Below are 55,192 nucleotides of genomic sequence, written 5' to 3' on the forward strand. Positions count from 1 at the left end.
GGAGCTAGATCTCGACACCAAGGGAAAGTGAATTAAATGACGGCGGCACGACTTATTGTGGTTGCGGCCTTTGACCGGAACGATGACGGGGAATTAGTTCCTGCTTTTGACCCCATCGCGTTTGAGACCGAGGGCCGCGCTCTGCGCACAGCTCAAGCGCTAGAGGGGAAACATATCGGTATAGTGGCGTGGAGCAGAGAAGCCGATCCCGATATTGGCGAATATGGACCACCTGCCATCATATTTCAGTATGGCGATATTCCTGACATGGAATAAGTGCACTTGATGCTGCCCCTCCCGTCACCCAAGGCGACTTCGCTAGCCTTACCTCAGATACGCTTCACACCACGACCGGCGCCGAAGGCAGCTCAGCACAAAAAGTCTTGCATAAGCGCGTCCGAGCATTCGCGGGAATGTGTATATTTGGATGAGTTTCTTTCGAATTGATACGTCGTTTATCAACATTGGTGATACTGTTGCTATCTTGAGCACAATGATCTGAACGGACACCTGTGCAGATCCGGAACCTTCCGCTCATAAGCAAGAAAGTGTTCATCATGGCAAAAGGCCAAGTACGTAGCAATCGTGAAGTGCGGAAACCAAAGAAAGACAAATCAGCGGCAACCGAAACCCCATCCAGCCCATTGGCTGGACGCTTCCCTACGCAAATTAAAGATACCGCAAAAACAAAGAAGTAATTAAAAGTCGCGGTTTGGCACACTGGTCTTTATTGATTTCAGCAGCCAGATACAAAGTTGAGGTAGGCGCTAACGCGCCTCCCCCATTAATCAAAGCCTTGCAAGATGCGCGCTACGTCGAGCCACCAGCAGCCCAACTACTGCGGGCTAGCTTTCCCATCGCTTTAATAATCGAAGCTTTTGATCCGAGCGCGCAGGATACTGACCTAGGCTTAAAAATTTTCTCGTGCCTGTAGCGGCGTGCAATCTCTCATCGCTAGCTGTAGCGCACAAAATCGCGTGGCAACGAGCGCAAGATCGCATGGCAACACTTTTATAACGAAAGACAAGAAGCTGACCGTGTTTTCGGGCCGTATTTTTTGATTTCAGATCAGTAAGTTTATGCGGTAGATACACACCACTTGGGTGGCTGGCGTGGGGTGACGCATTGAGAAAAGCTGAGTACGATTTTTTTGACGTGACCCGCGGGGTTGCTGCGCTCTGGGTATACCTTTCTCATTTGCTTCTGGTTTGTGGCCTTTGGTACCCATTCATTAGCAGAGGTGATTTGGCAGTGGATGTTTTCATCCTCTTAAGCGGCTTTGTTATTGGCTTGATGCGCATTGACAAGCCAGAGCGCTACTCACGTTACCTATACCGCAGATTTGCTAGAATTTACCCAGTCTACCTAATAGCGTTGTTCTTAGGCATTCTCACATCCTCCCTTTATGGCCCAGTTCTCGGCGAATCTGACTATGCCGACGCGCGTGCGTGGTTCACTGACAGACATGCAGAGGTTTTTGCTAATTTTTGGGAGAATTTCTCTGCACACCTAGTTATGCTTCACGGAACGATACCAAATAGCATTTTACCAATGGGTGAATATGCGTTTAGCGGTCCACTATGGTCAATTTCGCTTGAATGGCAATTCTACGTGGTCGCGCCCCTTCTAGTTGGCATCCTCACGACATCTCGTAAACACGGGTATTTAATGTTGGTGATCGCTATAGTCGTTTTTGGGCAAGCCGCCATAGAGATCGGCAAAATCTGGCAAACCTCATCACCTTCATTTTTGCCGTTACGATTAGACTATTTCCTTATTGGCGTGTTGTCGGCGTACGCGTTCAAGTCATCAGCACAAATGAATCCGTACTTCAAGATCGTATTGGTTCTCACTGTTTTGTTGGGACAGTCGTACCTTCGCGGATACTCTTTGGCCTTGCCTATTTGGGCAATCACTTGGTTTCTAGCTTCCACTGCCCAAAGTTCGCAGCGCCTTCGAAGCGCGGTCAACTATCTAACGCCATTGAAATGGTTTGGAGACAGATCCTACGCGTTCTATGTTCTTCACATGCCAATTTTGCTGGTGTTGGCGTATTGTCTGACGCTTGATCGATTCAGTTTATTAGGTCACTGGGGAGCCTTCGCGATTCTCTTTCTAACGTCCTTTCCTCTAACTGTTGCCGCTTCAGCATTGACGTACAAGTTTATAGAACAACCGATAATCGAAGCTGCGCGAAAGCCGCGTGATCAGTCGTTGCCATGTCGCAACGCGTTATAAGGTATCTTGGCTCGAGGGCCAGACAATAGCAGCAAGGATTGCTAAAGAAGTTTCGCCATCCGCTGCGGCATCTATGTCGCGCTTAGCACCAAGGCGAATTCTCTCGATCGCCGCACCAATCTGCTGCCACTGGGAAAAAGCCGCGAGTACCATGTCTGCGACCTTATCCAGCGTTTCAGCAGTAATGCCGATCTCTGACGACAATATTGGGTAGTCAGAAGCCTGGGAATGAGTGGCCGCTTTGAATGCCTGCGCTTCAGCGACCTTCTGTTGATAGGTCATAGACTGACCAAACCCAGGAGTAATGTATAGCAGGCGCTCAGCTTCAGCATCAGCGTCGATTTGGCGTTTCAAACGAGCCTGCAGATCAGGAAACGAGGAATAAAATATTCCATGCGGAGCTAGAACTCTAGCCAATTCTTCATCAGACTGATTTCCATCTTCATCTCTCGGCCAAGCCGTTGGTTGAAAACCAAAATTGCACAATTCCTTGAACTTGGCATCGTTTTTCGGCACCAGACTATTGCTTAAGGACGAAAAGATTCGCCCATCAGTTGCGGACCAATACCAATTTGTTGGGTCGTAATTCATTGTTTCACCTCAAAGATATTGGCCGCCCGAAGCTACTGTACCAGCTACCGAGCCTGGGAAATAGTTCGCTCCAGATCCTGACGTACCGATAGTTCCGTTTGCGTAAACAGTGTATCGCTTGCCAGTCGCCGAGCCTGTGATGTTCAACACGCCGGGAGCTGTAACCATATTCCGGACACTCGATCAAGGATGTAACCAGAGTGCTTGAAGCGCACTATCTGGCACACGATGAAGAGACAAACGATGCTGTGATTTTGAAGCTTGAGCGGGGCAAAAAGTGAACAATTTTGTAAACCGCTCACGAAAGACCTGTAAACCGGCCTTATACCCACATCACCTAACCCATTGAAAACAATGGCGATCCCGGTAGGGTTCGAACCTACGACAACCGGCTTAGAAGGCCGGTGCTCTATCCAGCTGAGCTACGGGACCTCACCATCAGAACCCGGCCTTAACACAATGTGCTGGGCCGGGAAAAGCTGCTGCTTCATTATCCTCAAAATCACACTGGATTTAAGGCGAAACATGTAGCGGTTTTAAACTGTTAATGCGTCCAAGGCTGAACGCGGTAGAAGCTGAAATTATCCGAATAAGAAACCTTGCGGCGCTTTGCTTCGTGCGGCTCGATCACGCGATATGCAATGCCATTGCGGGTCGCATATTCGATCGCATCTTCGCGGCTGTCAAATGACAGGCGAATCTGGCTCTTCATGTCGCCAGACGATGTGTAGCCCATCAAAGGCTCAACCTTGCGAGCGCTTTCCGGCTCATATTCCAGAAGCCAGTTTTCTGTTTTGGCTTTACCAGACTGCATTGCGGTCTTAGCTGGACGGTAAATACGTGCAACCATTTGAAGAACCTTGATCTATAGTCTTGTGCCCGAAGGCCGATAATTTCAACAAGGCAATAGTTTACACGCTGCACCATGTCAACGCGATAAAGGCGCACGCCACAGCAACTCACTGCGACATACTCATCTTGTCAAATTATCTGTAAAAAAAATGGTCGGAGCGAGAGGATTCGAACCTCCGACCCTCTGGTCCCAAACCAGATGCGCTACCAGGCTGCGCTACGCTCCGTGCTTTGTAAGCGGCCTTTTCCTAGTTAATCGCCAGATATAAAGCAAGCGATAAAAACAGCTTTTTCGAATTTTATTCACAGCCTTACGCTTATTTGCAGTTTTCAACGTTAAGCAGAAGGTCAGGAACCAACGACGGGTTCAGGCGTTTCTTTTACATCCTCAAATTTCAGGAGTTTCAGAGTGAATCGCAACGGACTTTATCTGATCATCGGTGCTCTCATCGTCGTCGTGGCAGGTTTTGCTATTTATACCTATCAGGAAGAAACCAAACCATCCGGCATTGAAATGAAAATCGGTGAAGGTGGCGTTTCCATTCAAGAAAACTAATCTTTTAGGATGATTGAAACGGTCAGACACACCAATAAGTAGGCGACTTGAAACGGTTATAAACATATAAACCGATTAAGATTTCAAACGCTTACCGTTTGTGATGCAACGATTCGGCTCTGCCCATGTTATTTGCGTTGCCACGACAACGGAGGATAGAAATGGATATCCAGACTTCAGATGCACTGTACCGTCGCCACGAAAATGAGTGGGCCGCATTTCGTGATGCAGTTCAGCAAAAAGAGGCCAGCCAGAAAAGCAATGAGCCTGTTTCCGGTGAAGCCTTTTCGGGCAACAAGTCATCCGGCCAGGAATAATCCATTCCATCTACTTTGATTAAACGCCGCTTTCGCGGCGTTTTTTATTGTCCGAACAACGCTATAAAATCTTAAAATCAAGAAAATTCACTTGGGATTTCAAACCCGTCCGCTACTTTCAGCGCATCGGAAAGTTTCATTACGTTAGGATCAGGAAATGTCGGCACAGAAAGTTGCAATCATCACAGCAGGCGGCAGTGGCATGGGGGCTGCATCCGCTCGCAAGCTCGCACAGGATGGCTTTGCCGTCGCAATTCTCTCATCATCAGGCAAAGGTGAAGCACTGGCCAAGGAATTGGGCGGCATCGGCGTGACCGGTTCAAACCAGTCAGCTGACGACCTCAAGAAGCTTGTCGATCTCACGATCGAAAAATGGGGCCGTATCGACACGCTGGTTAACAGTGCCGGCCATGGCCCTCGCGCACCGATTCTCGATATTACAGATGAGGACTGGCACAAGGGGCTCGACACCTATTTCCTGAACGTCGTTCGTCCGAGCCGTCTTGTTGTCCCTATCATGCAACAGCAAAAATCCGGCACGATCATCAATATCTCGACTGCATGGGCTTTTGAGCCAAGCGCGATGTTCCCGACTTCAGCAGTTTTCCGTGCTGGTTTGGCCTCGTTTACAAAAGTCTTCGCCGACACCTATGCGGCAGACAATATCCGTATGAACAATGTTTTGCCGGGCTGGATCGACAGTCTGCCAGCAACAGAAGAACGCCGGGATAGCGTGCCTATGCAGCGCTATGGCAAAAGCGAAGAAATCGCTGCGACGGTTTCATTCCTTGCCTCCGAAGGTGCTGCCTACATCACGGGTCAGAACCTGCGCGTGGATGGCGGCCTCACCCGCTCGGTCTGATAAAAACCCTGGTAACGAAATGCGAAGGAAGACTCGGTAGTGTCTTCCTGTCGCGATTCGGACAGGGGACATGAAAAATGGCGCCACGGAAACGGAGTTCCCGCCCGACAAAACGCTCAACCGGGCGTTCTACCGGGCGCAAGAACAGTTCAGGTTCATCAGCACCAATTCTGGCGCTTGGCGCTATTTTGGGATTGGGTGCGTTTAGCCTGTGGGCAACAGCTCAGCATAAAAGCCCGCAAGCAGCATTGACCGCCTTGTTCCAGCGCACTGTCCCGACAACCACTTCGTCTGCTCCTGCCAAGGTTGAAGCCAGACAACCTGCCGAGAAGGCAGTGGTCGAAAAGAAGTCGCAAAGCAGAGATTATGCTGGCGCGGTGGGTCCTGTGCCACGCCCGGCCGCATTGGTAGCGCCGGCACCGGCCAAGCCTGTGCAGCAAGCCGCAATTGAGGTTTCAAAGCCCACAATGGCGACGCAGAAAGTGGCTCCACCGCCGCCTCCCCCAGCATCCGCACGCGCATTGCCGATGCCACCGCGCGGCACCAATACGGCCGCTCATTCTCCATCGGTGATTTATGCCAAGGCAAAACTCACCATTCACAAGAACGCATGGGATCGCTCACCGGCTATCGGTACAGTCGAGAAGGGTCGCGAAATGCGCTCCTACGGTAAGACCGGCAAGTGGCATCGCGTGGTCGTGCCTTCAACCAATATCATTGGCTGGGTTCATGAAGATCAGTTGCTCGGTGGCCGTAACAAGCCCGAAAGCGCACAGATGATGACCACCGGCTCGATTGCCAAGAAGACGCAAGCACCAACTCCAGCGGCACCTGTCGTGCAGAAGGCGCGCATTCAGCCGCCAATGGCCGTTGGACAGAAAAACTAGATTTTCTGTGCGGCTGTTGCCATGGCTGCGATTTGCGGATCACCCGGCAGATAGTCAAAGCCAATTGCGAGCAGCGACGAGGTATCGGCGACCATGTCGCCGAACAGCTGCTCATAAAGCGTCTGTCTGCCCACAAGCGTCAGCAAAACCTTCATAAGAAAGGCTGGCACCGGCAGCAACCGTGACGGACGGCCCATTGCTTTGCGGGCTTTTGAGACAAGTTCGCGGGTTGAGCGGGGTTCTGGCTCGGCAAGATGGAAAATTTGGCCTGAAACCTGATCTTTTTTTGCATTGACGAGAAACACCAATGCACGCGCCACATTTTCCAGCGAGACAAAACTGCGCCGGTTGTCGGCCAAACCAAAGGGAAGCGGTAGTCCTGTGTCGCAAAGCTTCATTAAAGCGCGCAGATTGGCCCGTGCATCTGGGCCATAAACGAGTACCGGACGCGCAATAACCACCTCAATGCCACGCATCGCAAGCAATGCTGCTTCGGCCGTTGCTTTGGCATGGCCGTAATCATCACGCGGTGAAAACGGCATATCCGGCATTAACGGCGATGGATTGCCTGCAATCGTGTAGATTGTTGAGACAAAGATAAAACGGCGTACACCGGCCTGTCTGGCTTGTTCCGCAAGCTCGACTGTCAGGCGATGATTGACAGTGTCAAACTCATCCGCCTGTGGTCGCTCAGCGCCTGTGCGATGCGCAAGTGCAGCGCAATGAATGACCGCATCAACGCCATCAAAGTGTGGCGCCAAAAGCGCATTGCGTGAAAGAGCGAGGGTTTCGTGTCCATTGCCGACCAGCTCGCGCAGAACAGCGCTTCCGATAAATCCGCTGGCTCCGGTGACGGCTATCTTCATCCCTCACCGTGGCCGGCTTCTGACAAGACCTGTGCCGCAAGCGTGCGGGTTATACGAGTCTTCTGTTCAAGAGCCGCGCGGTCAAGGCGATCCACAATCTGTATTGCAGACAAAAGTGAGCGTTCGATCCGACTCACCAAATAGCTGACCACATGTGGCTCAACGCTGATCTGTCGGTCGGCGAAAAGCTTGTGAATGACACCACCGAGCAGCATGTCGTCGGGTTCCGCAATCTCGACAACTGTCGCCGCCTTAAGGCGCGATGCCAGATCAGGGAGCTTGACCTTCCAGTTTGCAGGCAAGAGACGCGAGGTCATCAGAAGCGAAGGTCCGGGCCCAAGAGCGGCATTCTGACGAACGCTGTTGATGAGATGAAACAGGCCCGTTTCGTCAAAACGCGCACCACCGATATTATCAATCAGCACAGGATATTCGGCGGCACCATGCACCACACTCTCGCTGATAGATTTAGGGTCAGCCAACAACGCGCCTGTTGCTGCACGCCAGACTTCTGCGAGATGTGTTTTACCCGCACCCGTTGGTCCGGCAAGGATCACAACCGGGGCAACCCAGTTCGGCCAGCGATCAATCAAATCCACAGCCGCACGGTTTGACCCCGTGACGATAATGTCTTCGCGGTGATAACCGGGCTGATGCTCAAGAGCGAGCGGAATCTGACGCGGCGCGTCACTCATCGCTGCCTCCAGAATGTCTGGCTCCTGAAAATCTGGCCCGGTTACGCATCAATTTCATTTCTCTTTGCCTGTATTCTCGCCAGCCTCGATCAGCGGCCCTGCATCGGAATGAGGGCGCTTATAGACCGGGTCGTACATCGGAGAATGGAGATAGCGATTCAGTGCAAACCGCACAAGCACCCCGACAGCCGCAGCAGCTGGCACTGCGACCAGCATCCCAGTGAAGCCAAACAGAGAACCGAAAGCGAACAGAGCAAACATCAGCCAGACAGGATGTAGGCCTACAGACGAGCCGACGAGCTTCGGCTGGAGGATATTTCCCTCGACAAACTGGCCCAGGAAAAACACCGCGGCAACAGCCACGATCATGACCCAATCAGGCCAGAACTGAACGAGCGCAACACCGATTGCGAGTGTCAGACCGACGAAGGATCCGATATAAGGAATGAAGCTGATAAGGCCTGCGAAAAAGCCAATAAGCAGGCCGAAATTAAGCCCCGTCAGGGTCAGGCCGATAGCATAATAGGTGCCGAGAATGAGGCACAACGTGCCCTGCCCGCGCACAAAGCCAGCCACTGCTGCATCCATGTCGCGCGCAATGCCGCGGACGGTGTAAAGTTGCCGGCGCGGAACCCATGAATCGATGCGGTCAACCATGCGATCCCAGTCGAGCAGCATGTAGAATGCAACCACCGGCGTAACTATGAAAAGACCCGCAATATCAATGAGAGATTTCCCCGAATTCCACAGGGACTGGAGCAATGTGGAGAGGAAACCGGCGCCTTGTTGCAGCAACGTGCTGAGATTTTCTTGAATGACAGAGCTATCGATACCGATATAGCGCTTCAGCCAACCGGAATTTTCGTTGGCCATCAGAGCCTGAAGCTGCGAGATGTAATCCGGCAGTTTGGAGATGAAATCCGCGAGCTGTGTTGCCAGAATCGGGATGATAATCATCAGCCCTATGACCAGGATCATCAGAAAGATGAGCAGAATGACAATTGTTGCGGCCAGTCGCGATAGCCCTAACCGCTCCAGCCTGTCGGCCACAGGATCAAGGAAGTAGGCCAGCGCCATACCCGCTACGAATGGCAGCAAAACTGGGCTGAAAACCACAAGAAACAGTAGGAATATCGCAACGGTACAGGTCCAGAACATGGCCTGACGGCGGACGACAGAACCGGTAAAGCCGCCCACTTCCACATTCACGTGAATATCGCCATCGCGTGCCACAGCCTCTGACTGCTGTATCGTCTTACTCGTCGTGTCACGCACAGGCGCTGGTTTCTTGGCCATATTGATCCATTCTCTGCAAAGATATTTCCTGCGTCTCAACTATAATATGACGATGTTACTATTCTCGTAAGCGCAGGCAGATAAAGATAGTTAGATCGTCGCAAAAAGATTGCAATGATTATGAGTGAGCCGCTCGCCGTGCATCGACAGGTTACACTAAATCCACACCACCCAAAATTTCGGCAGATTCCTACGCTGTTTTGCGCTTTTCCAGCCTCTCGGCCTTGCAGGACAAGCAATCTCATGTCATTGCGCCGGTAAATATTCCCCAAAAGGGGCACAGCCCCGTTTCAGGCCAGTTTCAGGAGCAGGTGATGACCACTGAGAATAACCCCGCCAAGAAAAATGGACTGACTTATGCGGAAGCTGGTGTCGATATCGATGCAGGCAACCTGATGGTCGACAAGATCAAGCCGCTTGTCCGCTCCACGCGCCGTCCAGGTGCTGATGGTGAAATTGGTGGTTTCGGTGGTCTGTTCGATCTCAAGGCTGCAGGCTTTACCGACCCTGTTCTTGTTGCGGCTAATGATGGCGTTGGCACCAAGCTCAAAATTGCTATCGATGCGGACAAGCATGACACGGTCGGCATCGACCTTGTGGCCATGTGCGTGAACGATCTCGTCGTTCAGGGTGCGGAGCCGCTTTTCTTCCTCGATTATTTCGCAACTGGCAAGCTGTCGCCTGATCAAGGTGTGGCTATCGTTTCCGGCATTGCCGAAGGTTGTCTTCAGGCTGGTTGCGCGTTGATCGGTGGTGAAACCGCTGAAATGCCCGGCATGTATCGCGATGGCGATTACGATCTGGCCGGTTTTGCGGTTGGTGCTGCAGAACGCAATCGTCTCCTGCCACGCGGCGATATCTCCGAGGGCGACGTCATTCTCGGCCTTTCCTCGTCAGGTGTCCATTCCAACGGCTTCTCGCTGGTGCGTCGCATTGTTGAAATGTCCGGCCTTGGCTGGAAATCCGATGCACCATTCCAGTCTGGAGCAACGCTTGGCGAAGCTCTGCTAGAGCCTACCCGCATCTATGTGAAGTCACTACTGGCTGCAATCCGCGCTTCGGATGGCATCAAGGCCCTGGCACACATCACTGGCGGTGGCTTCCCGGATAACATTCCACGTGTTCTGCCGGACGGTCTTGCTGCAGAAATCGATCTCAACGCAATCAAGGTGCCAGCCGTGTTCTCCTGGCTTGCCAAGACCGGCGGCGTTGAGCCACTCGAAATGCTGCGCACTTTCAACTGCGGCGTCGGCATGATTGCGGTTGTCATGCCTGACAAGGTTGATGAAGTGGTAGCTAGCCTCGCCGCCGAAGGCGAAAACGTCGTTACGCTCGGCCGCATGGTTAAGCGCGAAGGTGAAGGCGTTGTATATCAGGGTACACTGGCACTATGAGCCACAAGCGGGTCGTTATTTTCATCTCGGGCGGCGGCTCCAATATGGAGGCGCTGATTCGAGCTGCTCAAACACCCGATTTTCCGGCTGAAATTGTTTCAGTCTTTTCCGATAAGTCTGATGCTGGTGGCCTGGCGAAAGCACAAGCCGCTGGTATCGTAACGCAAGTTTTCGTCCGCAAGGAATATGCCTCGAAGGATGCACATGAAGATGCAATCCTTGAAGCTCTTGCGCTACTTAACCCGGATATCATTTGCCTTGCGGGCTATATGCGGCTTCTGTCCGGTAAATTCATTGCACCTTATGAGGGGCGTATCCTCAATATTCACCCTTCTCTGCTGCCGCTGTTTCCCGGCCTGCACACGCATCAGCGTGCGATTGATGCTGGCATGAAACTAGCAGGCTGCACCGTGCATCTGGTAACAGAAGGTATGGATGAAGGGCCTATTCTGGCACAGGCTGCCGTTCCGATTATTGACGGCGATACTGAAGACAGCCTCGCCGCACGCGTGCTGAAAGCAGAACACAAAATATACGCAGATGCGCTCAAAAAGTTTGCTGGTGGCGAGCTGAAAACTGGATTGTCACTCGATGCAATGGTGATCAGTGCCTGAGCCTAAACAGATGATTAAGCGCGACAAATTCATCACACCCGAATTTTTTCGTTAACAAAACTTTAATTCTCGTGAAAATGCCCTAATTCCAGTGCGTAAGGGGATTTGCTTCGGCATCCCTTGAGAGTCGCATAAGCGTCTCTTTCTGTATTGTGTTTTATTAGAGGACAACATCATGTCTCTCCGTTTTTCGACTTCCTTCCTGTCGGCGATGGCCGTCGTTTCGGGCATCGCAATCACCGCACCTGCCCTTGCTGCTGACTTCGTAGCGCCTCCCGGCTCAGGTCGCACCCAGCCGCGTTCGGAAGTTGGCACCCTCACCTGCGATATTTCGCCTGCAATCGGTGTCATCATCGGTAGCCAGCAGGATGTGGATTGTGTGTTCAGCCCTGTTCACGGTCGTGGCCCAGTTGAACGTTACACCGGCAATATCACTAAGATCGGCGTTGATGTAGGCTTCATCAATGGCGGCACGATTGCATGGGCCGTCTGGGCACCAACCGTTCGCCCTGAAGGCGCATTGAAGGGCCGTTACGTCGGCGCTTCGGCAAATGCCGCGATTGGCATCGGCGCCGGCACCAACATTCTGACCGGTGGCTCGTGGAAGACGATCTCCCTGCAGCCTATCTCGCTTCAGGGTCAGAAAGGTCTCAACGCAGCCGTTGGCCTTTCCAAGCTCAAGCTGAACTACGCAGGCTAATCAACTTGATAAATACAAAAGCCCGCGCCGAGCATTTGTTCGGCGCGGGCTTTTATTATCCAGTGATTTTCTTGACCCAGATCTTGGTGTCGTGAACCGCCAGACCACCATAAGGGGCAGCTGGCTCGGCCCCAATCAGAGTATTAATTCCCTCACCGCGCTCAAATGTGGAATTCGGAAAAATACCCTCCGACACCACCACGCCGCGTTTTTGACCAGCGCGCAGTACGGCATGAAGCACGACTTCACCGCGATGATTGCCGATTTCAATCCGCTCACCATCAGTGATATTAAGATCAGCCGCGTCGTCCGGGTGGATGAGAAGCTCTGGCCTGATTTCCTTGGCAAGCGATGTGGGCGTTTCGGCAAATGTCGAATTTAGGAAATTATGCGCTGGCGATGTTGCAAGGCGGAATGGATGGTCTGCATCCACAGCCTCAATCACATTCCAATAATCTGGAAATTCCGGCATCGACTGATGCGGTCCTTGCAGACCCATGACTTCCGGCGGTTTGTTGGGCGATGGGCTTCCAGTCCAGTCGGGACGGAAGCGGTATTTGCCATCCGGCCAGTTAAAGCCGTTAATGTAATGCGCTTCCTCAAATGGCGGCTGCAAATCGACAAAGCGCTTTTCCTTCAGTTCATCGAAATGCGGGAGATCGCTATTGGCATTCATATTGTCGATCAGCGTGCGCTCATCAAGGTCGAAGCCGGGCAAATGCGCAACGCCTAACCGCTTTGCAAGTTCGTTGATCACAAAGATGTTCGGCTGCGCCTCCGCAAGCGGTTCAATCAACTTGGGCCCAAGCACCACATGCTGCTGACCGCCGCCACGATAAATATCGTCATGTTCAAGGAAGGTCGTAGCAGGCAGAACGACGTCGGCCATCTTGGCCGTATCTGTCATGAACTGCTCATGCACAGCGACAAAAAGGTCTTCGCGAGCAAAACCTTCACGCACCAGACGCTGCTCCGGCGTCACATTCATCGGATTGGTATTCTGGATCAGCATCGCGGTCACTGGTGGACCACCATAAAGCGCTTCGCTATCACCCGTCAGAATGCGCCCGATCTTGGACTGATCGAGGAAACGGATATTCATATCCTGCATCGCGCGACCTTCGATCTCGCGCTTGTCCATCTTGAATATGCCGGAATTGGAATGGAATGCGCCGCCGCCTTCATATAAAAATGCGCCGGTCACACAGGCAATTGATGCAGCTGCGTGCATGTTGACCGCACCATTACGCTGGCGTGTGAAACCATAGCCAAGGCGGAAATAAGTCCGCTTGGTCTTACCCACCAGATGCGCAAACGCCTCAATCTCTTCGACGCTAAGGCCGGTGATTTCAGCTGCCCACTCAGGTGTGCGGGGACCAAGATGTGCTTCCAGCCCCCTGGGGTCGTCGGTGTAGCGATTAAGATAATCCCAGTCGGCAAGACCATCACGGAACAGAACATGCATGACAGCGCAAGCGAAAGCACCGTCGGAACCGGGTTTGAGCACAATGCCCATATCCGCCTGTCGGACGGTGGCATTGGCGTAGATGTCGATGACGACGATCTTGGCACCGCGGTCTTTTCGAGCGCGCACTGCATGGGTCATCACATTGACCTGTGTGGCTGCAGCATTGGTGCCCCAGATGACAACCACATCGGCCTTTGCCATCTCGCGCGGGTCTGGGCCTGTCAGACTTCCGGTTCCGGCAAAATAGCCAGTCCATGCCATATTGGTGCAGAAACTGTCGAACTGGTTCGAGTAACGCTTGGCAAAACGCAGGCGATTGATGGAATCTCGTTGCACCAGCCCCATTGTACCCGCGTAATAATAGGGCCAGACGCTTTCACTGCCATATGTTTCTTCGGCTTTGAGAAAGCGTTCTGCAATCAGATCAAGCGCCGCATCCCATGAGGCCTGCTTCCATTCGCCCTCGCCTTTGCGGCCAGTACGAATGAGCGGATGCTTCAAGCGGTCACGGTGATGAACACGTTCCGCGTAGCGTGCGACCTTGGCGCAAATCACACCCGCAGTGTAGCTATTATCCTTCGCGCCGCGCACACGGCCAATAGTGCGCTCATCCAGTAGCTCAATATCAAGCGCGCAAGTGGACGGGCAATCATGTGGACAAGCTGAATGTCCGATTTTGATGTTCGATCTGGATGATAGCTGGGTCATAAAGCTTTTTTAGCGCAAGCTCGCTTTGGCAGAAACGAATTTCTGATGGATTGAACCACCTGCGACGAAATAAATTTTTATGAAAGCCGTAAGGTGATAGCACCCAACACAATGAGACCGGCAGCCAGAAAACGTGGCAAGCCGACTTTCTCTTTGAGAATGAATGCAGAAATCAGCACACCAAACAGGATCGCTGTCTCTCGCAAAGCTGCGACTACTGCAATCGGCGCCATTGTCATCGCCCACAGGGCAAGGCCGTATGAGCCCAATGTCCCTAGCCCTCCAACCAGCGATGGACGCCAGCGGTTACGCACATAGTTTAGAAACCGATCCGGCTCACGATAGAGCGCCCAGCCAGTGAGCGGGAAGGCATTTATCAGAAACAACCACAGCGTATAGGACAAGGTATGGCCCGACGCGCGCACCCCAACGCCATCAATGATGGTATAGGCTGCGATAAAGCCCGCATTGGCTAAAGCAATCAGAGCAGTTTTGCTGGAAGTGCCGCCGTTACGACGCCTTGCTTCTAGCGCCATAGCCAGAACGCCCGAACAGATCAGGATTACGCCGATCCAGCTACGCCAGCCCATCACTTCGCCAATCAGTGGCGCGCTGACCAGCGCCACCAACAGGGGCGGCGTTCCGCGCATAATCGGATAGGCTTCGCTCATGTCGCCCGATTTGTAGGCGGCAGCAACCAGCGACATATAAAAGGCCTGCGTGATCGTCGATAGGCCAATAAATATCCAGCTCGACGGATGCGGCAGCGGCAAAAAGGGTAAGAAAAATACAGCGACTAATCCCGCTGCACCAGTAACACTGGCTGCTGCGAAAAACTTGTCGCCACTCCCCTTTACGATAGCATTCCAGCTTGCGTGAAGAAACGCGCCACAAAGGACTATCAGCAGAACACTACCAGACATGCAAAGCTCGACTCAGATGAGAGCGGATGATGACAGTTTTATGTCATATTTAACTGAGCTGGGATATTGCCGAAAGCGACGAGGCATGAAACAAGCGCGAACATGAATTACCGTCACGCCTATCACGCCGGGAACTTTGCTGACGTCGTCAAGCACGTCATCCTTTCCCGCATCGTTGAATATCTCAAGCGCAAGGATCAGGCCTTTCGTGTGATTGATACCCATGCGGGTATCGGTCTTTACGATCTGCGCGGCACTGAAGCTGAGAAAACCGGCGAGTGGACCGGCGGTATCAGTCGTGTGATGGATGCGGTCGAAAAAGGAGAAATTCCACAAGCGGCGATAGAACTGCTTGAGCCTTATCTCGACACAGTTCGTACGGTGAACAAAGGAAATAAGCTCAAGCATTATCCAGGCTCACCGCTCCTGACGAGACACCTGCTGCGCAAGCAGGATCGTCTTTCAGCGATTGAGCTGCACCCGCAAGATGCCAAAAAGCTGGCAAAGCTGTTTGATGGCGATTATCAGGCGCGCGTCATTGAACTTGATGGCTGGCTGTCGCTTGGTGCGCATATGCCGCCCAAGGAAAAGCGTGGGCTTGTGCTTGTTGATCCGCCGTTTGAAATAGAAGGCGAATTCGACCGTCTCGTGGATGGGCTCGTTAAGGCCTACAAGCGCTTTCCCGGTGGAACCTATGCGTTCTGGTATCCGGTGAAGGACCGCAAAGAGACGGAGCGGTTTTCGAAGCGTCTGCGCGAAACAGAGATTCCGAAAATCATGCGGATCGAACTTGCGATTCGCGCGCAGTCACTGGAACCTCGTCTTGATGGCACAGGAATGATTGTCGTGAACCCGCCCTTTACACTGGAAAGTGAGATGCAAATCCTGCTTCCCTGCCTTACCAAGTTGCTTAGCGAAGAAAAGGGGGGCAATTTCAGCATTCAATGGATACGCGGTGAGACGGATCGTACTTGACCGTTTCCAATTGCTGAATGAAACTGCGCCCAGACAAGTTTGGAAAAACGAGCTTCATGCTCGAATTGTGAGACAGGATAGAGACATGCAACGCAAGTTGGATCGCATCGGACAGTTTTCTCGGGCAGCCCTTCTGGCCGCTTCGGTTCTTCCCCTGACGTTCGCTTCCCTGCCCGCAAGCGCCGCTGACTATCTGACATCGGCACCAGCATCCGTCGGCGATGCCGGTCTTTGCAGCCAGCAAGGCGTTTTGCGCAGTGTCGTTGCTGATTTTGGTTATCAGGTCCGCAATGTTCCGAACCTGCCGCAGGTTGGTATTTCGGCCATGAGCGATGTTCGCCTCACCCGTTATGAACCAAAGAACAATCCAGCTCAGATCGAACGCACCTATTGCAAGGCCACTGCGGTTCTCAGCGATGGTCAGTACCGTTCGGTTTGGTACATGGTAGAAGAAGGACAGGGGTTTGCCGGTGTAGGCCAGAATGTAGAATTCTGCGTTGACGGCTTCGACCGCTGGTTTGTCTACGACGCAAGCTGCCGCGTTCTGCGCTGATCGTGAACATCATGCTGCGCAAACTGGCGGTACTATCAGCCGCCCTTCTTGCCACTTCTTTTACAGCGCTACCCGTAATGGCGCAGGACCGGGGCAATAATCGCCCCGGTGATTTTGATTTTTACGTGCTGTCTCTTTCCTGGTCTCCTAGCTATTGTGCTCTAGAGGGTCCAAGAGCAAACAAGCAGCAATGCGGCACCAGGCGTCCGTTTGGCTTTGTGGTTCATGGCCTTTGGCCGCAAAACGAGTGGGGTTATCCAGCAAATTGTCAGTTTGACAATGTACGCAGCCGTGGCAGCTTTGTTCCCCGCCAAATTGTTTCAAGCGTTTCCGATATCATGCCGTCAACAGGGCTAGTTGCGCACCAGTGGCGCAAGCATGGAAGCTGCTCTGGCCTCTCCCAGAACGATTATTTCGCGACTGTTCGCCAAGCCTATCAGCACGTGAACATTCCGCCGAGCCTCCGGAGTATGGCTGGAAACCGGCGTGTTGATCCGTTACTTGTTGAAAAGGCATTTATTGCGGCAAATCCTGACATGAAGCCTGACGGCGTGTCTATATCCTGCAAGAGCAACTATCTTCAGGAAGTGCGCATCTGCATGACCAAAGACCTCAAATTCCGTGCCTGCGAGCAGGTCAATAACAATGCTTGTCGCAGCCGATCCGTTATGATGCCCGCGGCTCGTTGAAACCGCACTCGCTTTTGTTTCTGCGCATTATCCTGCGCAAAATTGCTTCGCAATTCTGCCAGAAATGCTCTCGATAATTTCTCACTCAGGAATGAATATGACACAGATTCTCTATTCACCCGCCTCGCCGTATAGCGCGAAGGTGCGTATGGCCGCCCATCATGCGGATATTCCATTTGAAAGTGTGATGGTTACAACCTCTGCAGAACCGGAAACCCTCATCAACGCCAATCCGCTTGGCAAGATTCCGACATTGGTTACGGATGATGGCAAATCGGTTTTCGACAGCCGCGCGATCATGCAGTATTTGAACCGTGTTTCGGGCAGCAAGCTTTTCCCTCGCAATGCTGAAAAGCGCACCGACGCGGAACGTTTTGAAGCGATTGCGGATGGCTTGTCCGATGTTCTGCTCGCGCATGTTTATGAACGCCGTATGCGTCCGGAAGAAAAAGTGCACCAGCCATGGCTTGATCTGCAATGGCGTAAGGCGGAACGCGCACTCGATCTTTTGAATGAAGCTCCGCCTCGCCTTGCTGGCAAGCTTCATGGCGGACATCTGGCTGTGGCAGCCACGTTGGGTTACTTAGGCCTGCGCTTTGAAGGCAAATGGGAGCGTGGTCGCCCAAAACTTAAGCGCTGGATGAAGCGCTTTGAAGAACTGCATCCGGAACTTTCGAAGCTCCTGCCCCACGGTTAAAAATTCAGACAATAAAATTTGCGCAATAAAAAACCGGGCAGGAAACTGCCCGGTTTTTCTGTCCAATTACGAAGTAATTAGAACTTGTAGCCAACGCCAACGCGGATATCGTGGGTGTCGAGCTTGTTACGGACCGATTCAGTACCGAGATCGTATGTCTTGTTACCGAACTGAGTGTAACGGTATTCAACGCGACCAAGGATGTTTTCGGTCAGCTTAGCTTCCAGACCGGCACCAGCAGTCCAACCAACGCGGAACTTGCTTTCGTCTTCAATGCCGTTGTCGAGCTTAACCTGCGAACCAGCAACACCAGCGGTGATGTAAGGCATAACTGGGTTCAGGTCGTAACCAAGACGGCCACGGAGCGAGCCTTCAAAGCCCTGCTTGGCTTCCAGACCGTTCTTGGACTTCTTTGCCCAGGAATAACCTGCATCACCTTCAACACCGTATACGAACTGGTCCTGCTGGAAGTTCCAGCCAGCGTATGCGCCAGCCTTCATATCATCAGGCTTGATAGCGCCGTCAGTGTTGGTCTTTACCTTGTTCCAGCCGTAGCCGAGGTACAGACCGGTGTAACCACCAGCCCAGCTGGACTGTGGAGCCATTTCAACAGGAGCTGGAACAGGAGGTTGTTCCATGATGGCGTCAGCTGCGAAAGCAGTTGCAGAGAACGGCAGCAGCGCAGCCGAGGCGATTACAAGAGACTTAAGAGTGCGCATAGCATTCTCCTTACTTAAAATTACCTTTAGCGCGGTCCCTTATCGGGCGGACAGCATATTGGGGAGTGAACCGCCCATGCCGCGCTGACAGGACAGACATATCGAGGGTAAATGCGGCACGATCTGCCCCCTTCTGTGGAGAGAACCTGACGAGAAGGTGGCAAAATTGCGATGTTGCATTCTCGCAACGCTCCCACCGCACACCTATATAGGAACAAGCGGCATTTCATTTTATTGAACTGAAAGAGCTTGATCCAATTGAAGCCACTGAATTTGCTATGTTTTTGTCAGTAGTGAACAACACGCCTTTTAAATTTAGCTGTATTTTTTCCAACAAAATGGCATGAAATGAAGCGATGAATCACGATAAGAAAGTGTTTACCCTGTTGGAAAATCCGGAACCCAACCTGCTTGCAAATTGCCCTGTTCTGGTGACGGGCGGCGCTCGTCGCATAGGAAAGGCCATTGTTGAAGACTTGGCTGCCCATGGCTTTCCGGTGGCTATTCACTGCAACCGTTCTTTCGATGAAGGTGAGGCGCTTGCGGCCCAAATCGTTGAAAATGGCGGTGTAGCCTGTGTTTTACAGGCTGATCTGTCAGACGAAAACGACGTGCGTGGCTTGCTCCAGCAGGCAGCTGACCAGCTCGGACCGATTCGTTTGCTCATTAACAACGCCTCGCTGTTTGAAGATGATCGCGTTGGTGATCTGGATATGCAGCTTTGGGATCGTCATTTTGCGATTCATTTGAAAACGCCGGTGATTCTTGCCGAAGCAATGGCGAAAGCTCTGCCCGACGATGCAGAGGGCCTCATTATAAACATCATCGACCAGCGGGTCTGGAAACTGAACCCGCAGTTCTTTTCTTACACGCTTTCAAAGACCGCCCTATGGAATGCCACAAAGACACTTGCGCAAACGCTGGCACCGCGCATTCGGGTCAATGCTATTGCCCCCGGTCCTACTTTGCCGAGCGAGCGTCAGAATGCAGACGACTTTGAACTACAGGTTAGCCATTTGCCTTTGCAACGCGCGCCCGATCTGTCGGAATTTGGACGCACTGTTCGATATTTCTGGGAAAGCCGTTCAGTGACAGGCCAGATGATTGCCCTCGATGGTGGGCAGCATCTGGCATGGGAGACCCCAGATATTGCAGGAATTAAGGAATGACCGGACCACGCAAGACCAATGATGATGCCATTTCACACCTGCCGTCGGATGATGAGCAGGATGTGGCTGGCATTATTATGGGCGATGCAGAATCTGATGACGATGATGACGCAATCGAAGATGTGCCAGCCGTTGCCTCGGCTGCCGATTCCATTCAGTGGGATTCGTCAGATGGCTTGCCGGATACTAAAGGTCTGAGCGGCGCCGATATTATCAATGCCTTCGTCAAACGCTTACCGAATAACCCGGGCGTCTATCGCATGTTCAACAGCGATGGCGACGTGCTTTATGTCGGCAAGGCACGCAGCCTGAAGAAGCGTGTATCCAATTATGCGCGCGGCGTTGGTCATTCGAACCGTATCACCCGGATGATCAGTGAGACGGCGACGATGGAATTTGTGGTCACGCGCACCGAAACCGAAGCGCTGCTGCTTGAGGCTAATCTTATCAAGCGTTTGCGGCCGCGTTTTAACGTGCTGTTGCGCGACGATAAATCGTTCCCCTATATTCTATTAAGCGGCAATCACCGTGCGCCCGGCATTTTCAAACATCGCGGTGCGCGTACGCGCAAGGGCGAATATTTTGGCCCATTTGCTTCCGCAGGCGCCGTTGGCCGCACGATCAACGCGCTTCAGCGCGCATTTCTGCTGCGCACCTGCACAGATTCGGTTTTCGAAACACGAACGCGCCCTTGCCTGCTTTATCAAATCAAACGTTGTTCAGGTCCATGCACCCATGAAGTCAGTGATGAGGATTATGCCGAGCTGGTAGCGGAAGCCAAAGCCTTCTTGTCTGGTAAAAGCCAAACCGTAAAGGATCATCTTGCGGCAGCAATGCAGGCGGCCTCTGCCGAGCTCGATTTCGAACATGCTGCGGTTTATCGTGACCGCCTCTCGGCTCTTTCCCATGTACAATCGCATCAGGGCATCAACCCTCAGACGGTTGAAGAGGCCGATGTCTTTGCTATCCATCAGGAAGGTGGCATGACCTGTATTCAGGTCTTCTTCTTCCGCACTGGACAGAACTGGGGTAACCGCGCTTATTTTCCAAAAGCCGACAGTTCGCTCGGGCCTGCTGAAGTGCTTGGCGCGTTCCTTTCGCAGTTCTACGATGACAAACCCTGCCCGAAGCTGGTTCTACTCTCCGAAAGCGTTGAAGAACAATCGCTTATCGCTGAAGCGTTATCTTCGCGTGCGAGCCATCGCGTGCACGTCAATGTTCCGCAACGCGGAGAAAAGAAAGAACTGGTCGATCATGCTCTGACCAATGCGCGCGAAGCGCTGGGGCGGCGGCTTGCAGAAACCTCCTCGCAGGCACGCCTTCTGAAAGGCCTGGCGGAAACCTTTGGCCTTCCACATACACCGCGACGCATCGAGGTCTATGATAACTCGCATATCATGGGCACGAACGCGGTGGGTGGCATGATCGTTGCTGGGCCGGAAGGCTTCGTCAAGAATCAGTATCGTAAGTTCAATATCAAATCGACTGACATCACACCCGGCGATGACTTTGGCATGATGCGCGAAGTGATCGAGCGACGGTTTTCGCGGCTCGTCAAGGAACATGGTGAACCGGAGCCTGTCACGGGCACAGAAAACCTGGAAGCTGTCAACGATGCCTTCCCGGCATGGCCCGATGTTATTCTCATTGACGGTGGTCAAGGTCAGGTCGGAGCGGTCCGTCAGATACTTGGCGAGTTAGGCATAAGCCAGTTGGTGACGGCCATCGGCATTGCCAAGGGTGTGGACCGCGAAGCAGGACGCGAGCGCTTTTTTGTCGAAGGCAAACAAGCTTTTACGCTGCCGCCGCGTGATCCGGTTCTCTACTTCATCCAGCGTATGCGCGATGAAGCACATCGGTTCGCCATCGGCACGCATCGGGCACGACGCAAGAAGGAAATGGTTGCTAATCCGCTGGATGAAATTTCGGGAATCGGCCCAACGCGCAAGCGTGCACTCCTCCATCATTTCGGCACGGCAAAAGCCGTATCCAGAGCAGCAATTGAGGATCTGATGCAGATCGATGGTATATCGGAGGCCATGGCAAAGACCATTCACGACCATTTTCATGAACGATGACGTAATTTTGTCCGGGTTTGGGCAACTAATCCTGTAAGGGCGTCATTACGTCCCGGCAGAACAGACGCGCAGGTGTTGATTTTCTCTGTCATCCCTGATGATGTGCACCAACAACGAATGCGGCGGTACAATGCGGAAAAATCACACTCTCTCTTTACCCAACATTCTGACTTATGTGAGAATTCTTGCGGTGCCTCTGGTTGCTTTATGCTTCTTTGTTGAAGGCCGTCTTCATTCCAGTGATTTTGCTCGTTGGAGCGCGTTGGGAATTTTTGTTTTTGCGAGCATTACAGATTTTTTCGACGGATATTTAGCGCGTGCTTGGAAACAAACCTCCACGATAGGACGTATGCTCGATCCAATTGCTGACAAGCTCTTGGTTTCCACCTGTCTTCTGTTGCTCGCGGCCGATCCAGCAAAGACAATTGCTGGCTGGAGCCTTTGGGCTGCGATCATTATCCTTTGCCGCGAAATTCTTGTATCGGGCTTGCGTGAATATCTCGCCGAGTTGAAGGTCAGTGTTCCGGTTTCGCAACTTGCCAAGTGGAAAACCACAGCACAGATGGTTGCATTGGCGTTTCTGCTCGCTGGCCCTGCAGGGGAAAAAATCCTGCCTTACACAACCGAAATTGGCATTGGTCTGCTGTGGATTTCAGCCATCCTGACGCTTTACACCGGATGGGACTATTTTCGCGCAGGCCTCAAACACGTGATGGATTGATCGTCGTGCGCGTAAATCTGGTCTATTTCGCCTGGGTGCGTGAAAAAATCGGAAAGGGAGAGGAAGTAATCGAGCTTCCTTCCGAAAAGATCACTGTTGGTGAGCTTATCGCTCACCTCAAAAGCCTTGGCGATGAATATGAAGCGGCTTTTGAGCATGAGAGTGTCATTCGTGCCGCGATCAATCAGGAACATGCCGAACATGACGAACTCGTCAGAGACGGCAACGAAGTGGCGCTTTTTCCACCTATGACAGGTGGCTGATATGGCCTGTATATGACGAGCCAATCGACCTGTCCTCTTTTCATCAGCGTTAGCGATGCCGACTTCGACATCGCGGAAGAAATCCGCAAGCTTGGTGACGGTCGCAAGGATATTGGCGCCATCGTCAGCTTCACCGGTCTTTGCCGCGATGAAGGCGGTAAACTTTCCGCACTTGAGCTGGAACATTATCCTGGAATGGCAGAAGCCGAAGTTCTGCGTATAGCTCGTGACGCCATTAGCCGCTGGCCATTGTCTGGAGTTTCCATCATTCACCGTTTTGGGCTGATTAAACCCGGTGAAAATATCGTTCTCGTTGTCACTGCCTCAGCCCATCGTCAGTCCGCTTTTGAGGCCGCATCATTTCTGATGGACTTCATGAAAACGGGAGCCCCATTCTGGAAGCGGGAACATCTGGTTGATGGCGGAATCGGCGGCTGGGTAGAATCAAAAACCGAAGACGAGCAAAGCCGGGGACGCTGGTAGAAGACTTGAAACCCCTCACCTTTTGTGGGCAAGTTGTCGCAGGTAAAACTGTTTTTTACATGGAAAGAATTTCACTGACCCTGTTTAATCACGAATTAACTATTTAAGCCCCTAAAATATAGGGTATTTTGGATAGTGCGATGTCGCACCGCCACAATTTTCACATGAAGCAGCGTTTATTGTCTGCCTTATGAATCATGATGTTTACGGGCATAGGATCACTGACACATTCGATGGATTGTCAGCACCACCGAAAACACAGAGTAAGAAATGCGGGGAACGGAAGTTTCGGATTTGGCAATGCTAAAAGGACTTACGAAAACTCTTTCAATCGTGGCAGCTCTCGCTGCGGGCATAGGCGTGCTCGGGGGAGCGGCCATGTTTTTCACAACGTCCATGCCAACTGCCAGTATCGCAGCTGACAAGACTATTAGTGGTAAGGTTGTTTACCGTGAGCGCATCGCTCTGCCGCCTGAAGCGCACCTCATCGTGCAGCTCAATGATGTTTCCCTCGCGGATGCGCCTTCCAAGACTATTGGAGAAACACGGATCGAGGCTCCACAGGGGTCACCTATCCCTTTTGCCATCAATTTCGATACAGACGGTATTGAGCCGCAGCACACCTATGCTTTGCAGGCGCGTATCGTTGCCGGTGACACGCTTTGGTTTGTGAGCGACGAACGTTACACTATCGACCCAAAGAACCCTGATGAACCCGTTGAGCTGAAGGTCGTCATGGTTCGCAAGAGTGCCGATGAAGCCGTAACGATTGGCATCGAAGGCAAGGACTGGCTCGCTGAAGACATTCAGGGTGGCGGCGTCATTGATACCGCGCAAACAACGCTACTGGTGGACTCTGACGGCACTGTCAGCGGTTCGGGTGGTTGCAATCGCTTTATGAGCAAAGCAGTGATCTCAGGAAGCAGCATCTCGTTTGCCGAAATCGGCTCGACCTATATGCAGTGCCCACCTGCGCTGATGAATCAGGAACGCAAGTTCCTCGATGTTCTCGGCAAAACGCGCTCATACAAGATGGATGCGGGGAAACTCGTTCTGATCGATGAGGGCGGCGACGAGCTGGCAAGACTTGCCCAGAGTCTCTAATTCCTTCAAATTTAATAAGACGAACAAAAAAGCCCGGTCTCGCAACCGGGCTTTTTTATTTATCCTATCAGCAATTAGCCGACGATTTCGGTGCCGGAGAACCAGTAAGCGATTTCTTCAGCTGCAGTTTCAGGAGCGTCCGAACCGTGAACCGAGTTTTCGCCGATCGACAGAGCAAATTCCTTACGGATGGTGCCTGCGTCTGCGTTTGCTGGGTTGGTTGCACCCATAACTTCGCGATTCTTCAAGATGGCGTTTTCGCCTTCGAGAACCTGAACGATTGTTGGGCCAGACGACATGGATTCAACCAGCTCACCAAAGAAAGGACGTTCTTTATGAACAGCGTAGAAGCCTTCAGCTTCACGGGTGCTCATCCAAACGCGCTTAGAAGCAACAACACGCAGACCAGCTTCTTCGAGCTTGGAGGTGATAGCACCAGTCAGGTTGCGGCGGGTCGCATCAGGCTTGATCATGGAGAAGGTACGTTCGATTGCCATTATGACACCTTGTATGATGGAAAATTAGAAAAGTGAGGCTCTATAGCGTTGATAGCCCCGATTGCCAAGGGGGAGCCCCTTCACCAACTCTCTTATCAGCTTGAGACGGCAGGAAATTGACTGCATAGATGTGTAAATTCGATTCAGATGCGGGGCAGTCATGGAACAGCACTTTCAAATGTTCGCCTATTACAATCGATGGGCGAATGAATTGCTCTATTCAGCAGCCGCTGATTTAAGCGATGCTGAATACCGGCTGGATCTGGGACTATTCTTCGGGTCAGTGCACCGCACCTTCAATCATTTGCTGGTCACGGATCGCATCTGGATGAAACGCTTTACCGGTGAAGGCGATCACCCAAACCTGCTCGATGCTATTATCACTGACGATTTCATCACGCTCCGCGACATGCGACGCGCAGAAGATGAGCGCATCTGCAAGTATGTTGAAGGTATGAATGCGGAACAGCTCGCCGGTCGTTTTACCTATATGACGGCAACCAATGTTCGTACGATCAGCCAACGGGTTGCACCAGCACTTTCCCATCTCTTCAACCACCAGACACACCATCGCGGACAAATCCACGCGGCATTGACGCGGCTCAGCGCTGATGCACCTTCCTTGGATCTCATTCAGTTTCAGCGCACCGAAGCAGGCCGCCGCTTCGCCTGATAGTTGATAGTCGATACTTGCGGAAATATCCGAAGCCGTGCAAAAGCCTTTTCACCATGCTTATTCTTGACGACATCTCCGTACGTATCGCCGGACGCCTTCTGATCGACCACGCCAGTGTAACGCTGCCTGCGGGATCGAAGACGGGTTTTGTTGGCCGTAACGGCACCGGCAAATCCACGCTTTTCCGCGTCATCACCGGAGACCTTGCGTCGGAAACCGGGAGCATTTCGCTGCCGAGGAATACACGCATCGGTCAGGTGGCGCAGGAAGCGCCCGGCACCGAAGACGCGCTGATCGAAATCGTCATGAAAGCGGACAAGGAACGCGCAGCTCTTCTTGAAGAAGCTGAGACGGCAACTGATCCGCATCGCATTGCCGAAATTCATACACGCCTTGCCGATATTAGCGCGCATTCCGCAGAAGCACGAGCAGGTGCAATCCTGTCAGGTCTCGGTTTCAATGCTGAGGCACAGCGCAGGCCCGCGTCGGCCTTCTCCGGCGGCTGGCGGATGCGTGTGGCTTTGGCCGCAGTGCTGTTTGCTGAACCTGATTTGCTGTTGCTCGATGAGCCTACCAATTATCTCGATCTGGAAGGTGTTCTGTGGCTTGTCGATTATGTGAAGCGTTATCCGCACACTGTCATCATCATCAGCCATGATCGTGACCTGCTGAACTCGGCCACATCATCGATCATGCATCTTGACCAGAAGAAGATCAGCTTCTGGCGCGGCAACTATGATCAGTTTGAGCGGCAACGCCATGAGATGCTTGAACTTCAGCAGAAGGCGCATGCCAAGCAGGAAGCGCATCGCAAGCATATGGAATCCTTCGTGGAGCGATTCCGGGCTAAGGCCACCAAGGCCCGTCAGGCGCAGTCGCGCATGAAGGCTTTGGAGAAGTTGAAACCCATTGAGCTTTACGTTGAAAGCAATGTGCAGCCGTTCCGCTTTCCCGACGCGGACAAAAAGACAGCATCGCCAGTCATCGCACTTGATAATGCAGATGTCGGTTATGTGCCGGGGAAACCGGTGCTGCGCAATGTCACGTTACGCATCGACAATGACGATCGCATTGCGCTGCTCGGCTCCAATGGCAACGGTAAGTCGACTCTTGCCAAACTGATTGCCGGACGTTTACAGCCAGAAAAAGGGAATTTGACCCTTTCTCCCAATCTAAAGGTCGCGTTCTTCGCACAGCATCAGATGGACGATTTGATCCCTGAAGATAATGCGATTGAGCATGTGCGCAAACTCATGCCGGGCGAGTTGGAAGCCAAAGTACGTGCGCGCGTGGCTCAGATGGGGCTTTCAACCGAGAAAATGCTCACACCTGCCAGAGACCTATCCGGTGGCGAAAAGGCACGTCTTTTGATGGGCCTTGCCACTTTTCATGGTCCAAACCTGCTGATCCTCGACGAGCCGACCAACCACCTGGACATCGATAGCCGTGAAGAGCTTGTGCATGCGCTCAATGCGTTTAATGGCGCGGTGATCCTCATCGCCCACGACCGCCACCTGATCGAAGCAACCATGGACCGCCTGTGGCTTGTGCGCGAAGGTGGTGTAAAAGCATTCGATGGCGACCTTGACGAGTATCGTCAGATTGTTCTGGCCGATGCGAAGGGCGAACAGCTTTCTGAGCGTGACGAAGGTCCAAAAGTCAACAAGGCGGAGCAGCGTAAGCTCGCAGCCCAGAAGCGCGAAACATTGGCCCCCTTGCTCAAAAAGATCAAGGAAACCGAGAGCTTGATGCAGAAACTGCAGAAACAGATTCAGGGCTTCACTTCACAACTGGAAGATCCCGCTCTTTATGAAAAGGAACCGCAGAAAGCGATCCGGATCAACAAAGAGATGAGCGATGCAAAATCAGCTCTCGCAAATGCGGAAGACAAATGGCTGGAAATGTCTTCTGAATACGAAGAGGCAATGGCTGAGTAGAAATCCTACACATCGTGCTTTGTGCGCCAAAGAGGGCGCATGGAGTTCTAAAGCATGTTCGCGGGCGCTCAAATGGATTCATTTGAGCGCCCGCGAACATGCGACAGCTAAAAGAATCTAGAGCGAGCGCTATGGGTGCGATTAAGCGCGACACGCTCTAGAGCATTTCCTGTTTAAGATGAATCGTTAGAAATGCGTCTTACTATTTGTTTTTACGCATGTCTCCCAAAACAGGTTCCCACTTTTGGGAGACATGCTCTAATCAACCCGCCGACGAATGCGTGTACGCATCAGCGCGTAGACGCCGAGCACACCGAGGATGAGACCAATCGTTGTATAGGTCTCATCCGCTTCTTCAGCGCCTCGCCTCAAAACAAGATCTATTTTCGACAGTTGCAGGCCGTCCGTGTTGCCCTGAACGGCTCGAAAGGCATAAGTGCCGGATAAAACAGGGTCTATATCGCCCGCACTCTGACGCAATACACTGCCATCCTGAGGACGATCCGTATTGATTGAACTGCTTGTGGATGCGAAATCGAGACCTTGCGACAGCACCGGCATGCCATTGCGGCTAACAGCAAGCGTTACAGCTGAACGACGCTCAGCTGGCACATAGCCCGGCAATGGCACAGCATCGAGAAAAATACGCACCGGCGCGTCGCTTGCCGAAAGCGGGATTTCCTGTGTGATAAATCCACTCTGGCGGCTTTCAAGGATCGGCCAGCGACCGATCTCATGACCCGTGAAATGGCGCACATACCAAGGATAACCAAGTGCGAGACCGAAGCCCGCAACAATCATTGCGACGAAAATGGCACGCATCAGGCTTTGCGCTCCCAGCGACGATCTGTTGTCTGTTGCCAGTAAGTCAAATCGTGGTTCTCCGTCTTAAAGGCTTTCCACTGAGCCCGTGCATGGTCCAGCTGATCCTGATCATGCCCATCGAACATAACGACAAGACGCTCATAATCCCCTGCCTGCTCAAGTGCTGCACCTTCCACCAAAAAGCGAACCGTCGCTCCATTGGGATTGGCGTCAGACGTCGTCAGCAATACTGGCTGCTGCTCAGGATGCGGTTCCTTATCGGTGCCATGTGCGACGAAGGATGTGTCGGAAAAGGTCCACAGCAGGCTATCGAGAGCATCGCGCCGTTCATCACTTACCGCCTGTATAGTCACGCGCCAACCGCGCCCAAGCGAACGCTCGACGAGCCCCGGCAGAGCTTCATCCAGTGTCGATTCTGTGAGGTGGTAAAAGAGAATTTCAGCCATGCGCTCTCTTTAAAGCATTCGTTGGGGCGAAGAAAGTGATTCACTTTTTCGCCCCAACATGTTGTTCCTGAATCAGATTCAGTTTTCGAAGTTATCGCGAACGAGGCGGTCGAGAAGTCGAACGCCATAGCCCGAAGCCCATGACTGGCTATATTCGTTTGTTGGTGAACCCATGGCTGTACCAGCGACATCAAGATGCGCCCAAGGTGTGTCACCCACGAAGCGCTTAAGGAACTGCGCCGCCGTGATCGAACCTGCATAGCGACCCGAGCTGTTTTTCATGTCGGCAAATTTGGAATCGATCATCTTGTCGTATTCCTTGCCCAGCGGCATGCGCCACAACTTTTCACCCGTTGCCTGGCCTGCTTCATAAAGCTGATCTGCGAGTTCATCGTCGTTCGAGAACAGACCTGCATGATGTGTGCCAAGTGCGACCATGATAGCGCCAGTCAGGGTTGCAAGGTTGATCATGAACTTCGGTTTGAAGCGATCATTGGTGTAGTAGAGTGCATCGGCCAGCACGAGGCGGCCTTCGGCATCGGTGTTGATGACTTCAATAGTCTGGCCAGACATCGATGTCACGATATCACCCGGACGCTGTGCATTGCCATCAGGCATGTTTTCAACAAGACCGATCACGCCGATTGCGTTGACCTTGGCTTTACGGCCTGCAAGGGCGCGCATCAGACCGGTTACAGCTGCGGCGCCGCCCATGTCGCCTTTCATTTCCTCCATGCCAGCAGCAGGCTTGATTGAGATACCGCCGGTATCAAACACCACGCCCTTACCGACGAAAGCGACTGGCTTTTCCTTGGCCTTCGCTCCCTGCCATTCCATGATGACAAGACGCGGTGGACGAACGGACCCTTGCGAAACGCCCAGAAGCGAACCCATGCCGAGCTTCTTCATTTCCTTTTCGCCAAGAACTTCAACCTTTACGCCAAGTTTCTCTAGCTTTTCTGCCTCTTCAGCGAACTCGACAGGGCCGAGAATATTGGCTGGCTCATTAACAAGATCACGCGCCTTCAACACGCCATCAGCCACGGCCTCAGCAGCTTCAAGAGCTCTTTTGGCACTGTGTACATCGGCAGTGTGAATATTGATCTTAGCTGCGTGTTTCGGCTCGCCGTTCTCTTCGTTCTTGCGCGTCTTGTAGCGATTGAACTCGTATGAACGCAGAATCATTCCCAGAGCCACGTCGCCTGCTTCGTCGCCAGCAATCGTGGTTTCAGGGAGAGCAAGTGTCACCGTTGCGCGTTCGGACTTACCGATTCGCGAGAATGCCGCGCCACCGATCTTGATCCAGTCGTCATTGCCAAGTTCGCCGGGCTCACCCACACCAACCAGTACGATCTTATCTACGCCACCGTTGGAAGTTTCAATTGCTTCTGCAGTTTTACCCAAAGCACCCGAAAAGCCCGATATTTCGGCTATGCGCGCAATCTTTTCAGCTCCACCAACTGCCAGCCCCGCTTCTTCTGCAAAGCCTCCACCCTTCGTAACCAGAACGATGCTTACGCCTTTTTGAGGTGCTGAAAATTCACTGAAAGAAATAGAAGGACGTTTCGACATAACAACTCCAAACAGAGGCCAGACAATGAGATGACACGATTGTGTCGCGACTTTTCCTTACTCATGTGAGACGAATATGGCGAAACGGCAAGTCCGCCGCATCATGAAAATCAGTTTTGCGTTAACTTCGGTGACAACTTGCCAAGCTCCGTTTCCGTCCCCACCTATGTTCAGCAAAAACAGGTTGCAACAGTCGGCTCTCTCCATTTAGAGAAGCTTGCGCTAGCTTCGGCTGGAAATCTTTAGTAATCTGTTAACCAAATTTCTTCGGCTAATTTTAGCCAAGTGCAATTAGACTGAATATTCATTTACGAGCATTGTTTCTTTAGGGACAGGCTCCTTCAACGGAACCGGGATGTAAACTCCGCTTATGAAATTGATTGAGTTGTACATCCTGCGCCGCGTGGCGATCATGTTCTTTGCGGTGCTAGGCGCCGCAGTGGGCATCACGTGGACTGTGCAGGTGCTGCAACGTGTCGACTTCCTCACCACAAGCGGCCAGTCCATTCAGACTATTATACAGTTCAGTTCCCTCCTGATCCCTTCTGCAATTCCTTTGGTCATGCCATTTGCGCTGATCATTGCAATTACGCAGACGCTCTCGACGATGAACCAGGATTCCGAGCTGGTGGTTATCAACGCATCTGGTGCGCCGCGTAGCGCAGTAATGCGTCCGATACTTATGCTTGCAGCCATTATCTCGGTGGTTTCCTTTCTGGTCGCAAACTATGTCGATCCATATGCCCGCATGAACATGCGTGCAATGATCGCCAATGCGAGTGCGGATTTGCTCAATGTCGTTGTGCAGGAAGGCAGCTTTCGCAAACTCGCGGATAATCTCTATATCCAGATCGCCGAGCGCCGTGCCGATGGCAGCATCGGCGGGTTATTCATAGCCGATTCCCGCGACCCTTCGCTTGACCTGATTTATTATGCAGCCGATGGCAACATCGCGAGCACGCCAGCGGGTGACATGCTGCTGATGAAAGACGGCGAAGTTCAGCGTCGCGATGTTTCAGACGGCACCGTTTCAATCATCAAGTTCAATTCCTATGCGTTCGATCTCAGCCAGTTTACCTCTGCTGGCGATGATTTTGTCATCTACGCTAAAGATCGACCGCTGAATTATCTGCTCAATCCAGACCCGAATGATCCGATTTTGCAAACGCGACCTTTGCGCTATAAGGCAGAATTGCATCGTCGCTTGACGGAATGGCTCTATCCGGTTGTTTTTGCGATGATTGCGCTAGCCTTTGCCGGCGATTCCCGGTCTCATCGTGAAGCGCGTGTCTCCGCATCATTCTCAGCAATCAGCACAGCGCTGCTCGTCTATTGGGCCGGTTATTTTTCTGCCGATCGCGCCGATAAGGACGAAACCTATATCGTCATCATGTATCTCATTCCACTCAGTGTGATCCTGCTCGCTGGCTATGCCCTCGTCACGGGTCGACGCATCGGAATTCCCGACAAATGGAATGACCGCATTCTCGACGGCCTCGATCGTCTGAGGATTCGTGTGTCTGGCACATATAACCGTTTGCTTGGAAGATTCCGCGGAGATGCGGGAGGTCGCGCATGATCGGCTGGACGCTTGGGCGCTATTTCTTTGCACGCTATGTACAGATCACATTCTATTTTCTGTTCGGCATTTTTGCGCTGGCGCTCCTTCTTGATTTTACGGAAAACGCCAGCAAGCTCGCAAACCTGCCCGGCTATACCGTATGGGCCGCACTTGGCATTTCTGCCATGCGCGTTCCATTCATCATGCAGCAGATGATTCCCTTCGTCGCCTTGTTCTCGGCAATGGCGACACTCATTTCGCTCAATCGCAAGTATGAGCTGGTCGTTGCGCGCTCTGTCGGCGTTTCTGCGTGGCAATTCTTGTTGCCTGCTTGCTTCGGCGCATTGCTGTTTGGTCTGGCAACGATCTTTATTCTTAATCCTTTTGCCGCTTATGGCTTTTCTAAAGCCGACGAGATCGCTTCCAACTGGAAAAACGGTAAGGTGACAGATGTTTCTGCACTGCGTGATCCTTGGTTGCGCCAAAAAACCGATGAGGGCGAAACTATCATCGGGGCCAAAAGCATTCTTGATCGTGGCGCAACACTTGCTGACGCCACGTTCATCCAGTTCGATGACAAAAAGAAGATCAAGGACCGTTATGACGCTCGCACCGCGAAACTTATGGATGGTCATTGGGAACTAACTGGCGTCACACGATTCTCGCGTGGCGAGGAACCGCGCAAACTGGAGAGCTTCAACATTCCAACGCAGTTGCGTCCGGAATATGTGGAAGAAAAGCTCGCCTCCCCTGATACAATTCCGTTCACGCAGCTCCGCCACAAGATCGAAGTTGCGCGTTCTTTTGGCTATTCGGCAAACGCATTTGATATGCAATACCAGTCACTTCTGGCATTGCCTGCATTGCTGATGGCCATGACTCTCATTGCTGCAACAGTGTCCCTGAAATTTGTGCGTTTTGGTCAGTCTGGCGCGATGATTCTGGGTGGTGTTGTTGCTGGCTTCATGCTTTATGTCGTTTCGGTGCTGGTGAAGGCATTCGGGAATGCGGGATTCGTTCCGCCATTCGTTGCTGCTTGGGTTCCAGTTATTATTGCAACATTCTTTGGTATCTCCTTTTTGTTGCATAAGGAGGATGGTTAGTGGGTTTGAGTAACGCCCGCATGGTGCTGCCCCATTTGTTCTCGCGTCTTGCTCGCGGGTCTGCCTTTGCGTGCGCCCTTGCTATACCTTTCATTTCAGTTGCAATTATCCCTACGCAGGTTCAGGCGCAGGATGCTCTTGGAGCTGATTACAAGAGTGATCCCAATGCGCGTATGCTTCTGCAGGCGGATGAGCTTGTCTATGATCGCGATGTGAACGTTGTTACCGCTCAAGGTAAAGTTCGTATCGAGTATGACGGCAATCGCCTCGTTGCGGATCAAGTGACATATAATCAACAGACCCGTCGCATGACCGCCACCGGGAATGTCGAAATTGTCGAACGCGACGGCAACAAGATTTACTCCGATCACCTTGATGTGACGGATAGTTTCCGCGACGGCTTTGTAAATGGTCTGCGCGTTGAGACGACGGACAACACGCGCTTTGCAGCGGAAAGTGCCGAGCGTAGCAATGGTGAGATCACCACCTTTAACAATGGTGTCTACACTGCTTGTCAGGCTTGCGAAAAAGATCCCGATAAGCCAGTTCTCTGGCAGATCAAGGCACGAAAGATCATCTGGAACAGTGCGACCAAAACCGTGCGTTTCGAGCGCGGTAAGTTTGAGCTTTTCGGTATGCCATTGGCCTATTTTCCAGCTTTCGAAATGGCTGACCCGACCGTCAAGCGCAAAAGCGGCTTCCTGTTTCCAGGCTTCGCCTACAAGGACGATCTTGGTTTTGGCATCAAGAATTCATACTTCTGGGCTCTCGCTCCAAATTACGATCTGACGCTTTCAACGACTGCTTACACGAAGCAAGGCTTCCTGACGCAGGCTGAATGGCGCCATCGCCTTGAAAACGGCAGCTACAATCTGCAGATCGCTGGTATTCATCAGATGAAACCTGGCGAGTTCGACGCCGACACTCTTGATCGCGGCGAAGATAACCGCGGCATGGTGGCATCGAAGGGTGACTTCGATATCAATTCGCGCTGGAAATTCGGCTGGGACGTTATGGCTCAGACTGATCGCAATTTCAGCCGTACCTATAACCTCGAAGGCTATAATGCGCAGACGCAGGTTTCGAAGATCTATCTGACGGGCATCAATAACCGGAACTATTTCGATCTCAACTTCTATCGCTTCAATGTGCAGGAATCGTATCCGCTTACGAGCACATATAAAGATGCAGAAATGCATTCGAAGCAGCCTTGGGTTTTCCCAAGCCTCGACTATTCCTACACATTACCTGATCCGGTCTATGGCGGTGAGCTAAACATCACTACCAATGCGCAGGTTCTGTATCGTCAGAATGCGAATTATACCCTTAATCCGGGAAATAACTCGATTTACTACCCGCGAATTCCTGGCTTTAGCGGCACGAATGCTCGGTTCACAACTGAGGCTGAGTGGAAGCGCACATTTATCACGCCAGCAGGCTTGGTAATTACGCCGCTTTTGGCCCTGCGCGGCGATGCTATCAGCGCAAATTCCAACTTTGATCCTGCTGTCGCCGGTTATACGGATGCTGTGGTTCGGTCTGAAGCGTTGCGGGCAATGGCAACGGCAGGTCTTGAACTGCGTTGGCCGATCCTGTTTTCGACCACCAGCTCGACGCATATTCTTGAGCCAATTGCGCAGATCTATATGCGCAATAATGAACGTTATGCTGGCCAGCTTCCAAACGAAGATGCTCAGAGCTTCGTATTCGATGCGACCAACCTGTTCTCGCGCGACAAGTTTTCGGGGTATGACCGCGTCGAAGGCGGCACTCGCGCCAATCTCGGCCTGCGTTACTCCGGTAATTTCAGCAATAGTGACTGGGGGCTTTATGCGCTTGCCGGACAATCGTTCCAGCTCGGCGGCGTGAACTCCTTCGGTACAAGCGATTTTGTGAATGTCGGCGCTGATTCAGGCCTGCAGGACGCTCGTTCTGACTATGTTGCCATGATTGGCACATCCAATTCGACAGGTCTTGCACTTGCTGCACGTGGACGGTTCGACAAAGAAAGCCTAGATGTCCGCCGCGGTGAACTTGAAGTGCAACAGAGCTGGCAGAAGTTGTCCGTTTCGGCGCAATATGCCTATATTGCACCGCAGCCAGCCTATGGATATGCCGATCTCAGACAAGAAGTCACGGGTGCAGCTACTGCACGTCTTGATGCAAATTGGCGTGTTTTCGGCTCGGGAACTTATGATCTCGTATCGGATACACTAGTTCGGGCATCGTCTGGCCTTGCCTATGATGACGAGTGTTTCACTTACTCGATGGCTTACGTTCAGACCCGCAATCCGGGAGAGGATAAAGCATCGCATAGTGTAGGTTTCAATATATCGTTCCGAACGCTTGGCGACATCGGCAGCGGTGCTCAAACCTTCTAAACTTAGAAAGAGCGGAAACAATTGACCTTGTTTCCGCTCTTTCCTTTTATGCGTCGGCATTGCTGCTGATATTCAAATAACGCTTAGGTTTTTATCGATTTTATTCAGTTTAGTGCCTGCTATAACCTCGCAAAATGCTAAAGGGTCATTGTTTCGCCGCTTTGGCTCCTCTATACAGGCATCATAATATGATTGGCTTCTGATACGCCAGCTCACTTTGAAGGCGTTATTTGGACACCAACCTGAAGGAAATCGGGAAAGAAAGATGATGTTTGCAAGACCTCTATTCGCCTCCCTGCTAGGCGCTGCCGTATGTGTGACGGCGCTTGGAACGGCTGCGACCCTGAACCCGGCTTTTGCTGCCGGCGGAACGGAGGTCAAGGTCATTGTCTCCGGCAATGCAATCACGAATGGCGATATTCAGCGCCGTGCGGCTTTCTTGAAGCTGCAGCGTAAAGGTGGCAATCTCAATCAGGTTGCACGTGAAGAACTGACTGAGGAAATGCTGAAGCGCGTGGAAATGAAATCACGCGGCGTCAACATCTCTGATAAAGAAGTCGACGAAGCCTATGCAGGTTTTGCTACGCGCAACAAGATGAGTGTCGCGCAGTTGAATCAGGTCATGAATCAGGCCGGCATCACCCCTGATCACTTCAAGAAATACATCATGGTCCAGATGGGCTGGGGCCGCCTTGTAAGTGCACGTTTCCGCTCAACTGGTATGGTCAGCGAGCAGGATGCTGTGCAGCGCATGCTGAAAGATGGCGGCAAGAAGCCGGTTGCAACCGAATATCAGCTTCAGCAGGTGATTTTCGTTGTCCCTAGCTCGAAACGTTCGCCTGCCCTGCTGGCCAAGCGCCGTCAGGAAGCAAACGCTTTGCGCTCACGCTTTCAGAGCTGCGATTCTACCCGTCAGCTGACCAAAGGAATGATCGACGTTACGGTTCGCGACCTTGGCCGCATCATCGAACAGCAGCTGCCCGGCGATTGGTCGAAGGATGTCAAAGCAACCGGTGCCAACCGCGCAACACCACCGCATGACACCGAAAAAGGCGTCGAATTTCTGGCAGTCTGCTCGACCCGACAGGTATCGGACGACCGTGTTGCTCAGCTCGTTTTCTCCATGGAAGGCACAGATTCTGAAGCTGGACAGGAAAAGAAGGCAGATGAAATGAGCAAGAAGTATCTGCAGGAACTCCGTGAGAAGGCAACAATCGTAAATCGTTGAGTTTACGTTTCAGTGCCTTGGCAGTAATAATCTGTCCGTATAATTTGAGGGGGCTTTTGCCCCCTTATTTCATTAGCCGAGAAAATAGCTATGCCTAATCAACCGGTTCCTCCGCTCGCCGTGAGCATTGGCGATCCTTCAGGCGTTGGAGCTGATGTTGCTCTTAGCGCCTGGCTAAGACGTACAGAGCTTTCTCTGCCTCCCTTCATGCTAATTGCTGACCCAAAGCAGCTGGCTGCCCGCGCGCAGCATCTCGGTCTGACTGTGCCGATTGCCACAATAGAGGCATCAGCAGAGGCCGCTGATATTTTCAACGAGAAGCTACCTGTGTTGCCGCTCGTCAATGGGCACAAGGAAAGCCCCGGTAGGCCTCTTCCAGAGAATGCAGCCGGAGTTATAGAAGCAATTGAACGCGCCGTGGCCCTGACATTACGTGGTGAGACATCGGCCATTGTCACCTGCCCTATTGCAAAGAAACCGCTCTATGATGCTGGCTTTAAGCATCCCGGTCACACTGAATTTCTCGCAGAACTCGCGAGCCAGCATCTTGGGCGCACAGTCATCCCTGTAATGATGCTTGCTGGTCCAGAGCTGCGCGCGGTGCCTGTCACGATCCACATTCCACTCGTAGAAGTGCCGCGGGTATTGACGAAGGATGACATTCTGGAAGTAGCCTATATCACAGCGCAGGAGCTGACTGATCGCTTCGGCATCGCCGCGCCTCGAATTGCTATTTCCGGTCTCAATCCTCATGCGGGTGAAGGCGGTGCTCTTGGCAAGGAAGACGATGCCATCATCCGTCCAGCAGTAGAAAAATTGCAGCGCAAAGGCATCAATGCCTGGGGGCCACTACCCGCAGACACGATGTTTCATGCACCTGCAAGATCAACTTATGATGTTGCTATTTGCATGTATCACGATCAAGCGCTTATCCCTGCCAAGGCGCTCGCCTTTGACGAGACGGTCAATGTCACGCTGGGCCTCCCATTCATCCGAACATCGCCGGATCATGGTACAGCCTTCGATATCGCCGCAAAAGGCATCGCACGACCAGATAGCTTTATTGCTTCCATAAGACTGGCGCAGGAACTTGCAGAAAACCAAGCAAGGCGGAAATCATGAGCATCGACAATCTTCCGCCGCTGCGTGAGGTGATTGAACGGCATGACCTGATGCCGAAAAAGTCGCTTGGGCAAAACTTCTTGTTCGATCTAAATCTAACATCGAAGATTGCACGACAGGCTGGCAATCTGCAGGATCAGCCGGTTATCGAGGTCGGTCCCGGCCCGGGCGGGCTTACGCGTGCCCTTCTCGCCCAAGGTGCTTATGTGACGGCAATCGAACGCGATGAACGCTGCCTTGATGCGCTTGCAGAGATAGAGGCACATTATCCGGGACGTTTGCGTATTATTGCCGGCGATGCATTGGAGCAGGATTTCAAAACGCTGTTTCCAGATGGTCCAAAGCCGCGCATCGTTGCCAACTTGCCTTATAATGTCGGTACGCAGTTGTTACTCAACTGGCTTCTGACAGAGCCATGGCCACCATTTTATTCGTCCATGACACTGATGTTTCAGCGTGAAGTGGCAGAACGCATTGTAGCCGCTCCCGATAGTGATCATTACGGACGCCTCGGCGTTCTGGCAGGTTGGCGAACGCGTTCGAAGATTGCTTTCGATGTGCCGCCTCAAGCGTTTACACCGCCGCCCAAGGTGATGTCGTCGGTGGTGCATATTACACCAAGCGAGGAACCGCTTCCGTGCCGTGCCGACGCATTGGGTCAGATCACACAGGCAGCCTTCGGGCAGCGCCGCAAGATGCTGCGTCAGAGCTTGAAACCTGTTGGTGGTGCCACATTGCTGGAAAAGACCGGCATCGACGGTACGCGCCGTGCAGAAACCCTGAGCGTCGAAGAATTCGTCGCACTCGCGAATGCTTATCGCCCGGTATGATCGAAACTGGAGTTGGGAGCAGCTGTCATCGGCGTAAGGTTCATCTGTTTGAAAACCTTGTCCACGTGATCAATTTCCGAACGGAAACTCGACATGGATGAACCTGTAAGCTTTTCGCCCGCATTGAGCTGCGCTTTCAGCGGGTCGACATAATGATCGCCGACTTTCAACTCGTAATAAAGGTGCGGACCCGTCGAATAACCGGTTGAGCCGACATAGGCGATAACCTCCCCCTGCTTCACATGCTGTCCGACTTTCAGGCCTTTAGCCTCAGCGGATAGGTGAGCATAGGTGGTGCTGTAGCCACCTTGGTGGCGAATACGGACATACTTGCCATAGCCCTTTTGCGATGAAATCAGCTCTACGGTTCCGTCGCCCGCCGCAACAATAGGAGAACCGATCGGGGCATCGTAGTCGACACCGTTATGATGTTTGCGAACATGCAGAACGGGATGAACACGCCAACCGAAGCCATCATTTAGGCGACCATTCGGCAATGGCTTGTGCATGAGATATTTGGTCATCGAGGAGCCGTCCTCGTTGAAGTAATCGGCGTTTCCTTCAACTTCATGTCTGTATAAGCGTTTGCTCTCGCCGTGCGACGTAAACTCGACGAAGACCAGTTCCGGATCAGTGTCTACGCTTTCACGAAACAAAAGATCTATTTTATCGGCCCCGTTGGCACCTTTCTGGAGAGACACATTATTTTCAGAAGCAAGCTTCTTCACATCGTCTGCAACAGCGCGTGGAGCCCCTGCTGCAATCAGTCGAGATTGAATGGAGCCATCAGTCCGAATCGCGACAGCGGGATGTGATGCCGAGAGCATCGCATCATGAGAAAGCCGCGCAAAAAGCCGCTGATTATCATTGGCGCGGAAGACACCATCATCTGTGCGGCCATAAACCGAGTCCGACGCGCTGCCATGCCGAAACCGCGCCATGGTTATGTGCGCGGGTTTGTTGGGCAACTGATCCAGAAGCAGGACCAGATTGTCACCGGGAACAAGGTCTTTTCGCCCGAGTGCCTGTTCCAGATTTGCAGCATCTTCTGCAGCAACATCAGCCGCCTGCATGAGCACGCCCACCTTCTCACGCGATTGTGGAGCGAGAACGATTTCATGAGCTGCCTGATGGGCTATACCGGCAGGCTTCGCGAAACTTACATTTAGCGGCACGCCTTTCTGATTGGCGAGTGCTGATATTTCCGTATCATGAATAGAGGCGCTGTCCCCTCGCCGTTCAACTTTTGAAGGACTGTGACTTATCAGACCTTGCGGACTCCTCTCATTTTCCAAATCAAGAATGACATGCTGATAAGTAAAAAGCGTCGCCTCGCCATCGTCGGTGCCTTCCGCAATATCGATGCGCTTGGCAATCCGGCGGTTCTCGTCGAGATTATTCTGGGGAAGTAAGCGGGCTTCCTTCATTGCAGCGCGGCTATGAACGAGTGTCGTGGGATCAACCATAACCGGCTGAGACGCATGCCCATGACGCACCAAGCCGCCCGTTAACAGAACCATGGCCCCACCTGCCAACAACGTTGCTGAGGCAAGCGCTATGCAGGCACGAATGTGGGTATGAAATGAAAAGCGAATACGTTCGAGGGGTTTGAGGGTACGCTGCGAAAGCGGTGCGAGTTTTGCATGCACAGCAGACAAAGCAGCATATGAAGCATCGGACCGGATCGCGAGATCCGGGGATACAACAACATGAATCTGCTTATCTCTGCGGGCAATGCGAAATAGCATGCAGTGAGCGTCTCCAAATTCCATCTGAAATAGAAGACGGACCAGAGGGCCAGAGCACGGCTAAATTATGGCTCCTGTGGCCATAATCCAACGGAAATAAAGCACGAATGCTCAAGTTAAATTTATCAAGCGCTCGCTCGCGCCTTGCGATGTGCGGAGAGAGAGGACCATGTATAGATTATCAAACCGACCCAGATCAGCACAAAAGCCACAAGCTGCGCATGCGAGAACGGCTCATGGAAGATGAAGATCGCGAAGACGAACAGCAATGTAGGTGTGAGATACTGCATTAAGCCGAGCGTCGTATAGCGCAGAAGCTTTGCACCGCCCGCATAAAGAATGAGCGGAATAGCCGTGAATGGGCCCGCCAGCAAAAGCAGCCAGATATTCGATACGGATTCCCCTGAGAAGAAGTGATCCTGACCATTTGCCGTCAACCACAGAACATAGCCAAGTGCAGGGACCGACAGAATGACGACTTCGAGCGTGAAGCCTTGCAAAGGTGGCATCGGCAGGGACTTACGGAAAAAGCCGTAGAGGCCGAAAGTCAGGGGCAAAACCAGCGAAACCCATGGCAGACCACCGGCATTGAATGTGAGAACAAGAACCGCCGCGAAAGCAAACCCGACAGCGATATATTGAACTTTGCTCAGACGTTCTCCAAGAAACAGTCCGCCAAGAACCACGTTGAACAACGGGTTGATATAATAGCCGAGTGCTGCGCCGATAATCTGATCATGTGCAACCGCCCAGACATAGACCGACCAGTTGATGGTAATCAGTGCGGCGGTCAATGCGGCCATAGCGAGCATTCGCGGCTTGCGCAAAGCATCAAGGATTGTTCGGAATTGGCCGATGGCAAGGAGCAGAACTGCCGCCACAGGAACCGACCAAATAACGCGATGGGCGACGATTTCGAGCGCAGGCAGATGTGACAGCGCTTTAAGATAGAAAGGCAAGAGAGCCCAAAGACCATAAGCCCCCATAGCCATCATGAAGCCACGGCTTCCATCCGAAAGTTGGCCTCCGGATAAGGTTTGCTCGGCCATTTCTATCTCCGCAATAAGAAAAACCCCCAAAAGCCGAGGGCTATTTAGGGCTGGATATTTTGCTATGCGCCCATCGATCCATAAAATCTATTCAATTAAACTGATCAAAGCATCAATGATCGTGAAGAGCGACGGCTATTCCGCCGCCACCAAACCCGCGAGCGAACGGTTCTTCATCAGCTTATAATTGACCGAATCCATCAACGCCTGAAACGATGCATCAATGATGTTGTCGGAGACGCCGACCGTGCGCCAACGTGCGCCTGTTGCGTCACCCGATTCGATCAGAACGCGGGTGATAGCTGCGGTACCCCCATTGAGGATACGCACCTTGAAATCGACCAGTTCAAGGTCCACGATTTCGTCCTGATAGCGCCCAAGATCCTTGCGCAGCGCAATGTCTAGCGCGTTGACGGGACCATGGCCTTCGGCAACCGACATATGCATCTCGCCATCGACTTCAACTTTAACCACGGCCTCGGAAACCGTTTTCAGCATGCCGTTGGCATCAAAACGTCGTTCGACGAGGCAGCGAAAGGAATCTACCTTGAAGAATTCCGGCTGTGGCGTGAGCATGGCTCGCGCCAGAAGTTCGAAGCTCGCATCCGCACCTTCATAGGCGTAGCCTTCCGCTTCACGCTCCTTGACCAGCACGATCAACGTATCGAGCCGCACGTCATCCTTGGCGACGCGGATGCCACGACGCTCCAATTCCGCGATGAAATTCGACTTGCCGCCTTGATCCGACACCATGACACGTCGGCGATTGCCGACAGTTTCAGGCGGAACATGTTCATAAGTCTGCGGGTCTTTGAGTAGCGCCGACGCGTGAATGCCTGCCTTGGTAGCGAAGGCAGATGTGCCTGTATAAGGAGCCTGCTCTGTCGGTGCCCGGTTAAGAATATCATCGAAGGCGCGCGAGATACGGGTGATGGCTTTGAGAGCATCAGGCTTTACGCTGAGCTCAAAGCGATCAGCCCAATACGGTTTCAATACTAGCGTCGGGATGAGTGAAACAAGGTTGGCATTGCCGCAGCGCTCGCCGATCCCATTAAGCGTTCCCTGCACATGGCGCACGCCTGCATCGATTGCAGCAAGCGAAACCGCGACAGCCTGTTCGGTGTCGTTATGCGCGTGAATGCCAAGGCTTTCGCCCGGAACATGTGCTTTCACAGCATTGATAATCTCCGCCACTTCTGATGGCTGCGTTCCGCCATTGGTGTCGCAAAGAACGACCCAGCGCGCGCCAGCTTCATAGGCAGCCTTCGCGCACGCCAACGCGTATTCCGGATTGGCTTTGTAGCCATCGAAGAAATGTTCACAATCGACCAGCGCTTCACGGCCAGCCATACGAACGGCTGTAACCGAGGCTGTGATCGATTCCAGATTTTCCTCGTTGGTACAGCCGAGCGCGATCCTCACATGATAATCCCAGCTCTTCGCCACGAAACAGATTGCATCGCTTGAAGCTTGCAAAAGGGCCGTCAGACCCGGATCGTTGGAGGCAGAGACTCCGGCGCGCTTGGTCATGCCGAAAGCTGTAAATTTGGCGCGCGAAGTCTGACGCTTTTTGAAGAAAGCAGTATCGGTCGGGTTCGCCCCGGGATAGCCACCCTCAACATAATCGACGCCCAATTCTTCGAGCAGAATGACAATCGCTTTTTTGTCTTCGACAGAGAAATCAACGCCGGGAGTTTGCTGTCCGTCCCGCAAAGTCGTGTCGTAGATATAGATGCGTTCACGTGCCATCACTCATCCCCCGCCATCAGGACTGTACAACAAACTCCCGTTTTCGGCTTTGCCCGTCCTCGCACGCTACGCGGCTGTGGGCGGGCGGTGTGCGTTTGCTGTCCCTCCCGCAAAGTCGTGTCGTAGATATATATGCGCTCGCGTGCCATTTTGCCTGCCTGTCGGTGGGTATATGCCGTTAGAATGTATGGCTTTTTCAGTTGTCAGTGTCGTGGTCTGGGTGTTGGTAGGACACCATGGTTCTTACAAACTCGATACTTTCCGGATCACGCTCTGTTTCGTAACCGGGCAGTTTTGCGAGGTTATCGACATAGGGAAGCTTGACCTCGACGCCCCATTGAACCGTGGGTTCGATCTCTTCCGGCGCATCGAAAGCGCCGATGGAGAGCGCTACGCCATCCGGCGCCTCATAGGTGAGCGGGGTTCCACACTCAGGACAGAACCCGCGCTTGACGTGATTGGATGACTGGAAGCGCTTTGGCTCGTCGCGGGTCCATGTGAGGTTTGCTTCCCCAACTGAAACCAGTGGCGCATAGAAATTGCCAAACGCCTTCTGGCACATGCGGCAATGACAGATCGAAGCTGAGCCGAGTGCGCCTTCTACACGAAAGCGCACCGCACCGCACTGGCATCCCCCACTATAAAGCGGCTTGTTATCAAGCGTCATGGCATCCTCCCTCCAATTAAAAGGCAGTTAGCTTACCACATCCCAAGTCGTGATGCGTTCGCCGGTGGCAGGATCCTTGCCATCCTTCAACTGCACACCCTCTGCCAGCAATTCATCGCGAATACGATCAGCTTCGGCCCAGTTTTTGTCGGCGATCACACGCAGGCGCTCGGCAATCAATGCTTCAATTGCAGCCGTGTCGACATCAGCCTTTGCAAAGACCGGTACGTCCTGTGCTGTCACGAAATAAGGGTCGAGCAAGCCTAACAGCGTCATACCTTCGCCCAAAGCTGCAACGTCTCTGGCTTTGAATGCCTTGCGCAGCGCCGTGATTGCAGTCCAGGTATTCAGATCATCTGACAGTGCTTCCGCAACTTCACCAACCGACGAAAGCGAAGACGGCATTGCGAAATCTGCATCACGCAGCAATCCATACCAGCGATGCAGTTCTTCGGCGGATTCTGCCAGGCGCTGTGCCGTCCAGTTGATCGGTTCGCGATAATGCGTTTGCAGCATCGAAAGACGTGCAGCCAGACCGACCCATCGATCGCGCGCAGCCTTGTCGTCCCACACACCAAGCTGCGGTAGACCATCATTCAGCACATCGCGAATGGTGATGAAATTGCCGAGAGACTTCGACATCTTCTGTCCTTCGACCTGCAGGAAGCCGTTATGCATCCAGATGCTGGCCATGCGCTCAGTGCCGAATGCGCAGCATGACTGCGCAAGCTCATTTTCATGGTGCGGAAACACGAGATCGATACCGCCACCATGAATGTCGAACTGGTTCTTATACGGATCATCGCACTGCAGGCCGCCACCAAAAGGTGACAGCAACTTGGCCATGGACATGGCCGAGCACTCGATGTGCCAACCGGGACGGCCAAGCGTTTGAATGCCCGCAGGCGATGGCCAGCCGGGTTCCCCATTGCGCGATGGCTTCCAGAGTACGAAATCCATCTCGTCGCGCTTGTAAGATGCAACGTCAACACGGGCGCCAGCTAGCATTTCATCAAAAGGACGGTGCGAGAGCGCGCCATAACGTGCGCCGCCCAGCGTATTCATTGCAGACGGCGAGAAAAGTACATGGTCATCGGCAACATAGGCGACACCGCGCTCAACCAGCTTCTCAATCAGGTCACGCATATCATCCAGATGCTCAGTCGCACGTGGCTGGCTCGAAGGCTCTAAGTTTGCCAGCGCTTTGATATCCGCCTGAAACTGGTTGTTTGTGCCCTCTGTTACCCGACGGATTGCTTCATTGAGCGGGAGATCAGGATATTCGCTCGCCGCACGTGCGTTGATCTTGTCGTCAACGTCAGTGATGTTACGTGCATAAGTGACATGCGCCTCGCCATAGACATGACGAAGCAAACGGAACAGCACATCGAAGACAATGACCGGGCGCGCATTGCCGATATGGGCGAAGTCGTAAACAGTCGGTCCGCATACATACATGCGCACATTGTTTGCATCGATGGGGACAAAGTCCTCCTTCGCGCGAGTTGCGGTGTTGTACAGACGTAGTTGCGGCGCGTCAGCCATTTTATTTCCCCAAAAGGACCAGAAATACGGGCACGAAGGACCGCAGCCGACTGGCCGGGGCGTTATCATCCTGTTTTATGGTAGGGGAGACGAAAACGGCCGGGCCAGCAAGCTGCTAGCCAATAATAATCGAACCAGTACAAATGATTGTGGTCGGCGTTTTCATGACGCTACTTATCTCTCTCGACTTTATCCCCGTCAAGAGCTTTTGGAAAAGTTCGAGCGAAATAAAGCATTTCCAAAAGAAGGATGAAGCGGTTTTGTTTGTTGGATACGCGAGAATAATGAGCTGGATTGGGGATAGCCGAGAATGCTGTGGTATTTCGGCAACCGTGTTAAACCTTCACAGCTGTTAACCGGAATTCCCCAAAACCGGCTCCAAACAGCCTTCATTCCGTCTCAATCAATCACAAAATAGTGAGTGTAATTGGAAGAGGAATGAACCAATGCCTAAAAGTGAACCGCAACCACGACAAGACAAGCTGATTGATCAGTATCGTGAAATCGGCCCTGCCGTGCTCCTTGCAGCACTCATGAATAAGAAGAACCGTAAGGGCGAAGCCCGTAACGACAATATGCGCAGCTCAATTCTAGCTGTTAAAGAATCTGACTAGAAGGCTGATGCCGATTAGCGCCATCACAGCACCGATGATGCAATCGAGCACCCGCCAGGCCGCAGGCTTCGCAAAGATGGGTTGCAACAGACGCGCCCCATATCCGAGCGAGAAAAACCAAACAAATGATGCGATCACCGCGCCTGCACCATAAGCGGCGCGGGCAGAACCTTCATAGCGGGCAGAAAGACTGCCTAACAATACCACCGTGTCGAGATAGACATGCGGATTGAGGAAAGTCAGCGCCAGACAGGTAGCAACTGCAGCTTTCAGGCTGACACTGCCGTTCGATCTCACCTGCATTGCTTCTGGATGAAACGCGCGGCGAAATGCGACCGACGCGTACCAGAACAGGAACGCAGCGCCTGCAAGCGTAACAAACGAGATTAGCTTTGGTGATTGAGCAATCAGCGTACCCAGCCCCGCAACACCGGCGGCGATCAGCAGCGCGTCTGAAAGTGCACAGATTAGACTCAGAATAAAGACATGCTGTCGCAGCAGGCCTTGCCGCAAGATGAACGCGTTTTGTGCACCGATAGCGATGATAAGTGACGCACCAAGAAAAAAGCCTGAAAAAGCTGCTGAGAACACGGATGACTTTCCTGAAATTATAGCATTTGAGCCAAAAGCGCGAAGCGGTTTTGCGTGAGGCAAATGCATAAAACAATGAGCTATGCGGCTCCAACTATTCAGTCTTAAGTGGAGCCGCTGTAAGTGATCAGAACATCGAAAGCTGGTCGCCCGAATCCTCCTCCGGCCCTGACTTTTTCTTTCTTTTTGGCAGAGACTGTTCTGACGTCAAGCTTTCTTCCACTCTTGTCTGCAAATCTGGTGAAGTATTGGCAACTTTGTTGACCTTGTCTGACACCGGAATGGCTTCAAAAAAGTCATCCTGAACTGGACGCATAATGTCGGCGACATCTTTTGGAAGCAAGGTTTTGCAGTTCAGCCAACGAGCGAAATCCTCTGGCTTCACCACCACCGGCATACGTTCGTGAATAGGCCGCAGCAATCCGTTTGCGTTTGTCGTCAAAATGCCCGCAGTATCGATTTGCGAGCCATCGGAACTGCTCCAGGTTTCGACCAGCGCGCCAAAAGCGACAATCCCGCCGTGGCGCGGCCTGATCCAATAGGCTTGCGCCTTATTCTTTCCCTCACGCCGCCATTCGTAAAAACCGGAAGCCGGAATCAAGGCCCGTCGATGATTTAAGGCCGCGCGAAACGAGTTCTTCTCTGCCGCGGTTTCAGAGCGAATGTTGAAAACCAGATTCCAGTCTTTGGGATCTTTCACCCATGACGGCACAAAGCCCCAACGAACCAGCATGCCGCTCCGGCCGGGGCGATTGCTTCCCGGCGGTGGGGTTTCGCCTGCCAGAATAGAGAGTATTGGCTGGGTCGGCGCGATATTATAACGGGGAGGAAAATCCTCCTCGATCATCGCACCAAGCAATGCTTCAACTTCTTCGCGGCTTGCAGTCAGAGAAAAACGTCCACACATGGCGGCCATGTTCAGGCTTTTGTCGGAATGGTCAAGTGGGGTTTGCTGTTGCCAAAGCAGGCTGACCAGATCATAGCTTGAATATGGTTACAGTTCCCGTCATCCCTGCCCCTCTTCAAATCCACGGTGTCTCTCTCATCTGCCGTCGTGATGGCCGATTTTTGCTGGTTGAACGCGGCAAAGAGCCATGGAAGGGCTGGCTCGCCTTTCCCGGAGGCAGCATTGAGGCCGGTGAAACTCCTGAGGCAGCAGCAGTCCGTGAGCTGAAAGAAGAAACTGCACTCGATGCAGGCTCGCTCAGCCACGTCATCACGGTTGATTTGGCGCTCGAAGGCAAGGCCTATGAGAAGAGCTATTTTCTTTCCGTTTATCGAGCGTTTGATGTTTCGGGCATTGAACAGGCAGGCGACGACGCTGCAGCAATCCATTGGTTGACCGTGGAAGAAATGGCGAGCGCGAGTGTCACCGACAGCACACTGGATGTGGCACGCTCTGTGGCTGAAGCGGAAGACAATCGCACTTCCTGACCCACCTAGCGGTCTAATTCCGACATTTGCATCCCTTGATACAGACGTTAAACAAATATCGGAATTCAAAAGACCACTACCAAGTATATGAATCTAGTTAATTTTTCGAATTCGACGTTGGAAACCGTGTGGACGTCAGTCGAGATTCAAACGTAAAATTCGATCCACTAGTCGCCTTGAAGTGGCCGCGATTTCGAGCGAAAAGGCAGCTCTAAAGGAGAGGTTACTTTTGAAAAGCAACTGGCTTTCCCTCTTGGTGGCCCTGTTGGTGGTAAGTTCGTGGCTGGGTATGGTTTCCCCGGCCCTTTCTGCGCAGGATGCTCCTTATGAGGGCAAAATGCTGCGCATTGCAGAAGTTCTCGGCTCCCTCCACTATTTGCGTAATCTTTGTGGAGAAACCAGCAGCGAGTGGCGAGACCGGATGGACGCCATTATTGCGGCCGAAAATCCCGGTGAAGCAGACCGGTTGCGCCTCGTTTCCAGTTTCAACCATGGATATCGTGCTTTCAGCGACAATTATGTCCGCTGTACGCCTTCTGCCCTTGCGGCGATTGACCGCTACATGAAAGAGGGAGAAAGCTTGTCGAACGAGATCATATCGCGTTATGGCAATTAACCAATTATTCAGTCTTGTGCGGATGGGCATAAATTGCCTCATTTAAATCCGCTGTAATCTGTTAACACTGTCTTAAAGCGACAGTCAGGCTGCATGCGTTTGCACTCCCGATAGTGGTGAGAAACCAGCGACTGCACAAATTAAACTGTTAGAGCGACCTTTGTGCGCCCATTCAGGCGCACGGTGTTCTAATGCAGAAAGAAGGGCGCAAGCCGGGATGAAATCGATGGAACACATGCCAGCAGATCTGGACGAGATGATTGCCCGCGAGAAGAAGCTCGTGGCAATCGAATACCAGAATGAAGCCTGGGCTGACGGCATTTCCGAAGGGATCGAGCCTGAAATTCTTGCTGAAGCTGCTTTCACCACAGCTTTGACCGAACTTATGCGTTCTGCGGGCGAAGACAGCGCTCTCGACCTCATCGAGAAAATGCGCGAACAGATTATCGCCGGCACCTTCCTGCCTGAACGTATTCTTCAGTAAGAATCAATAGCTGCGGCAAGCATTCGCATTCGGCTTGGTGGGGCATCGTAAATCCGCTCCCAGACTCTGCGAAACTGCCGCGTGGACGCAAAGCCTGCCCGCTGAGCGATGTTTTCCATATCGAGCGCAGAATTCAGCAGCATCTCGCGGGCCAGACTGACTTTCAGCCTATTTGCATAGTCCGTCACGCTCATATGTGCGTGCTCGTTGAACAGTCTAGAGAGATTGCGTGGGCTTGCGCCGCTAATGTCAGCCAGTTTTTCCACCGACCAACTGGCTGCGGGATTTTCCGCAATAGCATCCTGTGCACGATGCACCACTGGATGCATATGATTACGTCCTTCCAGCCAAGGCGAAAGCTGTGGATCTCCCCCACTGCGGCGCAAGTAGACGACCAGATAACGCGCAATTGATAATGCCAATGCATGACCTGCAATTTCTGCCACGATATGCAGCATGAGATCGATGCCCGAGGTGATACCCGCACTTGTCAGCCGATCCCGATCTTCCACAAACAACCGATTTTGCAAGACGCGTGATGTCGGGGCCAATCGGTTCAGTTCATCAATCGCCAAATGATGGGTTGTGCAAGCATAACCATCAAGCAAACCTGCGCGTGCCGCCAGAAGCGCGCCCGAACAGATTGAAACCAACCTGATGCCGGGACGGATAGCGCGCCGCATCCAACTTACAATCTGTGCTTCAAGAACATTGTCCTCTTCGCGACTGTTGCCGACACCTCCTAATGGGACATCCGCCGAGCCGGAGATGACGACCAACGCGCCGTCCGGTAGATTTTCTGGCAGAGGCTCAATATTGGCAATCGTGAGGCCAATTGAACTCAACACCGTCTGCGATGACCCGATAAATGTCACCTCAAACTGCACTTCGCTCTGCTCAAGATTGGCCTTACGCAAAACCTCTATCGGCCCCGCCACATCAAGCAAAAGCGTGCGTGGCGGGACAACGACAAAGACCCGGACAGTTTTGTGGCTGTCAACGGTTTGGTTCATGCAGCTTTCCGTTCTGCCCTGTCTGCAAGAGCTTGTTCGACCGTTGCAATCCGCGCGAAACGATCTGCGAGCACCAGCTCGGTACGGGCACGGATTTCGGCGGCACTCCACTCGCGACCATTCACATCGGTCATCGGAAATGTAAGGGTCGCCTCGCCGACGTAATCTACATCGAAACCCAGATCAGAAGCGTGTCGCGTCGTCGTCTCGCAGCATTGTTCAGTACGGATTCCGGAAACGATAACCCGTCTGATTCCGTTGGAAATAAGCCACACATCAAGCCCCGACCCAACGAGTGCGCTATGGCGACGCTTGCGGAAAACGGCATCCGGCTCAATCGTGATCGGTGCCAGCGCTTTCACGAAGCCCGAAGCTTCAGAAAACGGTCCTTCATTTTCAACATGAAAGATTTGCACAACGGGGATACCCTTGCGCTTCGCGCCATCGATCAGAGCCTGCTGACGCTCGATGTAAGCAGCAACATGCTCATCACGATAATAAGGGCGATGGCGGAAGGATTCCTGAACATCGATAACCAGAAGTGCCGTACCAGTAGCGGACATTTTGTGCTCCTTGTGAATTTATACAAGAAGACAATAATCCCTACAATCCAGCCCGAAAGAATGTCATCGGACAAAGATGGGACAATTCACGCCAATCAATCCACTATCAACGACGCGGCAAGGCTTCCAGAAACTCGACCGGCTCGCCCTTATTCGGATTGACGATTTCCGCTTCCCACATGACCTTGATGCCACGCACGAAAGTGCCAACCGGCCAGCCCGTGACAGTCTTTCCGTGATAAGGCGTCCAGCCAGCCTTTGAGCCAGCCTGATCATGTGTGATGGTTTCGCGACGCTTCATATCGACGATGGTCAGGTCGGCATCATAACCCACGGCAATGCGGCCCTTACGTGCCATGCCGAAAATGCGGTTCGGGCCGTGGCTCGAAAGATCAACAAAGCGTTCCAGCGAAAGCTTACCGGAATTCACATGATCGAGCATGATTGGCACCAGTGTCTGAACGCCCGTCATGCCGGAAGGTGATGCCGGATACGGCTTCTGCTTTTCTTCCAGCGTATGCGGCGCATGGTCGGAGCCAAGCACATCGATAATGCCCTGATCAACGCCCTTCCAGACGCCGTCACGGTGGCGCTTGTCGCGTACCGGCGGGTTCATCTGAATGAGATTGCCGAGTGTCGCATATTCGTCAGCCGACAGTGTGAGATGATGCGGAGTGGCTTCGCAGGTCGCCACGTCCTTATGACCTTGCAGGAAGTCGATTTCTTCCGCCGTCGAAATATGCAGCACGTGAATGCGCGCGCCGGTTTCGCGTGCGATACGCACCAGACGTTCGGTGCATTGCAGTGCGGTAGTTTCATCGCGCCAAACAGGATGACTTGATGGGTCGCCAGCAACCCGCAGACCTTCACGTTCTTTCAGACGGAATTCGTCCTCCGAATGGAACGCTGCGCGACGGCGCGTATTTTTCAGAATGGAACGAACACCGTCATCGTCCTCAACCAACAAGTTGCCGGTCGATGAGCCCATAAAAACCTTGATGCCAGCAGCGCCTGGTAAACGCTCAAGTTCTGCAACATCATTGGCATTCTCACGCGTTCCGCCGACCCAGAATGCAAAATCGCAATGCATACGATGACGGCCACGACGGATTTTGTCTTCCAGCGTTTCGGCAGAGGTTGTCAGCGGCTTGGTGTTCGGCATTTCGAAAACTGACGTAACGCCACCCAGAACGGCTGCAAGCGAACCCGTTTCCAGATCTTCCTTATGCTCAAGTCCCGGCTCACGGAAATGAACCTGACTATCAACGACGCCTGGCAGGATATGCAGGCCAGTGCAATCGATCACTTCGCCAGCGGAATTGGCCGAAAGCGACCCGATCGCCTCGATGCGTCCGTTACGAATGCCAATGTCGCGCCGACCTATACCGTCATGGTTGACGATGGTTGCACCTTTCAGGATCGTATCAAACGTTTGGACCATTGTTGTCTCCTGCTGGCTGAATGGGACTTGCGAGCCTTTTCAATGCGGCTTACGTAACGATGATTATAAAGGCAAGGAAGAAGCGATGGCGACGGTAGCGGAAACGATCAATCTTTCCAACAGAGCACTGGTTCATATCACAGGCGAAGACGCGGAAAAATTCGTACAGGCGGTGATTACGACCAATCTCGATAAGCTCGGTGCCAATGAACTGAAACCGGGCGCACTGCTCGCTCCGCAAGGCAAGATCATGTTCGACTTCCTCGTGTCGCGCATCAACAACGGGCTTCGGTTCGATATGCCAGCGGGCATCGCTGCCGATTTTGCCAAGCGGATGACGCTCTATCGTCTGCGCGCCAAAGCAGAAATTATCCAATCGCCAGAATCACTTGTCAGCGTTTGCTGGCAGACTGATTCCGCTTCTTCAGAAGATGATTCAATCTGGCAATCTGGAAAGCGCGATACCCGCTTTCCGGAAGAGCTGAACGTTATTCGCGTCTATGGAAAAGCTGGCGACATTAGCGACGAGAGCGCATGGATCGCGCTTCGTGCCGAGTATGGCATTGCCGAAGGCGAAGCTGACTTCGCCTATAATGACGTCTTCCCGCACGACATCAATTTCGACCAGACGGGGGGTGTGACCTTCCCGAAAGGTTGTTTCATCGGGCAGGAAGTCGTCTCACGCATGCATCATCGCGGTACGCCTCGCCGCCGTGTGCTCGTCGTAAAATCCGACACGCCGCTCCCCGCCATGGGTACGTCGATTACGGTCAATGGACGCGAAATCGGAACACTTGGCAGTTCTTCTGGCAAGATCGGCCTCGCCCTTGCAAGGATTGATCGGGTGAAAGATGCGCTCGATTCCAGCGCGGCCATTATGGCTGGTGAGATCGAAATCACGCTTCTCTTGCCACCGCATGTAGCTTTCACGTTCCCAACGACTGAAGCGGATAAAGCTTAATGGCAGCAGCAGACCGCACTTCGGGCAAAGATCGCGCATGGCAGCGTATGCTGTCTGGACGCAGGCTTGATCTGCTCGACCCGTCGCCACTTGATATAGAGATTGAAGATATCGCGCATGGGCTTGCACGCGTTGCGCGTTGGAACGGACAGACTGTTGGCGAGCACGCTTATTCGGTGGCACAGCATTCACTGCTTGTTGAGCAGATTTTCAACCGACTTGTTCCCGATGCCAGCATTGAATGGCAGATGCTCGCACTTCTGCACGATGGTCCGGAATATGTCATTGGCGACATGATTTCACCATTCAAGGCAGTGATGGGCGGCAATTACAAGCTGATTGAGAACCGACTGGAAAGTGCCATTCACTTACGTTTTTCCCTGCCAGCTTCCATATCCGCATCGCTCAAGAGGCTGATCAAGCGGGCTGATCAGGTGGCTGCCTATTTTGAGGCGACACGGCTTGCAGGATTTACGGAAGCTGAGGCTATCAAGTATTTTGGACGCCCACGAGGATTTGATCCAGCGGGGCTCGATATTACCCCGCGGCCGACGCAAAGCGTTCAGAACGACTTTCTCGCTCGGTTTGCTACTTTAGACCAGGCCCGAAAGAAGTAGACCATGACTTATATCGTGGTCAGTCCGCTCTCAAAGTTCGAAGCCCAAATCGAATTGCATCAACCGAGCCATATGGTAACGCTTAGCAGCGGTGATGTGCCTTCAACATCTGGCACCACGAAACGTCTCAGCCTTATCTTCAATGATATTGTTGAACCACGCGATGGGCTGGTGATGCCGGAAAGCGTTCATATCGAACAGTTTCTGGAATTTACGTCCACTTGGGATAGGGCCAGGCCGTTGCTGATCCACTGTTATGCAGGAGTATCGCGTTCGACGGCGGCGGCCTATATCGCAGCACTGTCTTTTGACGCACAGCTTGATGAAGCTCAGCTCGCAAGAACATTGCGTGAGCGTTCACCGTCTGCCACGCCCAATATGCGCCTGATAGAATTGGCCGACGAGATACTCGCGCGCAAGGGACGTATGGTCGAGGCTATTCGCGCCATCGGACACGGCAAAGATGCCTTCGAGGGCAACGTGTTCAGCCTGCCTGTTGCAAACTAATTGTGCGCGCTATCGCATTCAAAAACCCGCCGCGTGCATCGGGTGGGGTTTGCGCACGAGGTTCCCACACATGGCGCAGGAAGAAAAAACCTGTCATTCGGAAAGCATCGTTGAGATCGTCGTAGCAGGAGGGGCGCACCGATGTGCTGTTAACGAAGGCGGGCAATGGTAACATCTTGTCAGCCCAAGGCGCTCCTGCATCACCACAGACCGCACGTCCTGATTTGGGCGACACATAAATCAGATTTTCGCGAACGCCGGTGGCTGCACATTCCTTGAGATCAAGACCGAACCCCAGCTCTTCAAGCATCATCACTTCAAATCGCAGAAGCAACTCACCAGATGCAAGAGGATCATCGAAATGCTCGATGATAAGGCGCAGCGTTTCATAAAGCGCGCCTTGCGGGTCGCGTTCTGGCAGAAGCCGCAAATGCGCAGCCGCAAGCTGGATACCATAAAGAGCAACAGGCGTTTCAATAAGGCGCGCTGCCGCAAAGCCAAGTGGCTCAATTGTAAAACTGCCCAGATGCTCGTCCAACCGTGCCCACCATGCCAAATCGACATGATTGCCGGGCTGGAGCAGCGGCTGCATGCGACGGGAGCGCCCGCCGCGCACCATACCCATATGACGGCCATGTTCACGCGTCATCACTTCGACAATGGCGCTCGTTTCGCCATGTCGCCGTGTGCCGAGAACTATGCCTTCATCGCGCCATTCCATAGAGGTGTTTTACCAGATTCCTTTTTGCGCATAATTCTATACCAAAACCGAACGATTCTCTGAATTATGCGCGGCTATCACGCCATTCCAAGGATAAATGTTTACCCGATTCCTGTTGGGTTACTTCGGGAAATCGAGGCCCATTTCACGATAGCGTTCAGGATCATTGCCCCAGTTTTCCCTGACTTTCACAAACAGGAAGAGATGCGCATTCTGTTCCAGAATTTCGCTGATCTCTTTACGTGCTGACTGTCCGATCGCTTTGATCGTTTCGCC

Annotated in this window: 59 protein-coding genes and 2 tRNA genes (1 of these 61 running past the window's edge); 34 read left to right on the plus strand and 27 right to left on the minus strand. The window is 52.7% G+C overall.

What is annotated here, in order from left to right:
* Nucleotides 1-36: 36 nt before the first annotated feature.
* Together QBD00_RS13625 and QBD00_RS13630 are read left to right on the plus strand one after the other, a co-directional pair.
* The gene (locus QBD00_RS13625; protein WP_095446365.1) at nucleotides 37-276 is read left to right on the plus strand and encodes a hypothetical protein; all 240 of its coding nucleotides are present in this window, start codon (nucleotides 37-39) and stop codon (nucleotides 274-276) included.
* 849 nt (nucleotides 277-1,125) lie between these two features.
* Entirely contained in the window at nucleotides 1,126-2,238 is a 1,113-nt protein-coding gene (locus QBD00_RS13630) for an acyltransferase (protein ID WP_318579760.1), read from the plus strand.
* Here the strand turns inward: QBD00_RS13630 and QBD00_RS13635 are convergent.
* The 4 genes from QBD00_RS13635 to QBD00_RS13650 all read right to left on the minus strand — a co-directional run bounded on the left by QBD00_RS13635 (nucleotide 2,233) and on the right by QBD00_RS13650 (nucleotide 3,908).
* Complete coding sequence (locus tag QBD00_RS13635) at nucleotides 2,233-2,829, minus strand: hypothetical protein (RefSeq protein WP_318579761.1); 597 nt, start codon at nucleotides 2,827-2,829, stop codon at nucleotides 2,233-2,235. The genes QBD00_RS13630 and QBD00_RS13635 overlap by 6 nt on opposite strands.
* A 355-nt stretch (nucleotides 2,830-3,184) precedes the next feature.
* A tRNA-Arg gene (locus QBD00_RS13640) sits at nucleotides 3,185-3,261 on the minus strand.
* A gap of 112 nt (nucleotides 3,262-3,373) precedes the next feature.
* On the minus strand, nucleotides 3,374-3,679 hold the full coding sequence (locus tag QBD00_RS13645; protein ID WP_024897387.1) for an ETC complex I subunit: 306 nt from the start codon (nucleotides 3,677-3,679) through the stop codon (nucleotides 3,374-3,376).
* A gap of 152 nt (nucleotides 3,680-3,831) precedes the next feature.
* Nucleotides 3,832-3,908: transfer RNA gene (locus QBD00_RS13650), tRNA-Pro, on the minus strand.
* 182 nt (nucleotides 3,909-4,090) lie between these two features.
* Here QBD00_RS13650 and QBD00_RS13655 point away from each other — a divergent pair.
* The 4 genes from QBD00_RS13655 (at nucleotide 4,091) to QBD00_RS13670 (ending at nucleotide 6,303) form a co-directional block, all read left to right on the plus strand.
* Complete coding sequence (locus QBD00_RS13655) at nucleotides 4,091-4,237, plus strand: hypothetical protein (RefSeq protein WP_095446364.1); 147 nt, start codon at nucleotides 4,091-4,093, stop codon at nucleotides 4,235-4,237.
* A 161-nt stretch (nucleotides 4,238-4,398) separates the two neighbouring features.
* Nucleotides 4,399-4,554, plus strand: coding sequence for a hypothetical protein (locus QBD00_RS13660; protein ID WP_167388292.1), 156 nt, complete (start codon nucleotides 4,399-4,401; stop codon nucleotides 4,552-4,554).
* Nucleotides 4,555-4,711: 157 nt separating this feature from the next.
* A complete protein-coding gene (locus tag QBD00_RS13665; RefSeq protein WP_151091461.1) occupies nucleotides 4,712-5,416 on the plus strand; it encodes an SDR family oxidoreductase in 705 nt (234 codons plus the stop codon).
* Between the two features lie 77 nt (nucleotides 5,417-5,493).
* The gene (locus QBD00_RS13670) at nucleotides 5,494-6,303 is read left to right on the plus strand and encodes a hypothetical protein (protein WP_318579762.1); all 810 of its coding nucleotides are present in this window, start codon (nucleotides 5,494-5,496) and stop codon (nucleotides 6,301-6,303) included.
* On the opposite strand, the gene QBD00_RS13675 is transcribed toward QBD00_RS13670, so the two are convergent.
* From QBD00_RS13675 to QBD00_RS13685, 3 genes are read right to left on the minus strand one after another with little or no spacing between them, the layout of a single operon-like run.
* A complete protein-coding gene (locus tag QBD00_RS13675; protein WP_095446361.1) occupies nucleotides 6,300-7,169 on the minus strand; it encodes an NAD-dependent epimerase/dehydratase family protein in 870 nt (289 codons plus the stop codon). The genes QBD00_RS13670 and QBD00_RS13675 overlap by 4 nt on opposite strands.
* Nucleotides 7,166-7,876, minus strand: coding sequence for a DnaA regulatory inactivator HdaA (gene hdaA, locus QBD00_RS13680; RefSeq protein ID WP_191793064.1), 711 nt, complete (start codon nucleotides 7,874-7,876; stop codon nucleotides 7,166-7,168). The genes QBD00_RS13675 and hdaA overlap by 4 nt, the downstream gene beginning before the upstream one ends.
* Nucleotides 7,877-7,918: 42 nt before the next feature.
* Nucleotides 7,919-9,160: an AI-2E family transporter gene (locus QBD00_RS13685; RefSeq protein ID WP_191793040.1), complete on the minus strand. Its 1,242-nt coding sequence runs from the start codon at nucleotides 9,158-9,160 to the stop codon at nucleotides 7,919-7,921.
* A gap of 314 nt (nucleotides 9,161-9,474) precedes the next feature.
* On the opposite strand from QBD00_RS13685, the gene purM reads away from it, so the two are divergent.
* From purM to QBD00_RS13700, 3 genes are all read left to right on the plus strand, one after another.
* Nucleotides 9,475-10,554 (plus strand): phosphoribosylformylglycinamidine cyclo-ligase, encoded by a 1,080-nt coding sequence (gene purM / locus QBD00_RS13690; protein WP_318579763.1) that lies wholly within the window; start codon nucleotides 9,475-9,477, stop codon nucleotides 10,552-10,554.
* Nucleotides 10,551-11,168: a phosphoribosylglycinamide formyltransferase gene (purN, locus tag QBD00_RS13695; RefSeq protein WP_318579764.1), complete on the plus strand. Its 618-nt coding sequence runs from the start codon at nucleotides 10,551-10,553 to the stop codon at nucleotides 11,166-11,168. The genes purM and purN overlap by 4 nt, the downstream gene beginning before the upstream one ends.
* A gap of 175 nt (nucleotides 11,169-11,343) precedes the next feature.
* Nucleotides 11,344-11,868, plus strand: a complete 525-nt coding sequence (locus QBD00_RS13700) for a DUF992 domain-containing protein (protein WP_095446357.1) — start codon at nucleotides 11,344-11,346, stop codon at nucleotides 11,866-11,868.
* Between the two features lie 55 nt (nucleotides 11,869-11,923).
* Here the strand turns inward: QBD00_RS13700 and QBD00_RS13705 are convergent, their stop codons facing one another.
* Together QBD00_RS13705 and QBD00_RS13710 are read right to left on the minus strand one after the other, a co-directional pair.
* A complete protein-coding gene (locus tag QBD00_RS13705; protein WP_318579765.1) occupies nucleotides 11,924-14,044 on the minus strand; it encodes a molybdopterin oxidoreductase family protein in 2,121 nt (706 codons plus the stop codon).
* Nucleotides 14,045-14,121: 77 nt separating this feature from the next.
* Entirely contained in the window at nucleotides 14,122-14,967 is an 846-nt protein-coding gene (locus QBD00_RS13710; RefSeq protein WP_095446355.1) for a DMT family transporter, read from the minus strand.
* A gap of 102 nt (nucleotides 14,968-15,069) precedes the next feature.
* On the opposite strand from QBD00_RS13710, the gene QBD00_RS13715 reads away from it, so the two are divergent.
* The 4 genes from QBD00_RS13715 (at nucleotide 15,070) to QBD00_RS13730 (ending at nucleotide 17,881) form a co-directional block, all read left to right on the plus strand.
* Nucleotides 15,070-15,942, plus strand: a complete 873-nt coding sequence (locus QBD00_RS13715; protein ID WP_095446354.1) for a 23S rRNA (adenine(2030)-N(6))-methyltransferase RlmJ — start codon at nucleotides 15,070-15,072, stop codon at nucleotides 15,940-15,942.
* Between the two features lie 85 nt (nucleotides 15,943-16,027).
* On the plus strand, nucleotides 16,028-16,495 hold the full coding sequence (locus QBD00_RS13720; protein ID WP_095446353.1) for a hypothetical protein: 468 nt from the start codon (nucleotides 16,028-16,030) through the stop codon (nucleotides 16,493-16,495).
* An 11-nt stretch (nucleotides 16,496-16,506) separates the two neighbouring features.
* Nucleotides 16,507-17,184 carry a ribonuclease T2 family protein gene (locus tag QBD00_RS13725; RefSeq protein ID WP_264233692.1) on the plus strand — a complete coding sequence of 226 codons (678 nt, stop codon included), beginning with the start codon at nucleotides 16,507-16,509 and terminating at the stop codon, nucleotides 17,182-17,184.
* 97 nt (nucleotides 17,185-17,281) lie between these two features.
* Nucleotides 17,282-17,881, plus strand: coding sequence for a glutathione S-transferase (locus QBD00_RS13730; protein ID WP_318579766.1), 600 nt, complete (start codon nucleotides 17,282-17,284; stop codon nucleotides 17,879-17,881).
* A gap of 77 nt (nucleotides 17,882-17,958) precedes the next feature.
* Here the strand turns inward: QBD00_RS13730 and omp25 are convergent, their stop codons facing one another.
* Complete coding sequence (gene omp25, locus QBD00_RS13735; protein WP_095446350.1) at nucleotides 17,959-18,600, minus strand: outer membrane protein Omp25; 642 nt, start codon at nucleotides 18,598-18,600, stop codon at nucleotides 17,959-17,961.
* A 356-nt stretch (nucleotides 18,601-18,956) separates the two neighbouring features.
* Between omp25 and QBD00_RS13740 the strand changes: the two genes are divergently transcribed.
* The 6 genes from QBD00_RS13740 (at nucleotide 18,957) to QBD00_RS13765 (ending at nucleotide 24,418) form a co-directional block, all read left to right on the plus strand.
* On the plus strand, nucleotides 18,957-19,769 hold the full coding sequence (locus tag QBD00_RS13740; protein ID WP_151091454.1) for an SDR family oxidoreductase: 813 nt from the start codon (nucleotides 18,957-18,959) through the stop codon (nucleotides 19,767-19,769).
* Complete coding sequence (uvrC, locus tag QBD00_RS13745; RefSeq protein WP_318579767.1) at nucleotides 19,766-21,847, plus strand: excinuclease ABC subunit UvrC; 2,082 nt, start codon at nucleotides 19,766-19,768, stop codon at nucleotides 21,845-21,847. Before QBD00_RS13740 ends, uvrC begins: the two co-directional genes overlap by 4 nt.
* Before the next feature lie 130 nt (nucleotides 21,848-21,977).
* A complete protein-coding gene (pgsA, locus tag QBD00_RS13750) occupies nucleotides 21,978-22,568 on the plus strand; it encodes a CDP-diacylglycerol--glycerol-3-phosphate 3-phosphatidyltransferase (protein WP_094577449.1) in 591 nt (196 codons plus the stop codon).
* 5 nt (nucleotides 22,569-22,573) lie between these two features.
* Nucleotides 22,574-22,831, plus strand: a complete 258-nt coding sequence (moaD, locus tag QBD00_RS13755; RefSeq protein ID WP_095447865.1) for a molybdopterin converting factor subunit 1 — start codon at nucleotides 22,574-22,576, stop codon at nucleotides 22,829-22,831.
* A gap of 12 nt (nucleotides 22,832-22,843) precedes the next feature.
* Nucleotides 22,844-23,314 carry a molybdenum cofactor biosynthesis protein MoaE gene (locus QBD00_RS13760; RefSeq protein ID WP_318579768.1) on the plus strand — a complete coding sequence of 157 codons (471 nt, stop codon included), beginning with the start codon at nucleotides 22,844-22,846 and terminating at the stop codon, nucleotides 23,312-23,314.
* A 300-nt stretch (nucleotides 23,315-23,614) separates the two neighbouring features.
* Nucleotides 23,615-24,418, plus strand: coding sequence for an META domain-containing protein (locus QBD00_RS13765; RefSeq protein ID WP_095446346.1), 804 nt, complete (start codon nucleotides 23,615-23,617; stop codon nucleotides 24,416-24,418).
* 74 nt (nucleotides 24,419-24,492) lie between these two features.
* Here QBD00_RS13765 and ndk read toward each other — a convergent pair whose 3' ends face one another.
* Nucleotides 24,493-24,915, minus strand: coding sequence for a nucleoside-diphosphate kinase (gene ndk / locus QBD00_RS13770; RefSeq protein WP_095446345.1), 423 nt, complete (start codon nucleotides 24,913-24,915; stop codon nucleotides 24,493-24,495).
* A 160-nt stretch (nucleotides 24,916-25,075) separates the two neighbouring features.
* On the opposite strand from ndk, the gene QBD00_RS13775 reads away from it, so the two are divergent.
* Both QBD00_RS13775 and abc-f read left to right on the plus strand, forming a co-directional pair.
* Nucleotides 25,076-25,588 (plus strand): DinB family protein, encoded by a 513-nt coding sequence (locus QBD00_RS13775; RefSeq protein ID WP_095446344.1) that lies wholly within the window; start codon nucleotides 25,076-25,078, stop codon nucleotides 25,586-25,588.
* Nucleotides 25,589-25,644: 56 nt separating this feature from the next.
* The gene (gene abc-f / locus QBD00_RS13780) at nucleotides 25,645-27,528 is read left to right on the plus strand and encodes a ribosomal protection-like ABC-F family protein (RefSeq protein WP_318579769.1); all 1,884 of its coding nucleotides are present in this window, start codon (nucleotides 25,645-25,647) and stop codon (nucleotides 27,526-27,528) included.
* Between the two features lie 258 nt (nucleotides 27,529-27,786).
* On the opposite strand, the gene bspB is transcribed toward abc-f, so the two are convergent.
* The 3 genes from bspB to QBD00_RS13795 all read right to left on the minus strand — a co-directional run bounded on the left by bspB (nucleotide 27,787) and on the right by QBD00_RS13795 (nucleotide 30,371).
* On the minus strand, nucleotides 27,787-28,350 hold the full coding sequence (bspB, locus tag QBD00_RS13785; RefSeq protein WP_095446342.1) for a type IV secretion system effector BspB: 564 nt from the start codon (nucleotides 28,348-28,350) through the stop codon (nucleotides 27,787-27,789).
* Nucleotides 28,350-28,799, minus strand: coding sequence for a DNA polymerase III subunit chi (locus QBD00_RS13790; protein WP_095446341.1), 450 nt, complete (start codon nucleotides 28,797-28,799; stop codon nucleotides 28,350-28,352). The genes bspB and QBD00_RS13790 overlap by 1 nt, the downstream gene beginning before the upstream one ends.
* A 78-nt stretch (nucleotides 28,800-28,877) precedes the next feature.
* Nucleotides 28,878-30,371, minus strand: coding sequence for a leucyl aminopeptidase (locus tag QBD00_RS13795; protein ID WP_318579770.1), 1,494 nt, complete (start codon nucleotides 30,369-30,371; stop codon nucleotides 28,878-28,880).
* A 370-nt stretch (nucleotides 30,372-30,741) separates the two neighbouring features.
* Between QBD00_RS13795 and lptF the strand changes: the two genes are divergently transcribed.
* The 6 genes from lptF (at nucleotide 30,742) to rsmA (ending at nucleotide 38,596) form a co-directional block, all read left to right on the plus strand.
* Complete coding sequence (gene lptF / locus QBD00_RS13800; protein WP_095446339.1) at nucleotides 30,742-31,950, plus strand: LPS export ABC transporter permease LptF; 1,209 nt, start codon at nucleotides 30,742-30,744, stop codon at nucleotides 31,948-31,950.
* The gene (lptG, locus tag QBD00_RS13805) at nucleotides 31,947-33,035 is read left to right on the plus strand and encodes an LPS export ABC transporter permease LptG (protein WP_318579771.1); all 1,089 of its coding nucleotides are present in this window, start codon (nucleotides 31,947-31,949) and stop codon (nucleotides 33,033-33,035) included. The genes lptF and lptG overlap by 4 nt, the downstream gene beginning before the upstream one ends.
* A 20-nt stretch (nucleotides 33,036-33,055) precedes the next feature.
* Entirely contained in the window at nucleotides 33,056-35,416 is a 2,361-nt protein-coding gene (locus QBD00_RS13810) for an LPS-assembly protein LptD (RefSeq protein WP_318579807.1), read from the plus strand.
* A 265-nt stretch (nucleotides 35,417-35,681) separates the two neighbouring features.
* Nucleotides 35,682-36,644 (plus strand): peptidylprolyl isomerase, encoded by a 963-nt coding sequence (locus QBD00_RS13815; RefSeq protein WP_318579772.1) that lies wholly within the window; start codon nucleotides 35,682-35,684, stop codon nucleotides 36,642-36,644.
* A 90-nt stretch (nucleotides 36,645-36,734) separates the two neighbouring features.
* Nucleotides 36,735-37,766, plus strand: a complete 1,032-nt coding sequence (gene pdxA, locus QBD00_RS13820) for a 4-hydroxythreonine-4-phosphate dehydrogenase PdxA (RefSeq protein ID WP_318579773.1) — start codon at nucleotides 36,735-36,737, stop codon at nucleotides 37,764-37,766.
* Complete coding sequence (gene rsmA, locus QBD00_RS13825; protein WP_095446334.1) at nucleotides 37,763-38,596, plus strand: 16S rRNA (adenine(1518)-N(6)/adenine(1519)-N(6))-dimethyltransferase RsmA; 834 nt, start codon at nucleotides 37,763-37,765, stop codon at nucleotides 38,594-38,596. Before pdxA ends, rsmA begins: the two co-directional genes overlap by 4 nt.
* On the opposite strand, the gene QBD00_RS13830 is transcribed toward rsmA, so the two are convergent.
* The 6 genes from QBD00_RS13830 to cysS all read right to left on the minus strand — a co-directional run bounded on the left by QBD00_RS13830 (nucleotide 38,581) and on the right by cysS (nucleotide 45,354).
* A complete protein-coding gene (locus tag QBD00_RS13830; RefSeq protein WP_412535026.1) occupies nucleotides 38,581-40,368 on the minus strand; it encodes a M23 family metallopeptidase in 1,788 nt (595 codons plus the stop codon). The two genes, rsmA and QBD00_RS13830, sit on opposite strands and share 16 nt — an antisense overlap.
* A 101-nt stretch (nucleotides 40,369-40,469) precedes the next feature.
* Nucleotides 40,470-41,393 carry an EamA family transporter RarD gene (gene rarD / locus QBD00_RS13835; RefSeq protein WP_318579775.1) on the minus strand — a complete coding sequence of 308 codons (924 nt, stop codon included), beginning with the start codon at nucleotides 41,391-41,393 and terminating at the stop codon, nucleotides 40,470-40,472.
* A 135-nt stretch (nucleotides 41,394-41,528) separates the two neighbouring features.
* Nucleotides 41,529-43,142: a citramalate synthase gene (gene cimA, locus QBD00_RS13840; protein ID WP_095446331.1), complete on the minus strand. Its 1,614-nt coding sequence runs from the start codon at nucleotides 43,140-43,142 to the stop codon at nucleotides 41,529-41,531.
* A complete protein-coding gene (locus tag QBD00_RS13845; protein WP_318579776.1) occupies nucleotides 43,142-43,291 on the minus strand; it encodes a 2-isopropylmalate synthase in 150 nt (49 codons plus the stop codon). Before QBD00_RS13845 ends, cimA begins: the two co-directional genes overlap by 1 nt.
* Before the next feature lie 47 nt (nucleotides 43,292-43,338).
* Nucleotides 43,339-43,809: a GFA family protein gene (locus tag QBD00_RS13850; protein ID WP_095446330.1), complete on the minus strand. Its 471-nt coding sequence runs from the start codon at nucleotides 43,807-43,809 to the stop codon at nucleotides 43,339-43,341.
* A 27-nt stretch (nucleotides 43,810-43,836) separates the two neighbouring features.
* Nucleotides 43,837-45,354 (minus strand): cysteine--tRNA ligase, encoded by a 1,518-nt coding sequence (cysS, locus tag QBD00_RS13855; protein ID WP_318579777.1) that lies wholly within the window; start codon nucleotides 45,352-45,354, stop codon nucleotides 43,837-43,839.
* A gap of 446 nt (nucleotides 45,355-45,800) precedes the next feature.
* Between cysS and QBD00_RS13860 the strand changes: the two genes are divergently transcribed.
* Nucleotides 45,801-45,968, plus strand: a complete 168-nt coding sequence (locus QBD00_RS13860; protein WP_264232038.1) for a hydrolase — start codon at nucleotides 45,801-45,803, stop codon at nucleotides 45,966-45,968.
* Here QBD00_RS13860 and QBD00_RS13865 read toward each other — a convergent pair.
* Both QBD00_RS13865 and QBD00_RS13870 read right to left on the minus strand, forming a co-directional pair.
* The gene (locus QBD00_RS13865) at nucleotides 45,945-46,559 is read right to left on the minus strand and encodes a LysE/ArgO family amino acid transporter (protein ID WP_318579778.1); all 615 of its coding nucleotides are present in this window, start codon (nucleotides 46,557-46,559) and stop codon (nucleotides 45,945-45,947) included. The two genes, QBD00_RS13860 and QBD00_RS13865, sit on opposite strands and share 24 nt — an antisense overlap.
* Nucleotides 46,560-46,686: 127 nt before the next feature.
* The gene (locus QBD00_RS13870; protein ID WP_095446327.1) at nucleotides 46,687-47,466 is read right to left on the minus strand and encodes an SOS response-associated peptidase; all 780 of its coding nucleotides are present in this window, start codon (nucleotides 47,464-47,466) and stop codon (nucleotides 46,687-46,689) included.
* Between the two features lie 83 nt (nucleotides 47,467-47,549).
* Between QBD00_RS13870 and QBD00_RS13875 the strand changes: the two genes are divergently transcribed.
* The 3 genes from QBD00_RS13875 (at nucleotide 47,550) to QBD00_RS13885 (ending at nucleotide 49,093) form a co-directional block, all read left to right on the plus strand.
* The gene (locus QBD00_RS13875) at nucleotides 47,550-47,993 is read left to right on the plus strand and encodes an NUDIX hydrolase (RefSeq protein ID WP_095446326.1); all 444 of its coding nucleotides are present in this window, start codon (nucleotides 47,550-47,552) and stop codon (nucleotides 47,991-47,993) included.
* A 289-nt stretch (nucleotides 47,994-48,282) separates the two neighbouring features.
* A complete protein-coding gene (locus QBD00_RS13880; RefSeq protein ID WP_095447863.1) occupies nucleotides 48,283-48,609 on the plus strand; it encodes a TIGR02301 family protein in 327 nt (108 codons plus the stop codon).
* A 226-nt stretch (nucleotides 48,610-48,835) separates the two neighbouring features.
* Nucleotides 48,836-49,093 carry a hypothetical protein gene (locus QBD00_RS13885; protein ID WP_191793042.1) on the plus strand — a complete coding sequence of 86 codons (258 nt, stop codon included), beginning with the start codon at nucleotides 48,836-48,838 and terminating at the stop codon, nucleotides 49,091-49,093.
* Here QBD00_RS13885 and QBD00_RS13890 read toward each other — a convergent pair.
* From QBD00_RS13890 to QBD00_RS13900, 3 genes are all read right to left on the minus strand, one after another.
* Nucleotides 49,087-50,106 (minus strand): GlxA family transcriptional regulator, encoded by a 1,020-nt coding sequence (locus QBD00_RS13890; RefSeq protein WP_095446325.1) that lies wholly within the window; start codon nucleotides 50,104-50,106, stop codon nucleotides 49,087-49,089. The two genes, QBD00_RS13885 and QBD00_RS13890, sit on opposite strands and share 7 nt — an antisense overlap.
* A complete protein-coding gene (locus QBD00_RS13895) occupies nucleotides 50,103-50,669 on the minus strand; it encodes an isochorismatase family protein (RefSeq protein ID WP_318579779.1) in 567 nt (188 codons plus the stop codon). The genes QBD00_RS13890 and QBD00_RS13895 overlap by 4 nt, the downstream gene beginning before the upstream one ends.
* 106 nt (nucleotides 50,670-50,775) lie before the next feature.
* The gene (locus QBD00_RS13900) at nucleotides 50,776-52,110 is read right to left on the minus strand and encodes a dihydroorotase (RefSeq protein WP_264232040.1); all 1,335 of its coding nucleotides are present in this window, start codon (nucleotides 52,108-52,110) and stop codon (nucleotides 50,776-50,778) included.
* Nucleotides 52,111-52,195: 85 nt separating this feature from the next.
* Here QBD00_RS13900 and QBD00_RS13905 point away from each other — a divergent pair, with 85 nt between their 5' ends.
* From QBD00_RS13905 to QBD00_RS13915, 3 genes are read left to right on the plus strand one after another with little or no spacing between them, the layout of a single operon-like run.
* Entirely contained in the window at nucleotides 52,196-53,071 is an 876-nt protein-coding gene (locus QBD00_RS13905) for a folate-binding protein YgfZ (RefSeq protein WP_318579780.1), read from the plus strand.
* Nucleotides 53,071-53,688: a YfbR-like 5'-deoxynucleotidase gene (locus tag QBD00_RS13910; RefSeq protein WP_151091437.1), complete on the plus strand. Its 618-nt coding sequence runs from the start codon at nucleotides 53,071-53,073 to the stop codon at nucleotides 53,686-53,688. Before QBD00_RS13905 ends, QBD00_RS13910 begins: the two co-directional genes overlap by 1 nt.
* Before the next feature lie 3 nt (nucleotides 53,689-53,691).
* On the plus strand, nucleotides 53,692-54,195 hold the full coding sequence (locus QBD00_RS13915; RefSeq protein WP_318579781.1) for a tyrosine phosphatase family protein: 504 nt from the start codon (nucleotides 53,692-53,694) through the stop codon (nucleotides 54,193-54,195).
* On the opposite strand, the gene recO is transcribed toward QBD00_RS13915, so the two are convergent.
* Both recO and era read right to left on the minus strand, forming a co-directional pair.
* A complete protein-coding gene (gene recO / locus QBD00_RS13920; protein ID WP_095446319.1) occupies nucleotides 54,173-54,916 on the minus strand; it encodes a DNA repair protein RecO in 744 nt (247 codons plus the stop codon). The genes QBD00_RS13915 and recO overlap by 23 nt on opposite strands.
* Nucleotides 54,917-55,036: 120 nt before the next feature.
* Nucleotides 55,037-55,192, minus strand: partial view of a GTPase Era gene (gene era / locus QBD00_RS13925; protein WP_095446318.1) — the 3' end only. The gene runs 780 nt beyond the window's last position; 156 of the gene's 936 nt are visible here — the last part of the coding sequence; its start codon lies off the right edge, out of view; its stop codon occupies nucleotides 55,037-55,039.

The organism is Ochrobactrum sp. AN78, from assembly GCF_029909885.1.
GTDB classification, from domain to species: domain Bacteria; phylum Pseudomonadota; class Alphaproteobacteria; order Rhizobiales; family Rhizobiaceae; genus Brucella; species Brucella quorumnocens.

Excerpts from the sequence above, each read along its gene's own strand:
- QBD00_RS13625 (WP_095446365.1), top strand. The coding sequence starts at position 37 with ATGACGGCGGCACGACTTATTGTGGTTGCGGCCTTTGACCGGAACGAT.
- QBD00_RS13635 (WP_318579761.1), bottom strand. The coding sequence starts at position 2,829 with ATGAATTACGACCCAACAAATTGGTATTGGTCCGCAACTGATGGGCGA.
- QBD00_RS13645 (WP_024897387.1), bottom strand. The coding sequence starts at position 3,679 with ATGGTTGCACGTATTTACCGTCCAGCTAAGACCGCAATGCAGTCTGGT.
- QBD00_RS13660 (WP_167388292.1), top strand. The coding sequence starts at position 4,399 with ATGGATATCCAGACTTCAGATGCACTGTACCGTCGCCACGAAAATGAG.
- QBD00_RS13665 (WP_151091461.1), top strand. The coding sequence starts at position 4,712 with ATGTCGGCACAGAAAGTTGCAATCATCACAGCAGGCGGCAGTGGCATG.
- QBD00_RS13670 (WP_318579762.1), top strand. The coding sequence starts at position 5,494 with ATGGCGCCACGGAAACGGAGTTCCCGCCCGACAAAACGCTCAACCGGG.
- QBD00_RS13675 (WP_095446361.1), bottom strand. The coding sequence starts at position 7,169 with ATGAAGATAGCCGTCACCGGAGCCAGCGGATTTATCGGAAGCGCTGTT.
- QBD00_RS13685 (WP_191793040.1), bottom strand. The coding sequence starts at position 9,160 with ATGGCCAAGAAACCAGCGCCTGTGCGTGACACGACGAGTAAGACGATA.
- purM (WP_318579763.1), top strand. The coding sequence starts at position 9,475 with ATGACCACTGAGAATAACCCCGCCAAGAAAAATGGACTGACTTATGCG.
- purN (WP_318579764.1), top strand. The coding sequence starts at position 10,551 with ATGAGCCACAAGCGGGTCGTTATTTTCATCTCGGGCGGCGGCTCCAAT.
- QBD00_RS13700 (WP_095446357.1), top strand. The coding sequence starts at position 11,344 with ATGTCTCTCCGTTTTTCGACTTCCTTCCTGTCGGCGATGGCCGTCGTT.
- QBD00_RS13705 (WP_318579765.1), bottom strand. The coding sequence starts at position 14,044 with ATGACCCAGCTATCATCCAGATCGAACATCAAAATCGGACATTCAGCT.
- QBD00_RS13710 (WP_095446355.1), bottom strand. The coding sequence starts at position 14,967 with ATGTCTGGTAGTGTTCTGCTGATAGTCCTTTGTGGCGCGTTTCTTCAC.
- QBD00_RS13715 (WP_095446354.1), top strand. The coding sequence starts at position 15,070 with ATGAATTACCGTCACGCCTATCACGCCGGGAACTTTGCTGACGTCGTC.
- QBD00_RS13720 (WP_095446353.1), top strand. The coding sequence starts at position 16,028 with ATGCAACGCAAGTTGGATCGCATCGGACAGTTTTCTCGGGCAGCCCTT.
- QBD00_RS13725 (WP_264233692.1), top strand. The coding sequence starts at position 16,507 with ATGCTGCGCAAACTGGCGGTACTATCAGCCGCCCTTCTTGCCACTTCT.
- QBD00_RS13730 (WP_318579766.1), top strand. The coding sequence starts at position 17,282 with ATGACACAGATTCTCTATTCACCCGCCTCGCCGTATAGCGCGAAGGTG.
- omp25 (WP_095446350.1), bottom strand. The coding sequence starts at position 18,600 with ATGCGCACTCTTAAGTCTCTTGTAATCGCCTCGGCTGCGCTGCTGCCG.
- QBD00_RS13740 (WP_151091454.1), top strand. The coding sequence starts at position 18,957 with ATGAATCACGATAAGAAAGTGTTTACCCTGTTGGAAAATCCGGAACCC.
- uvrC (WP_318579767.1), top strand. The coding sequence starts at position 19,766 with ATGACCGGACCACGCAAGACCAATGATGATGCCATTTCACACCTGCCG.
- pgsA (WP_094577449.1), top strand. The coding sequence starts at position 21,978 with ATGCGGAAAAATCACACTCTCTCTTTACCCAACATTCTGACTTATGTG.
- QBD00_RS13760 (WP_318579768.1), top strand. The coding sequence starts at position 22,844 with ATGACGAGCCAATCGACCTGTCCTCTTTTCATCAGCGTTAGCGATGCC.
- QBD00_RS13765 (WP_095446346.1), top strand. The coding sequence starts at position 23,615 with ATGCTAAAAGGACTTACGAAAACTCTTTCAATCGTGGCAGCTCTCGCT.
- ndk (WP_095446345.1), bottom strand. The coding sequence starts at position 24,915 with ATGGCAATCGAACGTACCTTCTCCATGATCAAGCCTGATGCGACCCGC.
- QBD00_RS13775 (WP_095446344.1), top strand. The coding sequence starts at position 25,076 with ATGGAACAGCACTTTCAAATGTTCGCCTATTACAATCGATGGGCGAAT.
- abc-f (WP_318579769.1), top strand. The coding sequence starts at position 25,645 with ATGCTTATTCTTGACGACATCTCCGTACGTATCGCCGGACGCCTTCTG.
- bspB (WP_095446342.1), bottom strand. The coding sequence starts at position 28,350 with ATGCGTGCCATTTTCGTCGCAATGATTGTTGCGGGCTTCGGTCTCGCA.
- QBD00_RS13790 (WP_095446341.1), bottom strand. The coding sequence starts at position 28,799 with ATGGCTGAAATTCTCTTTTACCACCTCACAGAATCGACACTGGATGAA.
- QBD00_RS13795 (WP_318579770.1), bottom strand. The coding sequence starts at position 30,371 with ATGTCGAAACGTCCTTCTATTTCTTTCAGTGAATTTTCAGCACCTCAA.
- lptF (WP_095446339.1), top strand. The coding sequence starts at position 30,742 with ATGAAATTGATTGAGTTGTACATCCTGCGCCGCGTGGCGATCATGTTC.
- lptG (WP_318579771.1), top strand. The coding sequence starts at position 31,947 with ATGATCGGCTGGACGCTTGGGCGCTATTTCTTTGCACGCTATGTACAG.
- QBD00_RS13810 (WP_318579807.1), top strand. The coding sequence starts at position 33,056 with ATGGTGCTGCCCCATTTGTTCTCGCGTCTTGCTCGCGGGTCTGCCTTT.
- QBD00_RS13815 (WP_318579772.1), top strand. The coding sequence starts at position 35,682 with ATGATGTTTGCAAGACCTCTATTCGCCTCCCTGCTAGGCGCTGCCGTA.
- pdxA (WP_318579773.1), top strand. The coding sequence starts at position 36,735 with ATGCCTAATCAACCGGTTCCTCCGCTCGCCGTGAGCATTGGCGATCCT.
- rsmA (WP_095446334.1), top strand. The coding sequence starts at position 37,763 with ATGAGCATCGACAATCTTCCGCCGCTGCGTGAGGTGATTGAACGGCAT.
- QBD00_RS13830 (WP_412535026.1), bottom strand. The coding sequence starts at position 40,368 with ATGGAATTTGGAGACGCTCACTGCATGCTATTTCGCATTGCCCGCAGA.
- rarD (WP_318579775.1), bottom strand. The coding sequence starts at position 41,393 with ATGGCCGAGCAAACCTTATCCGGAGGCCAACTTTCGGATGGAAGCCGT.
- cimA (WP_095446331.1), bottom strand. The coding sequence starts at position 43,142 with ATGGCACGTGAACGCATCTATATCTACGACACGACTTTGCGGGACGGA.
- QBD00_RS13845 (WP_318579776.1), bottom strand. The coding sequence starts at position 43,291 with ATGGCACGCGAGCGCATATATATCTACGACACGACTTTGCGGGAGGGA.
- QBD00_RS13850 (WP_095446330.1), bottom strand. The coding sequence starts at position 43,809 with ATGACGCTTGATAACAAGCCGCTTTATAGTGGGGGATGCCAGTGCGGT.
- cysS (WP_318579777.1), bottom strand. The coding sequence starts at position 45,354 with ATGGCTGACGCGCCGCAACTACGTCTGTACAACACCGCAACTCGCGCG.
- QBD00_RS13860 (WP_264232038.1), top strand. The coding sequence starts at position 45,801 with ATGCCTAAAAGTGAACCGCAACCACGACAAGACAAGCTGATTGATCAG.
- QBD00_RS13870 (WP_095446327.1), bottom strand. The coding sequence starts at position 47,466 with ATGTGTGGACGTTTTTCTCTGACTGCAAGCCGCGAAGAAGTTGAAGCA.
- QBD00_RS13875 (WP_095446326.1), top strand. The coding sequence starts at position 47,550 with ATGGTTACAGTTCCCGTCATCCCTGCCCCTCTTCAAATCCACGGTGTC.
- QBD00_RS13880 (WP_095447863.1), top strand. The coding sequence starts at position 48,283 with ATGGTTTCCCCGGCCCTTTCTGCGCAGGATGCTCCTTATGAGGGCAAA.
- QBD00_RS13885 (WP_191793042.1), top strand. The coding sequence starts at position 48,836 with ATGGAACACATGCCAGCAGATCTGGACGAGATGATTGCCCGCGAGAAG.
- QBD00_RS13890 (WP_095446325.1), bottom strand. The coding sequence starts at position 50,106 with ATGAACCAAACCGTTGACAGCCACAAAACTGTCCGGGTCTTTGTCGTT.
- QBD00_RS13895 (WP_318579779.1), bottom strand. The coding sequence starts at position 50,669 with ATGTCCGCTACTGGTACGGCACTTCTGGTTATCGATGTTCAGGAATCC.
- QBD00_RS13900 (WP_264232040.1), bottom strand. The coding sequence starts at position 52,110 with ATGGTCCAAACGTTTGATACGATCCTGAAAGGTGCAACCATCGTCAAC.
- QBD00_RS13905 (WP_318579780.1), top strand. The coding sequence starts at position 52,196 with ATGGCGACGGTAGCGGAAACGATCAATCTTTCCAACAGAGCACTGGTT.
- QBD00_RS13910 (WP_151091437.1), top strand. The coding sequence starts at position 53,071 with ATGGCAGCAGCAGACCGCACTTCGGGCAAAGATCGCGCATGGCAGCGT.
- QBD00_RS13915 (WP_318579781.1), top strand. The coding sequence starts at position 53,692 with ATGACTTATATCGTGGTCAGTCCGCTCTCAAAGTTCGAAGCCCAAATC.
- recO (WP_095446319.1), bottom strand. The coding sequence starts at position 54,916 with ATGGAATGGCGCGATGAAGGCATAGTTCTCGGCACACGGCGACATGGC.